This is a genomic window from Streptomyces sp. NPDC051041 (assembly GCF_044456065.1).
GTDB classification, from domain to species: domain Bacteria; phylum Actinomycetota; class Actinomycetes; order Streptomycetales; family Streptomycetaceae; genus Streptomyces; species Streptomyces glaucus.
Genome location: NZ_JBITFM010000023.1, coordinates 1 through 55162 on the forward strand (window position 1 = coordinate 1; position 55162 = coordinate 55162).

Consider the following 55162-nt stretch of genomic DNA (forward strand, 5'->3'; position numbering starts at 1 on the left):
GGCCAATAGTGGGCGCCCCCTCACAACCCCGCGTGGGGGGGGGGCCACCCCCACAAATAAAAAAGGAGGCACAAAAGTAAAACACCCCCCGGGGGGGGGGGGGGGGGGGGCCCCGCGCCCCCCCCCCCCGCACCGGCATACCTGCCTGCCGTCCCCTCCTTCCCATTCTTCCTGGGCTTCCCACCATGACTCGCATATCGCGGCGCCGCCCGCGTGCCCTGATCCGCTCGCTGCAGCCGGCCTGCTGCCGGCCGCCTGCTCCGCCACCGACCACGACCGGGACCGGCCACCTGCACGGCTTGGACGCCGCCCCGGCCGACGGCGCCCTCTACTGAGGTCTTCGTTGGTTCCGTGGTATGGCGGACTCGTTGGTGGGAGCCTGTTGTCGGGTCATTCAAGCCTTCGTGTGAACCGCTCCGGGTTCGGTAGGACTCGATCTCCTCAAATGATCGAGTCCCTACCGAACCCGGAGCGGTTCACTGCGCTGGTGCATGAAGACGGGCCGGATGCCCCGCCTCGCCCTGCCACCCCAGGTCGTCAACCAGGACCAAGCACCGCTGCACCAGCACCACCGACCCGCCCTTCTCCGGCAGGTCCTCAACGACGACTCCCCGCCCCTACGGACCCGGATCGCCGCCGCACTCGTTCTCCCCTATGCGCAACCCGTCACCCGCATCGCCCGCCTCACGGCCAACGACGTCATCGACGACGGGACCACGATCACCGTCCGGCTGGGAGACCCACCTCCCCACTTCCAGAGCCCGTCGCTGACTTCATGCCGGCATACGTCCAGTCCTGCCGACATCTGCCCTATGCCGGCAGCAGGAACTCATAGTGGCTCTTCCCCGGACGTCAGCCCGGCCAGCCCGTAACCCAGTCAGCCTTCAAGTGCACTTGCGCGAGACCGGCGTCCTGCCGCAGCGCGGCAGGACCTCCGCAATCCGACAGCTCGTTCTCCAAGCCCCGGCTCCCGTCATCGCGAAGGCCCTCGGTTACCACGACAAGACAGCCACCCGCCTGGTCAGCGAAGCTGGAGGAACCTGGAGCCGATACGCTCCCGGCGACCACACACGGTGATTGCGCCTGAGCTCGGTTCGTCGCTCCACACGCTCGCGAGATCAGTCGTCCGGCGGAGACTCCCCGTCCAGAAGCTGTAGTACCTCCTGCTGCCGCCGATGAAATCCGGGCAGCAGGGGCTGCACGAGGGCGAGATGCTCCGTGATCGACAAGCTCCGGTGAGCAGGCGGCTGCGCCGGGTGATTCCGATCAAGGACCTTGTTCATCGAAGCACAGAACAGGTACGCCGTTCCCATGGCCTCCGAGCCGAAAACGATCCGTCCGGCCGCCACTGAATCGACCGGGCCACACACGCCCTCGACCAAGGCGCCCAGCACATCGACGGCGACCGCCGGATCACCGTCCGGGTCCCACCGGGCATGCATGAGCGCAGCGCGCATGCCCTCGGCCAACTCCGAAGCCGACGGCTCCGCCGGATCGCTCGCCATCCCCGCATCGTCCCAGCCTGGCTCGCGGAAAACCACCCTGAACCAGCTACTCGCCGCGACCGAAGCCGTGGATGCCCAGCGAATACACGACACCTCGACATGCGAGCCCACCAGTCCCGAGGCCGATCACGCCGTCGGTCGGGCGCCCGGCCGGGCGCGCGGATCATCTTCCGGCTTCGAGCAGGGCGTCGACGCAGCGCGGGTCCACCCGCACGGCGAGCGTGAGCGGCCCCGTACCGTCCTGGAACTTCCAGTGGATCTCCGTCCAGACCTCGGCGGCCAGGGCCTGCGCCGCACGCCTGATCGCGCGCCGCGCGTGCCGGTCCCTCGCCTCCGGCTCGGTGCATCGGTCCCGCATCACCAGATCGGACTCCACCAGTCCCGTCAACGCCCGCGCTCGATCACCGGGCGAGTGCAGCCGGGACACGAACTCGTCGGCCCTGTCGTGCTCGCCGATCCGGTCCGCGGCCTTCGCCAGGGCCTGGAGCGCGCCGGAGGGGTTCGGCACCGCCCCGGTGCCGAAGGTGGTGACGGCCCGCGCGAAGACGGCCCGGGCGCGGTCGGCGGCACCGGCGTCCGCCAGGGCTGCCGCGATCTCGGCCAGCGTCTGCGCCCTGTCGTCGGTGCCGCTCACGGATCCGGCCAGGCTCTCGGCGAGATCGTGGTCCCGGGCGTCGTGCGCCACCTCGCGGACGAGCAGCGTCAGTGCGTGATCCCGGTCGCCCTGGCTCGAGTGCCAGACGGCGTCCTCGGCGTGCTCGATCATCGACTGGATCTCGTCGCGGTCGCAGACCGGGGCGGCGACGTGCAGGATCTGCCGCACGTTCGACGCCAGGGTCGGCCCGTTCTTCTCCCGCAGCGCCAGCTCCTGCGCCCGGAGGACGGCCGAGCGCGCGAGTTCGCGGTCGCCGAGTTCGATGGCCGCCTTGATCACCATTTCCAGGACGATCAGGATCTCGTGTTTCCCGGAGCAGGACGCCGCGATGCCCGGCACGTCGCGCAGCAGTCGCACCGCGTGCTCGCGAGCGCCCGCCCGGGCCGCCATCAGCGCCAAATCGGTGAGCGCGCACGCCCGGTAATAGGGTTCGGCGATCCCCCGCGCGAGCAGCTCCACGTGGGCGGGGTCGGCGTCGTCGGTGCCCTTGGTGAGCAGGTTCAGCGCGCTGAGCTGGTCGGCCGGGTCCTTGATGCCGTGCAGCACCGTGGCCGCCTCGTCCTGTTCGCCGATCAACGTGGCGGCGCGGACGAGCAGTCCGAGGCCGTGCCGGTAGCCCGGGGAGGCCGGTGCAGCGCGCATGACCGGGGACGCCGCCCGGAGCATGGCCGCCGCCCGGACCCGGTCCCCCTTCCTGGCTGCCTCGTCCGCCAGGACGCACTGTCCCCACGCCTGGTCGGTCGGCACGTGCGAGGACCGCAGCATGGAGTCGGCCCTCGAGGCGTGGCCGGTCGTGGAGATCACCATGACGAGACGTTCGAAGACGTGCCGCCGCCATCCCGGCTCCCGGATCTGGTGGATCTTCGCCTTGGCCAGCCTGATCAGCGCACGCGCACGGTCGCGGTCCTCGGGCGCGGTGGACCTCCCCACCTCCTCCAGGACGGCGATGAGCCCGTCGGCCTGAATCCTGGCGTAGTCCGTCGAGCCCATCGCACCCTCGCACCCGGCGATGAACCGCCGGGCCCTGTCCTGCTCGTCCGCGCCGGCGGCGACCCAGGCCAATCGGGCGAAGGCCTCGGCGGTGTCCGATGCCCTGGGCAGCGACCTGGCGAGGTGTTCGGCCCGCTGGTAGTCCCCCTTCTCGGCCATGACCTCGACGAGCCGGATGAGATTCCAGGCCGGTGAGGCGCCCGCGGACATCAGCCGGGCGACGCCCTCCGCCCGGTCGTACTCGCCGGCCCGCGCCATGCGCTCCACGAGCCACTCCAACCGGTAGACGTCGAACTCGTCCGCCTCGTGCAACAGGTCCTCGATGCGATCCCAGTCCCCGTCGAAGGCCGCCAACCGGGCGAGTACCTGCTGGTGGCCCACCGGGTCGGTCATCGCGCGCTCGAGTTCCCGTGCGGCTGCGGCGAGTTCCCGCGCCCGCGCGTGCTCACCCCGCTCGGCCGCGACCTCGGCCACGCCGACCAGGGTCTCGGCCCGCTCGACGAGGGCGTCGTCACCGTCGTACCAGCCGGCGTACACGTCGTCGCCGGCGTCGGCGACACCCACGGACCGGGCCAGCGACTCGGCCCGGGCGAAGTCACCGCGCCGCGCCGCGGCCAGGGCCCGGCGCGCCGTGAGCGAGGGGTAGCCGCAGGCGCGCGCGAGCAGCTCGGCCCGTTCGTGGTCGCCGGCCGCCTCGGCCGCCACCGAAAGACGGTCGAGCAGCTCACGGTTCTGCCGGGTCGGGTCCAGGGCGATCCGGTCGGCCCGCTCGTGGTCGCCGACCGCCTCGGCGACCACGGCAAGCGTCGCGTGGTCGTCGAGCCGTCCGGCGACGGCCTCGGCGCGCTGCCGGTCGCCGTTCTCCGCGATGGTTTCGGCGACCTGCCGGATCGCCCAGTACCGCGACACCCCGCCCTGCAACCGGGCGAGCGACTCGGCCTGCTCGTACGCGCCGAGCCTGGCCCACACGGCCGGCAGGATGCTGGGCATGTGCTCGTACCGGCGGGCCAGCTCGTCGCGGCACAGGGCCAGGCGCAGCGCCAGCGGCAGATCGGTGGCGTGCTGCCGGACGTTGAGCTGGTAGGCCATGTCGATCTCGGAGATGGCCAGGAAGTCGTTGCCGGTGCGCCGGCGCAGCATGTCCTGCCGCGCCCGGTCGGTGGCGCACCGGGCGAGATTGGCGAGGTCCCGGGTGGCCACGAGCAGGTTGGGATAGTCGTACAGGAGGTAGGCGGGGGTGCTGTCCGGCCAGTCGCGCCGCCGGTAGCCGTCCGCCCAGCGGTGCAGCCGGTCGCGCAGGTCGTCGATCTCCGTGCTGAGGCTCTGCTCGGTCGCGGTCTGCAGCGTGTCGTGGCTGAGGAAGTAGGCGAGCTGCCCGGTCGCCGACGACCGGCCGGTGACGCTGTGCCCGAGGTCGGCCCGGAGCAGGGCGTCGATGTCGTCCGGTTCGCGTCCGGTGAGTTCGCCCAGGTCGGTGCCGGTCAGCCCGCCACGCGCTGCGGCGACGAACCCGAGCACCTGCCGCCGCACGCCGGTGTCCCGCAGCGTGTGCGCCAGCTCCGTCGAGGCGTCGTGTTCCAGCCGGCGTGCGTGCGGGGACGCGGCAAGTTCACGCACCGGGCACGCCCGCAGGGGGTGGTCTCCCGACACGTCGGCCGGCAGGCGGAAGTCCGGCCGGCTGGACACCAGTACCCGCATGTTGTCCGGCGGGTGCCGGGGCAGCAGTGCCGCGATGCTGGGGGAGTCGCCCCCGAGGGCGCCGCTGTCCTCGTCGAGACCATCGACGACGAGCAGCAGCACCCTGCCGTTCCCGCGCGCCCGTGACGCCGCGGACTCGAACAGCGAGGCGAGCCAGCCGCGCCGATGGGACGCGGCCCCGCTGCCGGACTCGCCGTCCGCCGACGCGGAGAGCTGCCACGCGACCGCGGCCGTGAACGCGTCGCCGTCGGCCGCGCCGGGCAGGCGCCGGGTGACGAAGAACGACACGACCTCCACCCCGGGCGGTGGGTTCAGCACGAACCACGAGAGCAGCGCCGTCTTCCCGGCCCAGGCCTCGCCCTGCACCCACGCGTAGGGCTGCCGGCCCGCGCAGAACGCCGCCAGGTCGGACAGTTCCTCCTCGCGGTCCCGCAGTCTCAGGGGCGCGAAGTCCTCACGGACGGCCGCCTGGTGGACCCGCCTGACCACGTCGTGCCGGGTCGGCGGGAGGACGGGGAGCAGCGGCCCCGACTGCGGTGTCCCGGCCAGTTCCGCGAGGCGGAGACGTTCGCCGGCGCCGAGGGCTGCGACGCAGCGGTCCAACCGAAAGGCCGTCAGACTGCCATCGCCCTCTTTCCCGTAGTGCCGCGCCAGCACGCCGACGATCCGGTCGCGGCACCACAGCGCGGCCCCTGACATGCCCTCCCACGGCGAGACGGCGCCGTCCGGCTCGGCGCGCGGCGCCGCCACCCTGACCTCCAGGGTGCCCTGTGTCCGGTTGGACGCCGTCCCGATCGAGCCGTCCGCCTGGTGCGTGTCGCGGTACCACGACCTGCCGTCGTCGTCCGACCGCAGTTTGAACCGCGGAAAACCGATCGCCAAGGCCTTCAGCCGCAGGACCCTGTCGTCGGGGATCCCGCCCAATGGTGTCTCGGGCAGGGCCTCGGCGCGGCCCTCCATGGCCAGGACGGCGATGTCGTGCTCCGGACACGACCAGGCCACGGTGGCGTCGGCGGCCCACTCGGTCCTGAGGCCACCGTCGAACCGCACGCGGATCGAGCGTGCGCCGTTCACCACGTGCGCGGCGGTCAGGACCGCCGTCGGCCGGATCCGGTAACCGGAGCCGCGCTGCGGGGTACGGCCCCCGGCATCGACGATGATCTCGGCGACGCGGCGGACGTCCACCCCCGACGTCACCGTTCACCCGGCAGCGAGTCGCCCGTGATCACCATGCGGGAGTCCGGGGCGCTGGTCCGGCGCGGGTCGAGACTCAGCCTGATCCGCTGGGTCGACTGCGTCGAGAGCTTCGCGTCGGCCCCCATCTCGACCACCCAGAACTTCACCTTCGCGGAGGGGCCCGCGTCCCTGGACACCGCCAGGGTCAGCTCCAGTTCCACCGGACCGAGTTCGAAACGCAGCTCCTCGCCGTCGCCGGCGTGCATCGCCGCCGAGAGCTCGGCCCGAAGCTCGGCGATGACCTCTGACAACTCGACGCTCATACCACAACCCCCTCGTCACCCGTAATCTAGCGGTATCCGGGGGAACGGGCCCCGGATACCGCCGGTCACAGCGCGCGGTGCACGATGTGCAGCCCGACGTAGCCCTCCATCGGGTGCCGGAAGCCCTCTTCCCCTCCGAGCGCGAGCGGCAGCACCAGCGCACCGAAGCCCACGGTGGTCAGCAACACGCCCGCCCCGTCCACGCGCTGTCCGGCCGCGCCTCGCGTGCGAGGCAGTACGGTCGCGCCCGCGAGCGAGACGAGTGCCACCGGCGCCGTGACCAGGAACACCGAGCGCCAGCCGAGACCGAAGAGGTCGGCTCCGACGAGAAGTCCGCCGAACAACGGCCCGGCCAGCGATGCACTCCCATCGTGGCACCGAACAGGCCGAGAGCCCGTGGGCGCCGGGCAGCGGGAACGGCAACCTGGATGATCGACAGAACCTGCGGGGCGGCCAAGCCGCTGCCCGCGCCCTGGACCAGCCGGGCTGCGATGAGGAACGTGGCATCGGGAGCACACGCGGCAGCTGCTCAACCGACCATGAGGACGACGGTGCCCAGCACGAACAGTCGGTGGTAGCCGCACCGGTCGCCGATGCGCGCGGCCGTGATGATCAAGCAGGCGTAGGTCAGGGTGTACCCGGCCAGGATCAGCTGCACGGTACCTGAGCCGGCACCCAGGTCGGTCCGGATCGTCGGGGCGGCGATCTGCGCGACGGTGACGTTGAGCAACCGCACGAATGTCGTGGAGCAACCGCACGAATGTCGTGCTCAGCCCGACCGGCACCACGAGCCGCCCGCCGCCACCGGTGTCGAGCCGTTCCCGGCTCAGGGATGGGAAACCCTTCACGGACTGATGCCGACTCACGAGGCGAGGGCCGCGGCGAGTTCGCTCGGCCGGGCGGCGAACGGGCTGTGGCTGCCGGGCAGGGTATGCACGATGAACGGGTTGCCGGGGAAGGCCCGGTCGGCTTCCGCGATCATCAGGTCCTGCGCGGCCGGTGCCAGCGCCCGGTCCTCGGCGCAGCGCAGGAAAGTTCGTGGAATTCGTCCCCACCGTGCTGCGGTCAGGGTGACCGGAGCCGTCGGGATCGCCAGGGGCAGATCAGGGCTCAGCGCGGACCGCCACCGGTCAAAGCGGTCCAGGGGGGTGTCGTGGTAATGGGTTTCCCGCAGTTCGTCGAGGTAGGCGGGATCCGGTGACAGCGGATTGATCCGTACGGCGCCCAGGGCCTCGGGGGCGCCGAGGTTCAGGTTCTGGCCCAGCGCGGTGGCGTTCTCGGGTGAGCTCAGATAGTCGAAGAACCGCGACCGCCCGCCCGGGACGAAAGCGGACAGGTAGACGATCCGGTCCACCAGCTCGGGCGCCCGCTCCGCGGCCAGGGACGCGGGACCGCCGCCCGCGCTGTGCGCGACGAGCACGACAGCGCGATGGTGACGCACCTGGTGCAGGAGGCTCAGTACTGCCTCGGCGCAGTCGTCCATCGTCAGGGTGGCGAGCTGTGACTTCTCGGTCAGCAGGCCCGGCTGGCCGGGCAGCAGGTATCCGGTGGGCAGGGGTGCGTCGAAGCCGTGTCCCGGCATGTCGACGGCCACGCTTGCAGCGCCCAGTCCGGCCAGCGCGCGTTGCGTCGCCGCCCACTGTCCGGAGCTGTGCCAGGCACCGTGCACGAGGACGAAGACGGTGTCGGTCAGAGATACGTTCTTCATGGCTCCATTCCGGACAGGAACCACAGTGCCGTCCATCTATAGATCTGGTAAGTGGCATGGCGATACCTTTGAGGTATTGCCGGCAGTCGACGGGATCGATGGGACGAGGGCAGGGGCATGGAAGCGCGACACCTGCGGTATGCGGTTGCTCTCGCCGAGCACGAACACTTCGGCCGGGCGGCCCGCGAGCTGGGCATCGCACAGCCGCCGCTGTCCAAGCAGATCGCCGACCTGGAACGCGAGGTCGGGGTCCGGCTGTTCGACCGCACACGTCAGGGTGTGTTCCCGACCGCCGCCGGCGAGGCGTTCCTCGCGCGGGCACGCCGGGCGCTTGACGAGATCGCGGCGGCCACGGTCGACGCGGGCCGGGCCGCGCGCGGCGAAACGGGACGTCTGCGCCTCGGCTTCATCGCCTCGGCACTGCTCGACCCGCTGCCGGGCGTCCTGAGCCGGTTCGGCCGTGAACGACCCGACGTGAGACTGGAACTGCACGAGATGGCAACCAGCCGCAGCAGCCTAGCTCTCGTCGCCGGGGAGCTGGACGTGGCCATCACCCTCGGCCCCCCACGGGGTGCCGGAGCCGAGCATCTCGTGTCCGTCCCGATCGGACGCGACCACGTAATCGCGGTGGTAAGTACGGCGCACCCGTACGCGGGACAACAGTCGCTAACTGCCGACCAGTTGCGGCGACATCCGTTGATCGTGTCGGCCGGTGAGGATGAACCCGCTGTCGCCGCCGGACTGCGCACACTGCTGGGCACGGACTCATCGGCTCCCGGCGGCGCGATCGTCGCGAGGGACGTGCACACGATCATCGGCCTCGCCGCCTCCGGCGTGGGCATCGGCCTGGGGCCGTCCCGCATGAGAGCGGTCCCGCGCCCGGGAGTGCGGTTCTGTGAAGTGACCCCGCGTACTCCCCTGCCCGATCTCGTCCTGTCCTTCGCGGCCCGCGATCACTCCCCGGTGCTGCGCGCCTTCCTCGACACCATCCGGACCAACTGCCCCGAAGTCGGTGCCGCACTCAACGACCGGCTCTGCCCCCGGACCTGATTCGAGCCGGCCATCCCTTCTCATGCACGTGTCCGGCCTTCTGGCACGGGACGGCCTCAGAGCGCAGACCTGACGGGGCATCCAGGCGTCGAAGCCTGCGCCGGGGGTGTCCGCAAAGTCCCCGCGTCGGAGTGACCGCGTCCAGCAGTGACAGGAACTAGAAGACTGATGAAGATGTTGGGTTCTGGCCCCGCCGCGTCAGCGGTGGGGCCAGACTCGTGTGGTGGTTCAAGGGGAGTGGGCCGGGGAGACGGTCGGGCCGGACGTGTGGGAGTCCTGCCGGGAGTTGATCCCGGCAGGGAGTGTCTTCGCGTTCCTGGCAGAGCATCGTGGCGTGCTGTTCCCGGCGGAGATGTTCGCGGACATGTATCCGTCGGCGAACGGGCGGCCGAGTATGCCGCCGCAGGTTCTGGCCGCGGCGGTGGTGCTGCAGTCCCTGCATGGCCTGTCGGACTTCGAGACGGTTCAGGAATTGCGGTGTGACCTGCGGTGGAAGGCCGCCTGCGGGCTGGGCCTGCACGACACGGCGTTCGATCCGTCGCTGTTGTCGTACTTCCGGCGGCGACTGGCCCGCTCGGCCCGTCCGCATCGGATCTTCGACGCGGTGCGTGAGGTCGTGCGGGCCACCGGCGTGCTCAGGGGCAAGCACCGCAGGGCTCTGGATTCCGCCGTGCTGGACGATGCGGTGGCCACCCAGGACACCGTCACCCAGTTGGTGTCCGCGATCCGGGCGGTGATCCGCGAGGTTCCTCAGGCGGCCGGCGTCGCGACCGGGCAGTGCACCGCGCACGACTACTCGTCGCCGGGCAAGCCGCGGATCGTCTGGAACGACGAGGAGGCCCGGGCCGCCCTGGTCGATGCTCTCGTCGGTGACGCGCTGCGGCTGCTGGGACATCTGCCCGAGCAGAATCTCGGGGAGAAGGCGGCGAACGCGGTCGGGCTGCTGGCCCTGGTCGCGGGCCAGGACGTCGAGCCCGCGGACGACTCCGACGGTCGGGACGGCCGCTGGAGGATCAGCCGGGGCACCACCTCCGAGCGAGTCGTCTCCACCGTCGATCCCGACAGCCGGCACATCCACAAGACCCGGTCCCACTACCAGGACGGTTTCAAGGCCCATCTGGCCATGGAGCCCGAGACCGGGCTGGTCACCGCCGTCGAACTCACCCCCGGAGCAGGGCCGGCCCACCACGAGGCGGTCATCGGGCTCGGTCTGCTGGCCGACGAGGACCGTCCGCTCGACGTCCTGGGGGACACCGCCTATTCCACCGCGCAGGCCCGGGCCGCTCTCACAGAGGCCGGGCACCGGCTGTTCCTCAAGCCCGCTCCGCTGCGGCCGGTCGTCCCCGGCGGGTTCACCCTGGACGACTTCGCCATCGACACCGCGGGCAACACGGTGGTCTGCCCGCGGGGAGAAACCGCCGAACTGCGGCCGCCTTCCGGCATGCACCAGCAGCGAAAGGCCGTCTTCACAGCAGAACAGTGCGTCGGCTGCGAACTGAGGAAGCGGTGCACCAAGACCAGGGCCGACCGCATCGTCACGATCCGCCCTCACCACGACCTGATGGCCGAGGCCCGCCGCCAGGCCTCCACCGACCCCGGCTGGCAGGACACCTACCGCCGCTGGCGGCCACCCGTTGAACGGGCTGTCGCCTGGCTCGCCCACCGGGGCAACCGGCGCCTGCGTTACCGCGGCACCATCGCCAACAACACCTGGCTCCACCACCGGGCCGCCGCCCTCAACCTCCGCCGCCTGATCAACCTCGGTCTCACCCGCGCCAACCACACCTGGCACCTCAACATGGCCCCCGGATGACCAGAGAGGCCGCCCGGCCGCCGCCGGACAGCCCCTTACCAAGATCTTCATCAGTCTTCTAGGTGCTGTCGTGGCGGTTGCTGACGGTGAGCGTGACGGCGAGCGGTGTTCCAGGGTGGTCGACGGCGTAGTTCACCCAGCATGCGAACACCGGTCCGCAGCATGCGGCCCCTTGCTGATCATGTCAGAATGAAACTCTTAGGCGGCGGAGGCATATGAGGCTGCAGGCCAGTTCGAGCAGGCTCTGATGGAGATCCGCGCGTCGCTCGTAACGGGTGCGGAGCCGTTTGAACTGGTGCAGCCAGGCGAAGGCGCGCTCGACGACCCAGCGCGCCTTGCCCGGTCCGGAACCGTGGGCGACGCCGTGTCGGGCGATCAACGGCTTGATGCCCCGCTTCCACAGCAAGCGGCAAGACCTACGACCTGGTCCACGCGGGCACGGACAACGCCGAACGCACCAAGCTCGGCTCGACCTGGTTCCACCACACCGCACTCGGTCTGGCCTCCACGACCACCCACGGCGTCGACACCGGATTCATCCGCGAACCGGCGGGCACGCTGAACTCCATGACGGCTGGGGGCAAGTCGTGCTCATACCTCACCGACGCCACCGGCAACGTCCTCGGCCTCGTCGACGCCACCGGCAAACGCACCCACACCTACGGCCCTACCGGCCTGCCCCGCACCACTCCCACTGAGGCCGTCCCTCAGCCCTACCGCTACGCCGGCACCTACCTTGATCCGACCGGCCTGCACGAAACGGGCCACCGCTCCTACGATCCCGCCCTCGACCGCTTCACCCAGCCCGACTCCTCCGGCCAGGAAACCAACCCCTGCCTCCACGCAGGTGGCGACCCCATCAACATTGTCGGCCCGAGCGGCCTCTTGGATTTCGGAGCCTTCGTCCACGGCGTATTCGGTGGCGAGGACCTCGCCGAAATCTGGCAGAACCGGAAAATTCCAAGGCCCTGTTCTCGCAGGTCGTCGGTATCGCCGCAGGGGCCGTTCTCGAAGGCCTCTGCACCGCCGGGACCGCCACCATGGCGCCCGCCGCGGGAATGCTCTGCCTCGCTCCACTGACCACAGCAGGGTGCGGTACCGCGGCTGACACCGTAAGCAACACAACCGCAGGTGCAATGCAGGACTCGTTGTCCTGACAGGAGGAGATCACGTGGACACAGATCGAAATCAGGGAAGCATGCTGGGCCACGGCGACGAGGCCGGACGAGCGGTGGCTGCTACTGGCCTGTGGATCACGCTGGTCGCCGCGATCACTCTTGCCCTCATCGGTGTCTTCGGCATGGTGGCAGGCTTGAAGCCAGCCGTGTGGGTGGCCGCTGTCGGTGTGATCATTTCAATCGGTACGGCAGTGGCCGTTCGGTCGCGAAACAGGTGATGGTCGGAGGGAGTCTCCGGGATTGGTGAAGGCTCTATGCGTTGGCTCCGGCCGCCGGTTGGGGCTGGTGTTTAGCGTAGTAGTTGGTCTCGTGTTCGTGGGGTGGGATGGTTCCGATCGCAGTACGCAGACGCCGGTTGTTGAACCAGTCAACCCATTCCGCGGTCGCGAGTTCGACGTCGGGCAGGCCATGCCAGGGCTTGCGGGGCTTGATCAGCTCGGTTTCGCAGAGGCCGATCCGGGACTCCATGAGGGCGTTGTCCAGGGCGTCGCCGACGGTGCCGATCGAGGCGTCGATGCCGGCCTCGGGGAGGTGGGCGGTGAAGACGAAGGACGTGTGCTGGGCGGATTCGATCGGTCGTTGCCAACACCTCGTCCTCGGAGGTGTTGATGGGCAGGCCGGCAGGGTGGGCGGCGGCGTTGACTGGACGGTCGCCGATGAAGTCCCCGGGCGCGCCGGCACTTCGGCGGGAAGCGGAACGTCAGTTCTGGCGGGAGATCACGAAAGGGCTGCTCGCCGAGGAGGCGGCAGCTGCGGTCGGCGTATCCCAGGCGGCGGCTTGCAGGTGGTTCCGTCACAGTGGCGGTTCGCCGGTCCGCACAGCCCCTGGCAGCGCGGCACCAACGAGAACACGAACGGCCTGCTGCGCCAATACCTCCCGAAGGGAACCGACCTTTCTCGATGGGCGGCAGAGGACATCGAGGCGGTCGCAGCCACGCTCAACAGTCGCCCCCGTAAGAGCTTCGGTTGGAAGACACCCGCCGAAGTCCTCAACGGCCATCTACTATCGATCAAATAAGCCGGTGTTGCATCTACTGGTTGAACCTGGTCAGTACACCAGCCGGGCTTTCGCCGACGCCTGCTACAGGGTCGGCGTCCGCCCGTCCATGAGCGCGATCGGCTCCAGCGCGGACAACGCGCTTGCCGAGTCCTTCAACGCGACGTTCAAACGCGAAACGCTTCAGGGCCGCAAGCACTGCTCCAGCGAACGCGAGGCCTGCCTCGACGCATTCCGCTGGCTGCACCGCTGCAACACCCGACGCCGTCACTCACGCCTCGGGCACCGCAGCCCGATCGCCTACGAGACAGCCGCCCGATCAACATCGACTACGCTCACACCAGCCGCATAACCGGTGTCCAGAACACCGGGTCAAGGTCCCACCAACGTAGCCCGTGCTTCGCCTGACTCGGCTATCGAGCCATCCTGTGCAGGGGTGCAGGGGTGCAGGAACGGGAATACCGCCGGGGCGCGATCGCGTTGCCGCTTCCGCGGTGGACAGTCGTCGGCGTCCGTCGTCGAGGACGTTGTGGCTGTTTGGGGCCTTGACTGGGCTGCGCTGCGGCTAGTAGCAGGCGGTCACGGTGTGGGGCGGTCTCGTCGGGCGCCGTGCAGGACTCCAGGTACGACGCGGTGGGCCGCGGCCCGGCCCAGGGGAGGCTGAGAAGGTGACTTTTCGTCAGTTCGAGTATGCCCTGGCTGTGGCGGAGGCAGGCTCGGTAACGGCAGCGGCGGAGTTGTTGCGTGTTGCCCAGCCATCGGTGTCGCAGCAGATTCGCGGCCTGGAGCGGGAACTCGGTGTGACGCTGTTCGCCCGTACGCCGGCCGGGCTGGTGCCCACCGCGGTCGGTCGCGCGTTCCTGCGGGACGCGGAGGTCGCGGTGCGGGCGGCGCGGCGGGCGAGGGCGACAGCGCGAGCCGGTGCCGAGGAGCTGGAGGGTGAGCTGGTGGTCGCGGCGCAGATGGGCCTGGGCACGCGGCAGCTGCCGGGCGCGCTGAGCGCGTTGTGCCGCCGTTTCCCGCGGCTGGAGATCACCGTGTTCGAGGAGGCGAATCCCGCCGAGCTGGAGCGGCTGGCCCGCCGGGGAGTGGTGGACCTCGGCCTGATGGGCGGGCCGTGCAAGGACGGCCTGTACGAGGGCCACCACCTCGGCGACGAGGAGTTCGTCGTGGTGCTGGGTCCCGAGCACGCGCGGCTCGCCGCGGACCGGGTCGAGCTGCGCGAAGTGGCGCGGGAGCCGTGGATCAGGTTCGACCACGGCAGCGCGCTCGACGGCGTGCTGCGGGACGTCCTGCGGGACAACGAGCTGGCTCCGGCCACGGTCGCCCGCGTGTCCCAGACGGCGACGGCGGTGCGCTGGGCCGCCCACGGTCTGGGGGTGACTCTCGTGCCGGCCTCCGCGGTGCCTCCCGGGTTCGAGCACCTCACGCGTCCCGTCGTTCCCGCCGTTTCCATGCCCACCGTCGCTGCGGTCCGGCCCGGCGCGGGCCCGGCGGAAATGGCCCTGCTGGAATTCCTGCGTCAGGAGACCTGGTACTACACCGGATTTTCCGGTGACGGGTCAGGGCTTACTCACAACTGGGTGGCGCCTCCGTCCACCACCAACTCGGCGCCCGTGGTGTAAGTGGCGTCGAAGGCCAGGAACGCCACTGCCCTGGCGACTTCTTCCGGAGTCCCGAAACGGTGCATGGGGTTCTCCGCGACCCGTTCCGCCTTGAACTGATCTGCGGCCTCTTTGGTCATCGTCTTCTCCAGGATCCCCGTGTCGACCGGGCCGGGGCTGACCGCGTTGACGCGGATTTCACGCGGAAGGAGCTCGCGGGAAAGGCTGCGGGCCATGGAGCGCAGCGCTGCCTTCCCGGCCGCATAGACGCTGGACTCCAGCAAGCCCATGGCGTTCGCGACCGAGGTTGTCAGGACGACGCCGGCGCCCGTGCTCAGCAGCGGGGCGAGCTTCTGCACGGTGAAGAAGGCACCCTTGACGTTGACCGCGAACAACTCGTCGAACATCTCCTCGGTCGTCGATACGAAAGGCGTGGGGATGGTGACGCCCGCGTTGACGAACAGGCCATCCACCGTGCCGAGTTGATCCCGTGCGTAAGCAGCCAGAGCGTCCAGGTCGGGGAGCGAGGCCACATCGCCCCGGAAAGCCAGCGCGTTCTTGCCGAGGCGCTCCGTGGCGGCGTCGAGCGTGCTCCGGGAACGGCCGGTGATCACCACGCGTGCTCCGGCGTCCACCAGCAGCTTCGCCGTCGCGAAACCTATGCCACTGCTGCCGCCCGTGATCACTACGTTCTTGCCGCTGTACGTCTCGTTCATTTCCAAGATCCTTGCTTCCTCGTTTCCTCGCCCGGTTCCTTGTCCCACTTCATCGACGTCAGCCCACGGGGAACTCGCCGCCGTCCACCGTGAGGTTCCTCCCGGTCAGCCAGCTCGCCCGGACCGATGCAAGGAACAGCACCGCGTCCGTGATGTCGTCGGGCCGGCCATCGCGCCCCAACGGGGGGATGATGTCGTCCTGGCCCGCCCCCTCCGCCAGGCTCATGTACTGTTCCCGCGTTGCCTGGCCGCCGGGGGTGGCGGTCCTGCCGGGAGACACCGCGTTGACCCGGACCCCGAACGGGGCCAGTTCCAGAGCCAGTCCCCGGCTGTAGTTCTGCAGCGCCGCTTTCGTCGCCGTGTAGTGCAGGAAAGCCGGTGCGGAGGTGGGAACGGCGGCCGAGGAGACGTGCACGACCGCACCCGAACGCCGTTCCCGCATCCCCGGAGTCACCAACGCGTCCAGCCGCACCGACGCCAGGTGGTTCAGATCCAGCTGGTCCTGCCACTCCTCGTCGGGGATGGCCAAGGCGTTCTTGAAGGGGCGCGCTCCACCCGCGTTGTTGACCAGGATGTCCACCCCGCCGAGGGCCTCCTGCGCGGCCTCGGCGACTGCCTTCACTCCGGCCTGCGTCCGCACATCGGCCTCCACGAAGGCGGCGCCCTCCGGCACCGTGCTCGTCCTCGACCTGGCGGTCGTGAGCACCTCGGCGTCCGCGTCCAGGAACCGGCGCACGACAGCCGCGCCGATCCCGCGTGAACCGCCCGTGACCAGGACTCGCTTTCCTGCAAAATCCCGCACTCGTGAATCAGTATCGGCTGTGGTCATGCCGTTTTCCCTTTCAAATACGAATCGATCCGCTCGGCGGTAAAGGGGAGACGTGTACGGGGCGCTGATTCTGAAGAACCGCGGTACGCGTCTTGCCTCGTCGAGTTGTCTCACCGTAGATCCGGAAAGGATGGGGAGGCAAAGACGAAAAACGAGCAGATGCTATAGGGGTTCCCTATGGGCAACCCGGTGGCCAGGTGGTGCGCAGCGGGCTCTGTGGAAGATCCGCCAGGACTTCAGGCGGGCGACTCCGCGTTCGACGGGTGTCCGGGCAGCGGACAGGGCCCGGTTGACCGTCCGCTCGGTGGGGGTGAGTTGGCCGTTGGGCGGGCGGCGCCTCGCCGTGGTGACCCAGTCGCCTGCACCGATGCAGGCGATGTCCGCGAGGACCGGGACGCCCTGGCGCTCACAGATCCGGATGATCTTGTGAGTACGGGCGGCCGTCAGGTCATGGGTCCAGCCCGGCAGCGCCGGCGACAGCCAGAGGATCTCTCCGGCCGGATCGGTGACGACCTGCACGTTCACACCGTGCCGTTGGTGTTTGAAGGAACGGTGGGCCCGTCCGTCGCCGCCCTGGTCGCACTCGGTCAGGGTGCCGTCCACGAGGACGCAATCGGGGGGCAGCCCCGCGCTGGCCCGCGGACGAGCGCCACGCGGACGGGGCCGCCTGATAGCGCGCCGGCACCAGAGCCAGGTGGTGGGGCCGGCCCGGCCGGGCTCGCCGCCTTCCGCATCGCCGGTGAGCGAGCGTGCCTGGACTTCGCCGCCAGAGGAGTGCGCGCGAGCGTGGTCCGCCTCGCTCCCACCGTCCACGGCCCCGAAGACCACGGTTTCATCCCCATGCTCATCGCCACCGCGCGAAAGACCGGCGTGTCGGCCTACGTCGGCGACGGCGCCAACCGGTGGCCTGCCGTGCACCGGCTCAACGCGGCGGTCCTGTTCCGCCTCGCACTGGAGAAGGCACCCGCAGGCAGCGTGCTGCACGGAGTGGCCGAAAGCGGCGTCACCCTGAAGGGCATCGCCGAGACCATCGCCCGGGGCCTGGATCTGCCCACGGTCTCGCTGACCCCCGCCGAGGCCGCCACACACTTCGTAAGCCCGTTCATGGCCACCGCCTACGGCTTCGACGGACCCGTCTCGAGCACTCACACCCAGGAACTGCTCGGCTGGTCGCCCACCCACCCGACACTGCTCGAAGACCTGGAGCACGGCGATTACCTGACCACGCCGGCCGCCTGACCCTCCCCTGAGCGACGCCGCAGACCCGGACTGGCCGGGGCAGGGGTGAGTGTCATGGACGCGATGAAGGTACTACCCGCTTCGGGCAACGGTGTGGCTCGCTTCGCGGACGATTGGCTGGCGGCAACCGTCCGGCCCCGGTCCGGCAGGCTGAGTGCCCTGCTCGGCCCGTGCGTACGGGTGGGCCGGGAACACCCCGATCTGGCGGAGACCATCCGCGCCTTCGCCCGGCACGGCTTCTCCCTGACCGACACGGGCCGCGCCCTGCACATCCACCCCAACACCGTCAGGTACCGGCTGGACCGCTGGCAGCAGCTGACCGGGTTCGATGTACGCACCTGGGCCGGCCTGAGCGCCAGCGTCGCCGGCCTTGACCTGTCCGACTGCTTGGATGTGTGAACCGGCACGGGTGGAGGCGGAGCGTGCGGCAGGGGGGCGGCTGCCTCCGGTTCTGCGCCGTTGGCGGAGTGCGATGCGCGATGGGAGGGGGCAACGGCTGGAGAGGCCGCGGCAGGGGCTGTCCGACGCGCTCGCCCTGGAGGTGCCGTCTGCGGGCATCCATGTGACCCTGGTCCAGTCCGGCCAGACTGCGCCGTTTCGGCGGCAACATGGACGCCGCCCGGAACACGCAGGCCGACTACGACGCGACGGTGCGCGCACCGCAGAGCTGAACACCGGTGTCGGAGGGGGCAAGGTCGTCGAAGGCACAGCGTCCGTGGCGGTGTCGACCCGCCTCGCCGCCTGGCATTCGGCACCGTGCGCCAGGCGGCGTCATGCGCTGGGCTCGGATCGCCCGGCTCGCGACCTCGACGGCTCGGCCGAAGGCGGTGAGAAGGTCGACGCCTGACCGCTTGGCCGAGTACATCGCAGTGCGTCGGTCCGCTCATGGTCGAGCCGAGGCCACGACGTGAGTCGGGGAATCCGACGGGGGACGGCGACCGAGGTGGCGTACGCATCTCCGGCCGGGCACAGATGCGACCGGTCAGGTCCGTAGGTGGGCGGTCAGGCGGGCCAGGAGGGAGACGCAGTCGCGTAGTTGCTGCTGTTCCGCTGCGCTGAGTGTCTCTTTGATGGCGGTGCCAAGCCGGTCTGAGCGTTGGCCTCGTTCGCTGCGCAGGCGAGCTCGTCCGGTTTCGGTGATGTGGACCAGGAGCTTGCGCCGGTCGGTCGGATGGGGTTCGGTGCGCACCAGTCCGCTGGCGCGTAGGTCCTTGACGGTCTTGGCGGACGATTGGTGGGTGACCCCCCGGCGGTGGGCCAGTTCGGCCGTGGTCTGCGGACCGGTGCGGTCGAGGTGGCCGAGGATGGCGGCTTCGCCGGAGGGCATGGTGTCCACGGTTCGTACGGTGCGGACCAGTTCTCCGATCACCTGCCGCAGGTCTTCTGCCAGAGTGTCCTCCTCGTTCATGGGGTGCATCCTATGTGCGTCGCGCAATCAGGGTGTACAGCTAGGTTGTAATTCGATGGGAGACTTCATCGGCTCCCCTCGGGATAGGGGCACTCGGGAGCTTCCGTGTTCGCCTCATGCACGCCGGCGCGGCTCAGGCGTCGTCCGACGATGACGGCCAGTTCCGCCTCACCGTCGATGTGGTCGCTGATCCGCGGCAGTGCGATGTCGTCGCGAGGGCCGGTGAGTGTGGAGGGAAACTTGGCGAAGAACGTCGGGTAGGCGGGAGCGGGGCGCCCCAGCCGCTGGAGGTGGCTGCGGTAGTTCAGACCGATGCACAGGATGTGCGCCGGGGAGGGGGAGACACGGGCACAGTGAGCGGTCCGCGCGTCGACCTCTGCGGTTTCCGACAGGTGCTCGCGGCGCAGGTAGGCGTCGACGGCGTGAGAGGCGTCGGCGAGGACGGCGCGGTCACCTCCGATGCGGGCCGCGGTGAGGGTGTCGTCGATGCGGAGGGTGGCGAAGCGCACGGCTGTTCCTCGGATGTCCGGGTTTCACAGTTGGATCGTGGTGCCGGGGGTCAAGCGGGTGATGGGGGTGCCGGTCAGGCCGTTCTCGCCGAGGAGAGTGGAGGTGGACTGCTGGCCGAGGTCGCTGAGCATGAGCTCGTGGATCTGGATGATCTGCTCGGGCTTGACGGCGCGCACGTAGTCGGCGGCTTCGCCGAGCTTGGTCCAGGGCCCGCTCGTCGGCAGCAGGAGCGTGTGCACCGAGGCGGCGGGCACGAAGTAGGCATCACCCGGGTGGTAGAGGACTCCGTCGTCGACGAGGTAGCCGACATTGTCGGGGCACGGGATGTCCTCGTGGATCAGCGCGTGCCGATGGCCGTGGACGGCGACGGTGAGGGAACCGATGGCGAAGGTGTCACCGGCGGCAACGGCCCGGACGCGGCCGTCGTGGCAGCCGAGCGTGCCCACGACCGCGGCCGGCGCATAGACGCGCAGGTCGGGCCGCGCCTGCAGGGCCGAGGACACGACCTCCTCATCGAAGTGATCGAAGTGCTCGTGGGTGATCAGCACGGCGTGGGCCCGGGATACGGCCTTGGCCGCTTCGGGTGTGAAGGTGCCGGGGTCGATCACGAGACGGGTGCCGTCCTTTTCCAGGGCGACGCAGGCATGGGCGTACTTGGTGAATCGCATGGGAGGTCCTTTCCCGGAACCGTCGAGATGTACAATTAAACTGTACAATGTAACTGCATGATTTTTCGGGGGAGGCGGTCTGACGCGTCAAGCCGGAGGCGTCGGATGTCCGAGGAGGTGGGCTGCGGTGGGTGATGCTGTGACTCTGCTCGGTGCCCCGCCGCGGCCTGTCCGACCCCGGCGAGATCGCCTACTGCCTGGCCTACGCTCCGGCGGGTGTCGAGATCGCCGGGCCGGCCCAGGTGGCCGGCTCCCGCTGGGCGATCGAGGAGTGCTTCCAGGCCGCGAAGAACGAGTGCGGCCTGGGCGGATACGAAGTCCGCCGCTGTCCCGGCTGGTATCGACACATCACCCTGGCCATGCTCGCCCACGCCGTCCTCACCGCACTCACCGCCCGGACCGGCGAGGCCGCAGAGGGGGCCGCGGAAACGGGTCAGCCCTCGTCCCGCTCACCGTGGCAGAGATCCGGCGCCTGCTGGACGCTCTTCTGCCGCACCCCCAGCCCCATCAGGACGGACGCCTGCGCGCCCTGAACTGGTCCCACTGGCGCGGACGCCGCCAAGCCGCAGCCCGCCGCTGTCACCACCGAAAAGAACCAGCTCAGGACACGAAATCCAACTGGATTGTCAAAGGCCGCCTGACATACGCGCTCCGGAGGAGGTGCACCGTCCTCCGCTGGTCATATGACGGAAGGAAGGTGACAAAGCTGCAGGCCGTCGCATCACGCCCCCGGCTGCCGACGGCCTGCTTCACTCCACGGCTTGCGGGCTGGACTTTTGTTCCCATGTGTCGCTCGATAGTGGAACCCGGATAAAGCGGTGTGATCGTCAGGTCATGCTGTGATTGGCATACGCCCCGAATCGGCGTGTGCCGCACGCGATCGACACTGCAGGGGGCATCGGTATGACAGCTACTCCGCACGGCAGCCGGGGACTGGACGAGCAGGCGGTGCTGCTCATGGCCGGCCTGGCGGACTTGGCCGTCACCACCATCAGTTCGGCCGTCGGTACTGTGCAGCAGCTGCTGCGCCGCTCCGACGGGCCCGACATCGCACGCGATGCGCAGCAGGACCTGATGGCCCGCGGCCGTATCACCCTCGACCGCTACGCTGCTGCTCCCCCCGCCCACCTCGAGGTGCTGGCCCAGCACGTTCTGGCCCGGCGGACGGCACCCGGTGGCGATGTCTGACCGCTGGAACCCGGTCGACTTCAAAGCACGCATCGACACCCTCTTGGCGGACTTCCTGATCGAGGAGACCGAGCAGCTACTCGCGATTGACGAGGCTCTGCAGCCGGTGGCTGAGCAACTGCGGGCGGCGGCTGGGCACGGCAAGCGACTGCGGGCGGCGTTCTGCTACTGGGGGTGGCGTGCGGCCGGTCAGCCCGACAGCGACGCCCTGGTGCGCGCGGCGGCCTCCATGGAGCTGATCCATGCCGCAGCGATCGTCCACGACGACCTGATCGACGACAGTCCTCTACGCCATAACCTGCCCACTGCCCACATCGCCCTGCAGACCACTCTTGTCGGCCGTCCGCGGGCGCGTGCTGCTGCCCGTTCGTTGGCCATGCTGATCGGCGATCATCTGATGGCGTTGGCGGGTCAGCTGTTCACCACCAGCGGCCTGCCCGCCGCCTACCTGGCCAGAGCCAGGCCGATATGGGCCGAACTGCCGCGGGAGCTGATCGCTGGCCAATGCCTGGAGATTCTGACCACCGGCAGCCGCCCGGACGCGGAAATGTCCTTGAAGGTGGTCCGGTACAAGACCGCCAAGTACACCGTGGAGCAGCCCTTGCTCCTCGGCGGCCTGCTCGCCGGGGCTGCGCCGCACCTACGCGCCGGCCTGTCCGCGTACGGGCTTCCGCTGGGCGAGGCCTTCCAGTTGCGTGACGATCTGCTGGGCCTGTTCGGAGAACCCGGCCGCACGGGCAAGGCCTGCCTGGACGACATCCGCGGACAGCGGCCTACCGCTCTGCTGGCCGTAACCTGGCAGGCCGCCCTGCCCGCACAACGCGAGCATCTCGCCAGTGTGCTGGGCCGCCGGGACCTCACCGACGAACATCTGCGCGACATCCGTGAGTTGATGATCACGCTCAAGGCCCCGGAGCAGGTGGAAGGCATGATCGCCTCCCGGACGCGGGAGGCGATCAGCCACCTGGACGGGTTGGACATGCCTCACCCGGCACGGTGGGCCCTGACCGACCTCGCTCACTTTGCCACTGACCGCCACCACTGACCCGCCTGCCCAACGGCTCCCAGCCGCAGCCGTGCAGCTTGCCGAGAAGGACTGCTGTCATGACCTACACCGAAGCCTCGATGAACGCCCTGCGCCGGGCAGGTGACGAACTCGCCGACGCCGTCGTGGCCACCTTGTTCGAGCGGGAAGAGGTGGACAAGTTCAACACCCTCATGCGCCACGTATCCACCGCCGGCTCACCTCTGCCCGACGGACTGCCCGACGTCGCCCGCGAATACCTTCAGGCCACCAGCGTGCCCCCGGCTTGGGTGGACTGGGACGAGATGGAGAAGGCCCGGCTGTTCTTCATCGACAACAACGTGCACATCTCCACCGCACTGTCCTTCGCCTCCATGCCCGCCTGCTACGTCGTCCCGCACGTGGCGAAGCTGCTGTCTACGACACACGGGTTGAACTACCCCTCCAAGCGGATGGCGGAGACCGGCCAGTTCACCGTCTACCTGATGCAGCCCGACGCCTTCGAGGCTGGCAGCCGCTTCATCCCCGCCGCGCAGAAGGTCCGGCTGCTCCACGCCTCCATCCGCCACCATCTCAGGCGCGAGAACCGCTGGGACACCAAGGAACTGGGCACGCCGATCTGTCAGGAGGACATGATCGGCGGACAGATGTTCTTCTCCCTGCTCGCCCTGGACAGCCTGCACCGCCTCGGCATCCATATGAGCGTCGAAGGCGCCGAAGCTTACTACTACGCCTGGCGGGTGGTCGGCGCCATGCTCGGCGTCGACCAGGAGGCCGTTCCCAAGTCCCTGGAGGAGGCCCGCCAATTCCTCGACCTGTACATGATCCGGCACATGGGACCTTCCGAAGAGGGCGCGCGCCTGACCCGGCAGCTCATCGACCTATACGAGGAGGTCGTCCCCGGCACCTTCTTCGACCCGATCGTCTCCGCCCTGATCCGCCACCTGATCGGCGACACCTGCGCCGACTGGCTCCAGGTCCCGCGCACTGCCTGGGACAGCGTGGTCAAGGTCGTCCCTCACCTGCTGGGCGTACTGGAGACGATCGAGGACCGCTCACCGCTGGGCGCCTGGGCGCTGGACCGCCTCGGACATCTCACCACCGTCTTCGAGCTGTCCTCCCTCACCCGCGGCCGCGTCATGCACTACGCCATCCCCAAGCAACTGAAGAAGGAATTCGGCGTCACCGACAATGTGCCCCGCACCCGCCGATGGACACCGCCCGCGCCGACCGTCGCCTCCTGACGGGACGACTCCCGCCCTCGGTCCCAGCAACCATGGACTCCACGGGCGTCTGGCGCTGGAGAAGGCATACGACGTGCTGCACCTGCTGGTGCGCGTGCCGCAGGAGAGCGGACCGCTGTCGCGGAGGCGTCCGGACACACTGCCCGCTGCGGCTGAGACAGGCCGTTCACCGGCGAGTTGCCCCCGGAGCAGGAGCGCGCGACAGGACACCGTGGGCGGCAGCGGAGGCTGCGCTTCCGTCCCCACAGCGCCGGCGCAGGGCGCGCAATCACAGCAGGGGAACAACTCCGTGCCCACGCCCGCTCCTGCCACCGCCTTGCCTCGGACCCGAGTGGGGTTTGCGCTCGAGTACGTACTTTTCCCTGTGGAAACGGTGCGCCGCTTATGTGAGGCTCCGCTTCTGCCGTGGAGACCGTGACCGGAAGGCGGGGCATGGCTTCCAGGAAGCGCATCCACGATGCCGAGTTCCACGAGGAGCGGTACGGACCGTGACGGGGACCGGGAAGCCGATTCCGGAGGTGGCTGAGGATCTGGGCATCCGCCCGGGGGACGTTGCACAGCTGGGTGTCGCGGGCGCGGCGCAACGGGGCGCCGTCGTCGGACTGGGCGGTGGCGAGCCGTCGTCCGGCGGTCGTCTGCGGGAGAGCGAGCGGGCCGAGCTGGAGCGGCTGCGGGCCGAAGCCAGGGAGAAGGACAAGCGCATCCGCGAACTGGAGATGGGGCGTGATGCGTGCAAGCGATTCGTGGCCTTGGGTCACGTCCGCTGGAGTGGTGTATCGACGGCCACTCGGTGATCTCGTTTTGCGGCTATGCGGTGAGTCGGGCGGGCAGGGCGGTGTCGTCGGTTTCTGACTCGATCGGGTGGAGTCGGGCTTTGGCGAGGAGTTCGCGGCTCATGTAGCGGCGGGCCTCGGTCCACTCGTCGTTCTGCTCGGCCAGGACCGCCCCGGCCAGACGGATGACGGCGGTGCGGTCGGGGAGGACGCCGACTACGTCGGTGCGACGGCGGATCTCCTTGTTCAGCCGCTCCTGCGGATTGTTCGACCAGATCTGCCGCCGGATCTCCCGCGGGAAGGCGGTGAAGGCCGGCAGGTCGTGCTGGGCGGCGTCCGGGTGGGCTGCTGCTTTGGGGAGCTTGGTCTCCAAGGCGTCCAGGACGTGTGCCATCTGGGCCTTCACCGCGTCGGTGTCGGGCTGTTCGAAGACGGTCCGCAGCAGCGTGGCCGCCCAGGGCTGGGCCGACTTCGGCACCCGGCTCAGCAAGTTCCTCGCGTAGTGGGTGCGGCGGCGCTGCCAGGAGGCGCCGGGCAGCACCGCGCCGATCGCGTCCGCCAGGCCGGCGTGGGCGTCGGAGACGACGCGTTGGACGCCGGACAGGCCGCGGGCGATCAGGGAGCGCAGGAAGGCCGGCCGGCCGGCGCCGTCCTCGGCGGTGGCCACGTCCAGGCCGAGGATCTCGCGGTGGCCGTCGGCGTTGACGCCGACCGCGATCAGCGCGTGCACGGTGACGGTGCGACCGCCCTCGCGAACCTTCTGGGTGAGCGCGTCGACCCGGACGAACGAGTACGGTCCGGCGTCCAGGGGGCGGTTGCGGAGGGCGGTGACCTGCCCGTCCAGGTGCTTGGCCATCGCACTGGCCTGGGCCTTCGACAGCTGCGTCACCCCGAGGGATTCGGCGAGCTCTTCCACTCGGCGGGTGGAGACGCCGAGGAGGTAGGCGGTGGCGACCACCGAGTTCAGGGCCTGTTCGGCCCGGCGGCGTCGCTCGAGGAGCCAGTGCGGGAAGTAGCTGTCCTGCCTCAGCTTGGGAACGGCGAGAGCGCTGGTCCAGCGAGCGCGAGGCCCGCCTCGACGCGTTCCGATGGCTGCACCGCTACAACACCCGACGCCGTCACTCCCGCCTCGGACACCGCAGCCCCATCGCCTACGAGACAGCACTCGACACAACATCAACTACCCTGGCCCAAGCCGCATAGCCCGTGTCCAAGATTCCGGGTCAAGGCCCCCCCGCCTTGATACGCCATCGGACGGTCACGCACCCAGCAACGTGACAACACCCTCGCAGGTGGTCGTAGCGGCTGGACCACTCCAGCAGCACCGGCTGGACCTCACCCAGGTAGGCCCAAGCCATATGCCGGGACCGGGGCTCGGACCGTGGGCCACCGTCAAGGAGAGTGCGAACCCAGGCTTCGACGACGCGATGGATGCCCGGGGGCATGCCGTCGAGTTTTCGCTCCAGCCACCGGTCGACGGCGGGGCCCGTTCGTCGGCGAACAGACCGACACGGTCAAGGACTTCGGCGGTCCGCACGACGGGAAGCCCACGGATTCGCAGGGCCGGGAAGAGCTCGGACTATCGGATCGACTCACCTTCGCGATAGCCGGACAGCACGATGACCAGGGCTCGGTTCACGTCGCTGGTGATCCAGCGGCTCCAGCCGCGGGCTTCTCCCAGAACCCGAGCGGCCCGCTGGGCCCGGACCAGCCAGAGGTTGGCCAGGTCGGCGTGGAGTTCCCGGCCGAACCGGCGGAAGTCCCGAGTGACAGTGAACAGCGTCAGTCGCGTGGACGTCGTGAGCACGCGATGCGATTCGGGAAGCGGCGGCGTCTTCCGGACGCGCCGCCCGGCCTTGCCGACCCCGGGCCCGCCGTTCCTGGGCCGTTGGAGATTCGCGAAGAACAGCTGCCGGCAGGTCACCTGTCGCGGGTACGGCTCGATCACCGACACCTTGCCGCTGGCCTTAATTACCCAGGTCGCCTGAGCCCGGCAGAGGCGGCAGTAGCCGTGCTTGTCATCGACCGGGACCTGTCGCCGGCAGCCGACGCACTCGCCGACGGCGTGCAGTTGGCCGTAGGTGTAGCAGCCGCGGCAGAACCGACCCGTGTAACGGGAAGGCAACAAACCCTGCGCGCCGTTCCTGACCGACACAGCGCTGCGCCAGGATTGAAACGCAGAAGGGCCGACTGTCACGCCCGACCGGGCAGTTGCCTCATCGTTCGGAAGCAACCCTGGCTCACGCAGCGCGGCCCCAACCCTCAGGGAGATATCACATCGTGCCCACCATCAGGAAGACCGCCCGGAACCTGTTCGCTGTAGCGTTACTGACCGCAGGCCTCAGCGTTGCAACTCCGGCGAATGCCGCGCCCGCCATGAATCAGACACCTTGCACCACTGGCGACTTGTTGCACATATGGGGCCATTATGATCGTCCGCTCATTTTCGGCCCTTCCGGGCCCTTCGAGTTCTGCGCCGCCAACGCGGGAACCATGAACCTCGGAGCTGGCGCCTGGGTGGACAAGATCTCCACCGGGAACAACGACATCCAGATGAACGATGCCAACGGCGCTACCGTCAGGATCAGTCGCTGGAACATCGTGACCTACCCCAACCGGCCACCGAACATCACATCTATTCAAATCTTCTGAGGTGCCGGCATGTTCAACGGCGCCGCGCTCGGGATCGTCGCCTGGCGCCGGACCAGCGCGGGATGCACCCCGTACTGGAACGTCGGCGCGCAACTGCGGCCCGAGGCGCGCGGCCGGGGCATCGGCACCGCCACGCAGCACCTCCTCAACGACTACCTGCTCGCGCACTCTCCCGTCGTGCGGCTCGAGGAACTGCTGCACAGATAGGTGACACCTGACCTGGCTTGCTGAGAGGCGGCCTGGAAGGATGTTCAGTGCCCAGGCCGTATCCGAAGGAGTTCCGCGAGGACGTTGTACGGGTCGCGCGCAATCGCGAGTCCGGCGTCACGCTGGAACAGATCGCCGCCGACTTCGGCGTCCACCCGATCACTCCGTCGAAGTGGCTGCGCCGTGCCGACACCGACGAGGGCGCCAGGCCCGCGGCCGCGTCGGGTGAGTCGGCCGAACTGCGCGAGGCCCACAGGTGTATCCGGCTGCTGGAGCAGGAGGACAAGGTCCTGCGGAGGGCTGCGGCATATCTGTCACAGGCGAACCCGCCAGCAAAATGATGTACCCGCTCGTCCGCGAGCTGACCGCTGCCGATGCCCCTCATCGGGTGCCGGCGGCGGTGGCGTGCCGGGTGCCCGGGCTGGCCCGCCAGCCCTACTATCGGTGGCTGGCCTCACCGGTCACCGATTCCGAGTTCGCCGAGGCATACCGGGCCGACGCTCTGTTCGACGCGCATCGCGACGATCCCGAGTTCGGTCACCGCTTCCTTCCCGACGAGGCCCGGGCCGCCGGTGAGTCGATGGCTGAGCGGACCGCCTGGCGGATCTGCCGGGACAACGGCGGGTGGAGTGTCTTCGGCAAGCGCAGGGGCCGTGGGAAGAACGCCAAGGCCGGGCCGCCTGTCCATGATGATCTGGTGCGGCGGGAGTTCACCGCAGCCGGGCCGAACCGGTTGTGGCCGACGGACATTACCGAGCACGCAACCGGCGAGGGCAAGCTGTACCTGTGTGCCGTCAAGGACGTGTACTCCGGCCGCATCGTGGGCTACTCCATCGACGCCCGGATGAAGTCCGGCCTCGCGGTGAGAGCGCTTGAATCCGCGGTGGCCCGTCGCGGCCAGGTCGCCGGATGCATGGTTCATTCCGATCGCGGGGCGCAGTTCCGCTCACGGAAGTTCGTGTCCGTTCTCGCACGTCACGACCTGGTCGGCTCCATGGGCCGGGTCGGTGCGGCCGGCGACAACGCGGCCGTGGAGAGCTTCTTCGCGCTGCAGCAGTCCCGTTTTTTTGTGTCGCCATCGCGCCCTTGTTGCTGACCATTGCTCTGGACTCCGGGGTATCCGCAGGAAGAACACTACGTGGAGGGACGAGTCCGTCACCTATCAGCTCGCGCACCGCGATCTGTCGCAAATATGGCTCACCGCCCAGCATGTTGATCTCATCCATGCCCTCTACTACGCCGTGATGCATGAGATCTTCGGTCTCTTCGGCGGAGGGCTGCTGACGTTGCGGCTGCCGTCTGTACCGGCAATGTCCGCGGCGGCGAGCGGAGTCGGGCTTCTGGGACTGCGCCTGGCGGGACCCCGTGCCGGGCTGCCGGCCGGACTGGTGTTTCCGCTCCTTCCCCAGGTGCAGGAGCACGCGCAGGAAGGCCGCTCGTATGCCATGGTCTGTGCCCTGGTCACCTGGGCCACCTATGCGCTCGTGATCAGCGTCCCGCACCGCGCCCGGTGGCGGTGGCGGTCCATGGCTCCACCATGCTGCTGGCCTGCCCGCTCCACGAGTTCGCGGTCCTCGCTCTGGTCGCACACGGCGTCACACTGGTCGTCTCCCGTGCTCCACGACCGGTGCTGAAGGCGTGGGGCGTGACTGCCGCCGGCATTGCGGCCGGGCTGTTGCCGCCGGCGATCTGCAGTGCAGGGCAGTCGGGGCAGGTGTCCTGGATCGACGGACCGGTGTGGCTTCCTGGGTTCTTGACCGTGGCGGTCGCGGGCGTGGCGTGTGCTCTGGCGCCCGTGGGGGTGAGGGGCCCGTGCGATTTTCCGTGCCGGCTGTGCCGATTGTTACGCTTCCGTGCCTTCTGCTACTGATCGCCTCGCTGGTCAAACCTTCCTTCGTCGACCGATATGTGCTCTACAGCAATATCGGAATCGTCTTGCTGCTGGGCGCATGCATGAATTACTTCCACCGGCTGTGGCAGCCTTCCCGCAACGCGTGGATCGCGGCGGTTGCCGTACTGGCCGCGCTCGCCCCGACGAGCCTTTCGCCGAGGACGCCCCAGAGCCGGACCAATGACGTCACCGTCATCGGCACCGCCGTACGCGAGGAAGGCCGTCCCGGCGACGGGCTGCTCCATCTCCCCGGCCAGCACCGGATTCGGACTGCGGCCAACCCCGAGGACACCCGTCTCCTGACGGATCTGGTCCTGGCGCAGGACCTCGTTTCGTCGAACACACTTGCAGGTGTCGAGTTCCCCGCCCAAGACATAGCGGCACGCATGCTGGAATTCGACCGGATCGTCGCGGCCCGCGACCCGGCAGGTGCACACTCGCCGACCAGCCCGCAGGAGCAAGCGAAAACGAGCACCCCGCGGCGCCACTTCCGCGAACAGGGAACAACCCATGTCAGCGGGGCGCGAGTCGCCGTCTATGTCCGAGACCACGACCCGTCTCCGAAGGCCGGTCCTGGGTTCGACAGCCCGGGAGCGAGCGGTGGGGTGATGAGATGGCCGCGACTGGTGCCGACCCGGCCGGCATCACCGCCGTCACGCTGTCTCGACCCGGAAGCCGGGCCTTGACTTGCTGCTCGCGGTATCAGCGCAGAGAGCAGTTCTCGCTCCTGATCGGCGGGCTCATGATGACGTACCACCACAGCATGATCATCATGCGGTGATCTTTGAAGACGGACCCTGGATCCCGGGCGGGAACTCGCGCCGGCTCAGCCGTACGGACTGGCGCAGGCCCGCCCGGGATCAGAGCTGGAATTCGGCCGGGGACAGCCCCAGTGCCGCGCAGGCCTCGCGCAGGACCTCCGCCTCGGCCTGGGAGAAGTGGCCGTCCGCGCCGGCGACGACCATGCCGGTCTGGATGACGGCCCGGGCCTCGGTGGGCTTCTTGGCGGCCTTGGCGATCTCCTGCAGCGCCTCCGCCTTGCCGTGCTGGAAGTTTCTCGTCAGCTGGTCCACGTGCTTGCCGAAGCGCTGGCGCAGCTGCTCCGGCGGGAAGTTCTGCAGTACGTCGTTGCTCAGGATCATCGATTCGACCTGCTGGCGCTCGGCCGGATCCACGTGCCCGTCGGCCGCCGCGACCAGGGCGCACATGGCCATGCTCGCGTCCCGGTACGCCCCACTCTTCAGCTCGTTCTTCAGCGAACCGAGCTGCGTCTTGAACAGGCCGATCAGTTGGGCCTTGCCGCCCCCGCCGGACCTCGCCCCACCGCCGAGCCCGCCGGTCGCGCCGTGCCCCGCCTGCCCCTGCTGCAGAGCCTTGGCCTGGTCCTTGAGCCGGTCCCACACTGCCATCGCCGTCACCTCGGTATTCGTCAGCTTCAAAGGGCGCACCCGCTCACGCGCGCACACCCTCCCAACGCCCGGCCCCCAGGCAAAGGTTCCGCAGGCCGCCCGGGGCCGCGGGTGAGCGACGGCGCGCAGACACCCGCCGTCGTGCGGCTGGGTCAGGCTGTCGTCCTCACCGCCGAAGAAAGCTGCCGGGATCCCCGGGGGAACGGCCGGTGTTCCTCATCTCCATCGCTGGCTGCTGGCCCGGCCGCCCATCGCGCCTGTACCGGCGAATGCGGCTGGCGGGATCGCCTACTGTCCGCAGAGGGTCCGGCGTGGGCAGAGTGCGGAGGGCTACCGCGTCTGGCTCACCCAGGAACCGGGCGGCGACCTGGCGAAGGCCCGATGAGCAGTTGCTGCCGATGACGACGGCCCCCCGCTGTCACACCGTGGACCAGGCGCTGGTCCTGTCGGCCAGTGGGGCCAGGAAGTCGCCGAGCGTGCCCGCGTCGATGTCGAGCGCGTCGCGCAGGAGGCGGCCGAGCGGGTGGCGGTGCGTGTGGGGGCCGCCCGCTGCGCGGTGACGGCCGAGACCGGAGCGGTGGCGGCGGCCGACGCCGAAGCGCAGGGGAACGGGTGGCGGCGGAGAGCCTCCTGTACGGCTGCTTCCCGCCTTTCCGCCCCGCCTGGGTCTCCTGAGGTGCCCATGACCGCTGGGAGTCGTTGCGCAGCACGTGGCGGTCGTTCATGTCACCTGCGGCGCGAGGCCGTGGCACCGCCCCAAGCAGGTGAGGGGCGCTATCGCGCCGAACACGGACAGAGAGCCCTTTGCTTCTCCGGCTTCGACAGCCGCGAGCAGCAGGAGGCCCTCTGTCCACATGCACGAACTACCGATCCGTCCTGTCCAGGCTGTGGCGCGTCAGCAACCTGGACAGGACGGAGAACGGCTTCTCAGGGGCGCCAGCCGTCAGGCTTGCTGCCCTGCTGGACCTGCGTCGTTCCGTTGCACAAGCCGTTGTCCGACGGCTGCCAGATGTTGATCACGTCGACGTTGTTCGCCCAGGTGCCGCCACTGGGGTGGGTGTAGTTGCCGAGGTTCACGGCAGTGTTGCGCGGGATGCAGATGTACCTGTCCGGGGACGGACCGGTGTCGAGCAGCCAGACGGAGTCGTCGTTGCGGGTATTGACCACCGCGTCCGTGATGTTCCGGTAAGCGGTGGGCATGGACTGGTAACCCGGGTCCTGGTACCGACCCCAGATGGATCCTGCGCTGTAGGACCCGTTGTACAGGCAGACGTACGGGTAGCTGCAGCCGTACATGCTGGCGGCCTGGGCAGGCGAGGCGGTCAGGAGGACCACCGCAGCCGTCGCGCCGAGGGCGAGCAGAATCGCGTTGAGTTTGTTCTTCAGTGACATGGAGCTCCCCGTTCTATGACAGGTGCATCTCGAGGTCAGAACGCGGATCAGCATTCAGTGATTGTGGAGTTCATGTCGAGATTTCGGTCTCGCGCCGCGACCCGCCGGAGGAATTCAAACAGCTCGGGTCGCCCTCCGGTGCGGTGGCGACGTGGCGGCACTGGCACTGCAGCACCCGCTCCGCGCAGCCGGCCTTCGGCGGCAGGCTCGGTACGCGGCGGTCTCGGCGACCAGGGCTCACTCCTGGCGAGCTCGGACGTACAGACGGCCGATCGCGGCGGAGGTTCCGTAGGCCTCATGGTTGCGCTCCCCCTTCGTAACGGTGAAGCGCTACTGGTGGTGGCTGTGACCCCTGCTGGAGTGGTCGCTGCCGCCATTTCCGGATCGCTGCTCACCGTCCGTCGGCCCTCGCGGCCCCCCTCGGCCGCAGTGCGCCGAGTCTCTGCTCGCGGCCTCTTCCAGGACCGGGAGCTGCCCGGTCTCCCGGCCGACTGCGCCTCAGTCGCACGCCCGAGCGGGACGTGTGATTCGACGGCCTGCGTAGCGCCTTGGCCTGCGTGTACACGCGCCGTGGGCGTTGCCCTGGACGTGAACACCACCTCAAGTCGGCTCGCACGGACCGTCCCGGGAGGCTGGCCACCCGCCCCGAGCCGCGTACGGGCCACGCGGATGCTCCTTGATGACGCACCAGCCCGACCCGGGACACAACGCGTCGCCCGAAACACCGGTGACAGCCCAGCCGGAATTCGTCTCTGTGAGTTATCACGGCGTTGTCACGTTGGCTGACCGGCCTGGGGTGATCTTGGAGTTGGGCGTGCCGGGGAGGGTTTCGCTCGTGTCGTCCGCGCCGCCGTCGTACAAGGGGCACCGGTACCCGGTGGAGATCATCTCCCACTGCGTACGGCTGCACCACCGCTTCCCGCTCAGCTTCCGCGAGGTCGGGGAACTGATGCTCGAGCGCGGCGTCGTCATCGGAACGGGCCACCTGACGCGTCTCAGTGAGTTCGAGCTCCACCGGTTCGGCGGCATCACCAGCAATATCCAGGCGACGGCGAAGGCGTCCCTGGAGGACCGGATGGACGACTCGCTGCTGTCCGCCGCCCGTGCGCTCCTCACCCACAGAAACTGCCCGGGGCAAGGAACCGTGGAACGAGCCCAACTCTATGATGAGCGAGTTCTACACAGGTTTCGCCGAGACGCTGCAGAAACTCATCGACCAGCAGGTGGCGCGCCGGACCAAGTTCCTTGCCGCGCAAAAGGCAGAGAAGAGGTAGGTGCCGCATGTTCCTGATGGGCGCGTTGCTGGCTGCAAGTCTGGCCACTGCAGCGGTGGGCACCCTGGTGGTTCTCATCCTGCTGAGCCACCCGCCGCTACCTGTGCCCACCGCCTACGCGCTTGTCGCCCTGAGCCTGGCTTCCTCGGCGGTGGCGGTGTACTGCTACGGCTGGTTCTCCGTCCGTATGGGGGGCCCTTTTCCCGAATTGTGCACGAGCCGGAACGGCGTCGGCGCCGACTTGGCGGCCATCAAGCAACAGTACTGGCCCCTTCGAAACACCTGCGTGTACTCCGATGGGTCGACCGTGGGGCACATCTCGATGTCGGTCACCGTGTTCGTATGCCTATTGGCGGGCGCCGCCCTCGTCTCGGGCGGTACCTCCGTATACCTGCGCAAGCGAGTCAGAAACCCTTCTGAAGCGATCTCATGAACACCGATTTCTCGCGCCGCACCTGCTCAGAGGATTCACCGGTGTCGCCGCCGGAGCCACACTGCTCGCCACGGGGGAGGACCTGCTCGCTTTTGGCACCGCCCAGGCCGCCGGCGTCTCGTGGAAGGAGCCCAGGTCAGCGAACGGATGGGAGGTCCTCACCGCGCGCTCGTCGGGCACTGCCACCTACGCCATACCGGGAACGAACCTCCGGGTCGTCCTGCGAGAAGGGGATGGGGGATCGTCCTGGCCATTCCCGAGTACGCCCTCGCGTCCCGCGAGGTCGAACCCGGCCAGCTGATCCACCATGCGGACCACGGCTGCCAGTACACGTCCGTGAAGCTCACAATACGTTTGACAAGAGCAGGAACTGAGGCATCCATGGGCTCTGTCGGGGACTCGTACGACAACGCCCTCGCGGAGCACCTCTGGATGCTCATCAAGACCGAGGGCCTGAGCGGACGCACCTTCGCCACCCGGGTCGAGGTGAACAACGACCTGCCGTCCCTGCCCGCGCGGCTGCGCCGCCAGATGCACACCGTCGAGCTCACTCGGGACAATCCGCTGGTGCCCTGACCTGTGCCGAGCGATCGCGCTGGGGATGGACTTCCTTCTCGGATACGTGACCGCGGCAGTGCGCCCGGGTGTGGAGACCCGATGCGCCACGGCGCCCACTTCCTGCCGTTCGGCCGTTCCCCGCGCTCCGGGCCGCAGGGAGGACTGCTATGCGAATCTCTCATAAGTAATGCGTAAATCGAATGTATTTGGTAGGATGGGGTCATGGGAATGTCCTTGCCGGAACGGGTGCGGCTGGTGGTGGCGGCGCTGATGCATGCCTCGGGCGAGTCGCAGGCGAGACTGGCTGAGGCGCTGGGGGTGACGCAGGCGCAGGTGAGCCGCCGTCAGTCCGGGGCCACGGCCTGGAGTTTGGCTGACTGCGAGGCGCTGGCCGTGCACTACGGCATGGATGTCCTGGACCTCCTGGCGGGCCCGACCCGGGCGTGCGAGGCACTGCCCGACGCGCGCCGCGCCGGACGGCGACGGCCGCCCGCGAAGGGACAGGCGCGGTGAAGCCGCAGTTCGAGGCGATCGACGCCCTGCTCGCCGCGGCCCGCAAAGAGGCTGAACTGCCCCCGGCTGAGCAGCGCCGCGCCCTGCGTGAAGCGCTGGACCTCTCCCGCGCGCAGGTGGCCCGGGCGCTGGGGGTCAGTCCCTCCACGGTCGGCGGCTGGGAGGCGGGCCGCGACCCGGCCGGTGACGTCCGTGAGCGTTACGCCTACTTCCTCAAAGGCGCTCACGCCAAGCTCGCCGACCTCGATGCCGCCCGGCAGGCTGAAACCGCTCCTCACACCGACCTCCCTCAAGCCGGGCCCGCCACGTCGGGCGGCGATGCTGCGACGGCTGCGGGCCAGACGGGTACGGCTGATCAGTCGCAGCCGGCGCCGGAAGACGACGACGTCGAGGACTTGGGAGTGCCTCGGCCGTGCGTCCTGTGCGGGCAGCCTGCCCGCCACCAGGTCGCCGGCTTCCCCCAGCACCTCGACCCTGCCCAGTGCGCGACGACAGCCCCCGCACCCGCCGCCCCCGCCAAGCGGCCGGAGGGCCGCACGGCGGAGACCGTCAAGACCGTCCCCGCGGGCCGCCGTGTGCGGACCGCGTCCGACGCCGACCCGATCGCGGCGGCCGTGGCCGAGGCGCTCGCAACTCACGAGGGCGATGTCGACGCGGCGACGGCAGCGCTGGTCAAGCGGGCGATCCCGGACGCGATGGCCCTGCTGGACAACTGCCGCAAGGGTGGCCGCTACGCCATCGTCGCCCACCCCTGGCTCCCGGACATCCTGCGCAAGTCCTCCGCCCGCGGCGCCGACCAGATCTGGGAGGCACGCCCCAAGTGGACCCGCCCCGAACTGCCCTCCGGCACGCACGAGGTGACGGCCCTGGACATCAACGGCGCCTATCTCAGCGCGCTCAAGACGCACCTGCCGATCGGCCGGCTGGAACACTCCACCGGCAACCACCACGACCGCCGCCGCGCCGGCGTCCACCTGATCACCCCGCCCGCATGGGAGCACGACGCCTATCTGCCGAACCCCCTGGGCAACCGCGACGAGCCCGGCCCGCTCTGGGTCACCGAACCCACCCTGCGTCTGCTGCTGCGCCTGTCCGGCCCCAAGTACGGCCTGTGTGAACCACCCGAGATCCACGAGTCGTTCACCTCGGGCGCGACCGAGAGCCTGCTGGAGAAGTTCCGTGTCGCGCTGAAGGTCGCCCGGGAACGGGCGCTCGCCGAGGGCGACGAGGTGACGTTGGAGTACGTGAAGGCGATGTACTCCAAGTTCGTCTCCACGATGGGGGAGTCGAACTACAACCGGGAGCTGTACCGCCCCGACTGGATGCACCTCATCCGCTCCCAGGCCTTCGCCAACCTCTGGATGAAGGCGCACAAGGCGCACGACGAGGGCCTGACGGTCGTCCGCGCGATGGGCACCGACGAACTCCACGTCATCGGCGACTGGCGCCGCGTCTTCCCCGAGGGACGCGGGGTTTCAGAGGTGAAGGTCAAGGACGTCTACACCGTCGGCGCCGCGACCGCACACCCGGCCGCCGCCCAAGAAGCCGCGGACTGAGAACCGACAGAGAGGAGGGATCTTCAAGTGCCCGAGCGCACAGCCGAGTTCGGCAAGTACGGCGCCAGCGGAATCAAGGGCCACCAGGCGGTCGCCCGTCAGCTCGACGCCCTCGCCGACTTCATCGCCACCCCCGTCACCACCCGGCGCGGCCTCCTGGCCCGCCTGCACTACCTCACCCGCACCCCCCACGCCCGCGCCGCCGCCCACGACGCGGGCCTGACCGTCACCGACCGCACCCTGAAAGCATGGCTGGCCGGCACCCGCCGCCCGACGAAGCAGAACCTCGCCCGGATCGACGACGCCTACCGCACCGTCCGCCGCCGCAACGTCGCCCGCTACCTCCTGGCCCGCCTCAACCGCGCCGGCCGGGGCACCCGTGTCGAGATCCACCCGCTCAACCAGTCCGGAGTGCGCCCCTCCCACCAGCGGGTCGTGGAATTCCGCACCCTCAACGTCCGCCACTGGGAGGCCCTCGTCGCGGCCTGGTCCACCGGCGACGACCGGGCCCTGGACGACGCCTGGATCGAGCAGATCGTCGACCTCGGATCGCAATGGGGCCAGTACGAGTACGTCACCAACATCGGCTTCGCCGCCTGACCCCGCAGCTTCGCATGTCGCGTGTCCCACCCCGGCAGCGAGTGGCATCGCCCCGGTCGACTGACTTCCCCGCCAAGGCGAGCGGGTGCTGTCCAGCGCCGCACACGCCGTCACCCTCATCGTGCGGAACCCGGCGTACAGCTTGACTCCTCTGCCGCTCGCGTGTGATCTGTATCGTCGGCAACTTCACCCGCTACGACGCGCACGCCGTACGCGAGCACGGGCGCAGCATCGACCTGGTCCGCTACGGGGTTCTTCGGAACGGACCTGATGGGACTTGAGAGAAGCTGGCGGAGGCGGTCGATGAGGTGCTGCTCAGCCTCGGGGACGGCGTCAGCCGGGTGCGGCGCAAGCAGTACCGGGCGTATCAGCGCCTGCGGAATTCCGCCTGCGTCCGCCCGTCGCAGAAGACCAAGCTCCTCGTCCATCTCAAGGCCGACCCGAAGGAGGTCGACCTCGTCCCGGCTTCACCCAGGATGTGACGGGGCTGGGCCACCACGGCACGGGTGACCTGGTGGTGCAGTTTGCGGTCTGAGCGGGACATGGAACGGCTGTGGACCTCTTTCGTACCAGCTATGCGCGGCGTTACCGTCCTGCCCGCCTGCCCGCCTGCCCGCCTGCCCGCCTGTGTGACGTGAGCGGGTGCGGGACTGGGGTGCTGTGGATGTCGTGGTGGTCATGCCTTGCGACATGCGGGCAGCGACTGTAGTCGCTGAGGCGATCGGGCGACCGGTCTCCGCCGCCCCACACATACCCTTCCTGGCCGACATGACTTACGGTCGCGAGTGATCACGTCGGGGATTTTCCGGCGGGCCCCGGCACGATGACAGCAGTGACGACATGTCGAGCGTCACCCCCAGCGTGCCAGCGTCCGGTGAACCTGCTGATCCGATCTCCGGCGACGACCGGTCCGGGCACGGTTAAGTCGGCCGTGAAGACATGACGTTCCAAATCGGGCGTGATGATGCATTCCGTGAAGTCCAGCCAGTGGCCGGTCGATGGAAACCACGCTTTGTAAACACTCTCTTTCGCGCTGAACAGCAGCCGGTCCCAGTGGATGTGAGGGTGGGTGACGGCCAGCCGGGTCAGGGTCGTTCGCTCCTCGGGCAGCGCGGTCAGCTTTTCCACGCCGTCGGGCAGAGCGGCGTGCGGCTCGGCGTCGATCCCGATCGAGGCGGACCTGGCGCGATGAGCTACCGCCGCCGCTCGATAGCCGTCACAGTGCGTCATGCTGCCGATCACTCCGTCCGGCCACTGCGGTGCACCCTCGGGACCCGGCAGGATCGGTCCGGGAGGCACTCCGATCTGTCTCAGTGCGGTGCGTGCACAGAGACGGACGGCGGCGAACTCGCGGCGGCGCTTGTCGACCACGCGGGCCACGACGGCCGCCTCCTGAGGGTGCAGATCGATGTGCAGTGGGTCGGTGAACAGCTCGGAAACCGCAACACCGGAGGGAAGGAGGGCGTTCATCAATCCGGTGCCGCCGGCTCCGCTGATCACGAGTGACCGCCCGCTTTTTCGGTGTGACGAATGCCGCAAATCTTGTCTACTTGGTGCTCGACGCGGCATCGGACGCCGACGTCGTGCTCGCCACCGACTTCCCGGTGGTGGGTTGTAGTGGGGGTGGTTTCGTCGATCTGATGCCTGGTCTGGGTCTGGACTGCGCGTTGTGGCAGACCGTTGCTCCGGCCCGGATTCCCGGTCCCGGTCCCGGTCCCGGTATCGACCAGGACGAGTACCTTGCGCCCTGGCTGGCCGAGGTCGCCGCGAGTGGGCGCATGGTCCGGGCGGTCCTCGGCTACTGCGCCGGATCGGTTTTCGCCGGTGTCCTGGCCGAGCGGATCGCCGCTCGTCAGCCGGTGGCGCCGCGGGCGGTCGTCTTCGACCCCGAGCTCGTCGACGTGCCCACCGTCCACCTGCAGTTCGGCCGGGTCGTCGGCAACATGACTGCCGTGCTGACCCCGGCCGAGGTCGAGGAGCTGGCCGGCGCGGCGCAGCGTCTGGCCGCCCGGCCCGGAACCACACCGGCCGAGTTCGCCGCCGAGCTCTACGCGATCTTCGAGCCGATCGGCTCGGCTGCGCTGCGCCGCGCCGGTCTCGACGAGGGCTGTGCCGGTGAGCTGGTGGCACTGGTCGGCTCGTTCCTGACCTATCTCGGTGTCGCCGCCGGGGTGGACCCGCGTCCCGGCTGGTCCCGGGCCACCGCCGTCACCTCGGCGAGCCCGGCCAGCGGACTCAACCGGATGCGCGCCACCCCCGGCCTGGCACCGGTCGGAGTCGCCGACGAGGTCCGCTTCGAGGTGGAGCACCGCGACCTGCTGCGCACTCCGGAGGTCGCCACGGCCGTGGCCGGCCTGCTCGTCTCCGGCTCGCGGGCCCGCCGATGACGGCCGGCGCAGCGGACGCCCGCGAGCGCGCCTCGCGCAAGGAGACCGCCCTGTGGCTGCTCGACGACCTCGTGCCCGACAGCGGCGCGAACAACTTGTCGCCGGCCTTCCGTGTCGCCGGTCGCCTCGACCGGACCGCCCTGGCCACGGCACTCGACCTGCTGCCGCGCCGGTACGAGGTGCTGCGCACGGTTTTCCACCGCACCGACGACGCCCTGACCAGGACTGTCCTGCCCAGCCTCGGCATCGAGCTGGAGCAGGCCGCCGGCCATGGTGACGAGCGCGGCACGCTGACCGCTTTCGTGGCCCGTCCCTTCCGGGCCGACGGCAGCCCGCTGCTGCGCGCTCTCCTGCTGCACGGCCCCGACGACGACATCCTCTGTCTCGCGCTGCACCACGCCATCGCCGACGTGCAGTCCACCGCCGTCCTGCGCGCCGAGCTCGTCGAGTTCTACGAGGCGGCGCTGGCCGGCCGGGCCCTGGAGCCGGACCCGGTGGCCGCCTGGCACGAGCCCGCGCCCTCCGAACAGAGTGCGACGTTCTGGCGCGACACCATGGCCGGGTTCCGCTCGTCCGGCTTGGAGCTGTGGTGCGAGAAGCCGGGCCCGGCGACCACCACGCTGGAGGGCGACGAGGTCACCCACGTCCTCTCGCCTGAGGCGCACGAGGTCGTCCGGCGGCTGCAACGCCCGCTGCGCGCGCCCGAGTCGGTCGTCCTTCTCACCGCGTACGCGGTGCTGCTGGCCGGGCACGGCGTCGGCCCCGACCTGACCTATCGGATCGCCGGTCAACACGCGCGGCCGGGAGGCGGCCGGGGCGGTCGGCTACCACAGCAACCTGGTCACGCTGCGCCTGCTGACCGAGCGCACGGCAGGTTTCCGGGAGCTGGTCGGCCGGGCGCGCCGGGTGTTCATGGAAGCGATGGCCCACGCGGATATGCCCGCCGACGAACTGCTCGACGTGGTCGAGCGCGAGGGTTCCGGCTGGCGCAACGTGTTGTTCCGGCACGTGTTCAACTACGTGCCGTTCACCGCCGGCCAGCGCACCTTCACGGTGGCCGACGCCGCGGCGGAACTGGTCGTGGTCGAGAACGGGTTCAGCCAGTTCGACCTGGAATTCTTCGTGACCTCCGACCGCGACAGCGCAACCGTGCGCGCGGCGTTCTACACCGGGGTCCTGGACCGTGCGGACGTCGAACTGATGGTCCGCCGCTATGACGTGTTGCTGGTCGCCGTCGGCGCCGCCCTGGACAGGCCGGTCGGCTCGCTGTCGATCTGGTCGGCGGAGGACCACGCGATCATCGAAGCCGTCGACGCGACCGGCCAGCCGGTCGAGTTGACGTCGGTGCTCGCCGGATTCGCCGAGCGCGCCGCGGCCGAGCCGGACGCCCTCGCGGTCCGGGACGGGGACCAGCGGGTGAGCTACGGCCGCCTGTGGTGCGCCGCGGCGCACACCGTGGAGCGGCTGGCGGCGGCCGGTGTCCGCCCCGGCGATGTCGTCGCGCTGCTCGTGCCGCGCGGTGCGGCGCTGGCCGCCGCGGTGTTCGGCACCTGGCTCGCCGGTGCGTCGTACCTGCCGCTGGATCCGCACCACCCGGCGGAGCGGATCGCCTACCAGCTCGACGGCGTGGGCGCATGGGTGGTGGTGACCGGTGACGGGTTCACCGCGCCCGGCGCCCGGCGGACGGTCCTGGCTCCTGACGTCGGCGCCGCCCCCGCCGCCCCTACCGTCCCCGGCGCGGCTGGCGTGGCCGGCGCGGCCGGGCCGGACGACCTCGTGTACGTGGTCTACACGTCCGGATCGGCGGGGCGGCCGAAGGGCATCCCGGTCACGCACCGGAGCCTGGTCAACCGCATCACCGACTACGCGGTGCGCTTCGGCGTCGTCACGGCGGCGCGGCCCACCGGCTGGCTCAGCACGTACGGCTTCGACACCTCGTCGCTGGAACTGATGGTGCCGCTGCTGCACGGCGGCCACACGGTCGTGCTGCCCGACGGGGCCCGCACCGACGGGGCCCTGCTGGCCGAGGAGATACGGGCCCACGACATCGGGTTCCTGCAGGCGACACCCACCACCTGGCGACTGGTCGCCGACCGGATCGCCGATCTGGTCTGCGGCCGCACGCTGCTCAGCGGCGGTGAGCCACTGCCCGGCGGGCTGGCCGCGGCCCTGACCGGTGCGGGCGCCGGACTGTGGAACGTCTACGGCCCGACGCAGAGCACGATCTGGGCGACCGCGGGCCGGGTACCGGCGGATCCCGGCGACCGAGTGGACGTGGGGACGCCGATCGCCAACACCCGGATCTTCATCGCCGGCCCGAACGGGGAGTCGTTGCCGATCGGCCTGCGCGGCGAGCTGTGCGTCGCCGGAGTCGGTGTCGCCTCCGGCCACCACGGACGGCCCGACCTCACCGCCGAGCGCTTGGGGGTGGACCCCCAGTGGGGACGCTTCTACCGCTCAGGGGATGTGGCGCGCTGGCGACCGGACGGCCGCATCGACCTTTTGGGCCGTATGGACCGGCAGGTGAAGCTGCGCGGCAACCGGATCGAGCTGGGCGAGATCGAGGCGGTCCTGTCCGGCCACCCGCACGTCGAGGCGGCCGCCGTACTGGTGGTCGGCGATCCCGGCGCGGACGGCAGCCTGGCCGCCTTCGTCCAGGTTCCGCACCGGCCCGAGGCGGTGGGCGAGCTCTGGGAGCACGCCCGGCGGCGGCTGCCGCGCTCGGTGGTGCCGCACCGTTTCCTCGCGGTGGACGCGTTCCCGCGCACCGGAAGCGACAAGGTCGACTACCTGGCACTGGCGGACCTCGCCGCGCGCCGGCCGGCCGCGCGCCGGCCGGCGCGCGGCGCGGGACCGGTCGGCGGCGATGCGCTCACCGCCACCTTGACCACGCTCTTCGCCGAACTGCTCGCCCGGCCGGACCTGGACGCCGACGCCCACTTCTTCACCAGCGGCGGGCACTGGCTGCTCGCCGCCACGCTCGCGCAGCGCATCAAGGACGAGACCGGTGTCCGGCTGGCTCTCACCGACGTGTTCGAGAACCCGGCTCCCGCCGCGCTGGCCGGCCGCCTGCGCGGGCTCGCGTGAGCGACCGGACAGGACCTCTCATCATGCTGACACCGGTTTTCCTCTTCGCCGGTCAGGGCTCCCGGTACCACGGCATGGGCCGGTGGCTCTGCGGCGCCGACCCGGTCCTCCGTGATGCTCTGGACTTTCTGGACGCGGTGGTGCGCGATGTCCGGGGCGACTCGGTCGTCGCCGCGGTCCACGGCGACGGCCACGGCGCGGAGCTGCCGATGACCCGCCTGTCGTTCACCCAGCCCGCCGTCTTCATGGTCGGGTGCGCGCTGGCCCGTATGCTGCGCGCCCGTGGTTTCGAGCCGGAGCTGGTGCTCGGCGCCGGCCTGGGCGAGGTCGTCGCCGCCACGGTGGCCGGCATGTTCGACCCCGAGGAGTGCCTGCGCTCGCTGCTGGACCAAGTGGCGCTCTTCGAGGCGCAGTGCCCGCGTGGCGGGATGCTGGCGGTCCTCGCCGACGCCGCTCTCGTCGACCGCGATCCCGCGCTGGCCGGAGCACATCTGGCCGCGATCAACGCGCCGGACGACTTCGTGCTCGCGGGCCCGGCCGACCGGCTCGACGCCATCGAGCGCCACTTGACCGCCTCGGGTGTGCTCTGCCGACGGCTGCCGGTGCTGTTCCCGTTCCACTCGCCGCTGATCGACGGCGTGCGCGGCGCGTTCACGAAGCTCGTGGGCGCTCTCACCCCGCGACCGGCCACGATCCCGCTGATCTGCGGAACGACCGGTGCCGAGGTGCACCACCGCGACCCGGACCACTTCTGGCAGGTCCTGCGCGAGCCGTTCGACCTGTCACGCGCCCTCGAACCGCTGCTGGCCCGCGACGATCTGCTCTTCCTGGATCTGGGCCCGTCCGGGTCGATGGCCGACCTGGTGCGGGCGCGGCTTCCCCGGGGCAGCCGGTCCCGGGTACTGCCGCTGCTCTTTCCGTTCGCCCGGGACGAGGTGCTGTACCAGGCGGTGCTCGACACCCGCTCGGCCATCGCCGCGCCGACTCGACGAACCGAGGTGACAGCCATGACCGTTGAGACGCCCGCGGCCGCCCCCGCCACCCCGGGCGACGGCTTCGACGTCGACGTCTTCCCCGGCCAGGGCGCTCAGGCCGAGGGAATGGGCCGAGACCTGTTCGATCGGTTCCCCGAGCTGGTCGAACGGGCCGACGCCGTCCTGGGGTACTCGATCCGTGGGCTGTGCCTGGAGGACCCGGGCCGCGACCTGCGCGACACCCGGTACACCCAGCCCGCCCTGTACGTGGTCGACGCCCTCACCTGGCCGGCCGCCCTGCAGGAGGGCGGCCGCCTGCCCGACTACCTGCTCGGGCACGGCCTCGGCGAGTTCGCCGCTCTGTTCGCCGCGGGCGTGTACGGCTTCGAGACCGGGCTGCGCCTGGTCGCCGAACGCGGCCGGCTGATGGGACAGGTCACCGGCGGCACGATGGCGGCGGTCTCGGCCGTCGACGCCGACCTGGTCCGGGAGGTGCTGCGCGACAGCGAGCTGTCCGGACTGGACATCGCCAACTGCAACGCGCCCACCCAGACCGTCATCGCGGGCCCGGCCGACGCCGTCAACCGTGCGCTCGCGCTGTTCAGGGACAAGGGCGCCCGCTGTGCCCCGCTCAACGTCAGCGCCCCCTTCCACAGCCGCTACATGGCGCAGGCCGCGCAGGAGTTCGGGCGCCTGCCGATGGCGATGCCGTTCGGGTGGAAGCCGTCCGGCAGCGCCAGGATGTCCGGCAGCCGGCCGTGGCCCTGTGCGGCCGCCGGAACGAGCGCCGCGGAGTCGACTGCGATGCCGCCGGCGATCGCGGCGCCCAGTCCGAGGAGGCGTCTACGGGTGAGTCGGGCAGGCATGGGGCACCTCACGCCACGGAAGGGGCGTGGAGAGAACGCGGCCGGTGGTCTTCGCCGCGCCGGGCCGATCGACACTGTGGCAGCGCCCGCCTGCACGCCATTCGAAGCCGGGTGGAACGAGCGGGCCGGTGTTCGAGCCGGCCGCGAGCGCACGCCGAGGCGGATCCTGCAGGCTCGGGCGGCGTGACAACACATCCGGCACACCAAGACATCCAGACCCTGATCCTGGCCGCGTAGGGTCCCGAGCATGTGGTGCGGGCGGCCATCGAACAGCTCGGCCCGGGTCGCACCGCTGAACTGCTGGCGGACGAACTCGTCCTGCGGGCCGGCCTGCACGAGGTCCCGGAGCTGGACGAATCCCCGATCGCCGTGCGGCTCGCCCTGCGCTTCGGCTCGGAAACGGTGGAACGCCACATCAGGGCGGGGAAGACGACGGAACACTCGTCCGTACCCGACGGCCGGCCGCACGCCACCGTGTCCGCTGAACTCGTCGACCTGGTGCGCGCGGTACTGGGTCCGTGGGGCGGCATCAGCGAGCGGACCGTCCGCATCGTCTGGCACGATCTGGAGGTGCCCGAACGGCTGGGCACGTCGATGCACGTCTTCCCCGTGGTCCGGCGGCTGGTCCGCGCAGCCACCGGGGACTGCCCGGACCTGGCCGACCTGTCGCTGCGGGGCGGCTCGGACAAATGGGGCCTGCACTTCTGCACTCCGCACGGCACTTCGGCCCGTTGAGGGACCGGCCGCCGACCGTGCTGGAGCTGGGCATCGGCGGCTTCGGCGACCCCGCTCTTGGAGGCGGCTCACTGCGGATGTGGAAGCGCTTCTTCCCCAGGGCTGTGCTGTACGGCGTGGACTTGTTCGACAAGACACCGCTGCGGGAGCAGCGCATCCACACCATTCAGGGCGACCTGCCGGACGCCGCGTTCCTGACCTCACTCGGTGACGAACTCGGCCCGTTCGACATGGTGATCGACGACGGTTCGCACAACAACACCGACGTCATCACCGCGTTTTGGACCCTCTTCCCGTACGTGCGCAACGGCGGCATGTACATCGTGGAGGACCTGCAGACCTCGTACTGGCCGGGCTACGGAGGCAGCTCCAGCCGGGCTCGACGACCCGGCGACCAGCATGGGGTACCTGAAGCAGTTGCTGGACGGACTGCACTACGAGGAGATGGCGGACGACGGGGCACAGCGGCAGCGGCCCGCTGACGGCGCGGTGGTCGGCACGCACTTCTACCGAAGCCTGGCGTTCGTGGAGAAGGGGGTCAATGCGGAGGGCCCCAGCCCGTCGTGGATCCCGCGCCAACTGATGAGCCATGCGGAGATGTCCGCCGTGGACTGGGGCGAGGGCCTGTCCGGCCGGGACGAGTGAACGTCACCCGAACCGGACAGGGCGCGCGGATGCTGTGCCGGAGCCTGTCACGGTGCGCTCAGGCCGAGCAGCTTCTCGGTGCTTCCGGCCTCCGGTGGCAGGGCGTCGAGGGCGTCGGTGATGCGCCGTTCCTCGAAGACGAAGTGCGACTCCAGGATGGCCGCCAGGCCGTCCAGCTCGGAGCTGATCCGCCGGGCCTCCTTCGGGGACGGCTTCTCCGGGAGCCCTGTGACCAGGCGCTGGAGGGACTGCACCAGCGTGCTGACCATCTGGTGGTCCTGCATCAGTTTGTCGATCACCGGGCGCAGATCAGGATGGCTCCGGGCCAGTTCCGGAAAGGCTCCGTTGTCCTCGCCGGTGTGGTGGTCGGTCAGGGCGGAGCAGAAGGCGGCGCAGTGCGCCCGCAGCTCCGTCGGACGCTCGCCCCGGCCGTCGAGATGAGCGGCCACCTCCCGCTTGAGCCGGGCCAGTTCGTCCCTCAACCACTGGTGGATGCTGATCAGTTCACTGCTGAGTGCCCTTAACCGGGCGTGCGGTCCGCTGCTGTCTGTCACGGTCCGCAAGGCTACAGGCGCCCCTCCGCTGGACCTGCCGACGGAACCGGCCGAACGCATGCGATTCGGCGGCCGGGGCTTCGGCAGACTCGCCGCCCACAGCCTGCCGTCGCTGTCGGCGCTGGCCGCCGTCTGGCGGCCGGACGTGGTGATCGGGGGAACGCTGTCGTTCGCCGCGCCGCTGCTGGCCGCGCGGCTGGGCATTCCCGGGGTGCGGCAAGCCTGGGATCTGGGCGAGCCGGCCGAGATGGACCACGGCGCGGTCGAGGAACTCGCGCCGGAACTGGGGGCGGACGCGCTCGCGGAGCCCGCTCTGCGCGTCCACCTCGGTCCGCGCCGGCTGCTCGCCCCGGAGCTCTCGGGCCTACGATGCGCTACGTCCCGGCCGGGCGGCAGCGGGCGCTGGAGACCTGGATGCTGGTCCGTCCGGAGCGTCCGCGGGTGTGCGTGACGGCGGGCAGCCGCGTCCGGCAGGACGCCGAGATCGGCTTCCTCGACGCGCTGACGGCACGGATCACGGCGCTCGACGCCGAGGTGGTGGTGGCGGCTCCCGAAGACGTCGCCCAGCGTCTGACCGCGCGGCGACCCGGGGTACGCGCCGGCTGGCTCCCGCTGGACACCGTGCTGGACACCTGTGACGTGCTGGTGCACTCCGGAGGGGGGGGCAGACGGCACTCACAGCGGTCGGCGCCGGGGTGCCGCAGGTGATCGTACCGACGATGCCGAAGGTGCTGGCCGCCTGCGAGCGGCTCGTCGACGCAGGCGTCGCCGTGCTGCTGCGTGAGGAGGACGGCGCCGCCGAAGCGGTCGCGGACCTGATGGGGAAGCCTGTGTCCGGCGACAGTGCGCGTGAGCTGGCCGCCGAGTCCGCGGCTCTGCCGGGTCCGACCCGCATCCTTCAGACGGTGGAGTCACTGATCGGCTGAACACCTCGCGCCCATGCCCGTTGACGTACTGCCCCCTGCCGCAGCGGCAGGGGGGAAGGCCGCCGGGATGAAGTCGGCCAGTTCCTCCGTCTACGACATGGCGGCCATCCTGTCCGGTCGTGGCGAGCTGTGGAACTGGGGGATGTACGACCCTGATCTGGCAGCCGGGATCGAGGCCCGGCTGCCCGGGTTCACCGAGTTCGGCACCGACGGTTTCAGCGAGCAGCTCTACTGCCTGGCCCTGCGCGATCTTCCGGACGGCTTGGACGGGTGCGCCGGCCGGGCGGTCCTCGAGGTGGGCTGCGGGACGGGCGAGGGGCTCAACTTCCTGTCCCGGCTCGTTCCCGGCGCCCGGATGACCGGCCTGGACCTGTCGCCGAAGGCGATCGCCCGGGCCGAGGCCACCCTGGCGCGGGGCGAGAGCCTGCGCTTCGTTCATGGCGATGCCGAGAAGCTGCCGTTCGAGGACTCCTCGGTGGATGTGCTGATCAACATCGAGAGCTCGCACACGTACCCCGATCCGGGCCGTTTCCTGCACGAGGCCGCGCGGGTGCTGCGTCCGGGCGGGACGCTGTCGCACATCGACGTGTTCACCCGTCAGCGGCTGCGGACGATGCGCGGGCTCACCGGCAAGATGCCCCAGCTGAAGTGGATCGGCGATCACGGCGTCTCCGGCGAGGTCCGCGCCGCGGTGCGCCGCCGGATGGCCCCGGGCAGCCGCTTCCGCCGCACGCTGGACCGGCGGCGGATGAACCCGCTGGTGCGCGCGGTCGCCACGCACGGTCGGATCCTGATGTTCGGCGGCATGTTCGGCGGCATGTTCGCCGGCTACCGGCCGCCCGCCTCGATCAAGGTGCTCGGCCGGCTGGGTCTCGTGCCGTGGATGAGCGGTCTGCCGATGGACAGCCACCGGCACCAGGTCGCCGTCCGGGTGTGAGGGGGAGACGTGACCGTACGGCTGTTCGCCGTCGCCGCCGAGACCGAGGACGGCCTGCTCGCCGCGATCCGCGGGCACGCCGGCCGGATCCGGGCCGGCCGGGGCCTGCCCTCGCCGGCCCGGTACTGCCACGACACGGCAGCCGGGACGGTCGGCCTGGCGCACCGGGCCGCTGTCACCGCCGAGTCCTACGACGACCTCGCCGCGGGCCTGGACGAGCTGCTGCTGGGGCGGGCCGACCAGGCGTCGGCTCCGGCGCTGTCCCACCGGCCGGGCCTGGTGTTCGTCTTCGCCGGTCAGGGCGCTCAGTGGGACGGCATGGGCCGGGAGCTGCTGGCCACCGAGCCGGTGTTCCGCGCGGCGCTGCGGCGAACGGGTACGTGAGCTGGCCGGCTTCTCGGTGATCCAGCAGCTGCGGGCCGGCCCGGCGGCATCGCGGCTCGGTGAGATCGACGTGCTGCAGCCGACGATGGTGTCGTTGCAGATCGCCCTGGTGGCCCTGTGGCGCAGCTGGCACGTGGAGCCGGACGCGGTGACCGGGCACAGCATGGGCGAGATCTCCGCCGGGTACGCGGCCGGAGCGCTCGGTCTCGACGACGCCCTGCTGATCGCATGCCGCCGCAGCGCTCTGCTGCGGCGCATCGCCGGCCGGGGTGCGCCGGCCACCACCGAGCTGTCGCCCCAGGCCGCGCACGCCCTGGCCGCCTCCGGCGGAGGCCGTATCTGCGTCGCCGGGGAGAACAGTCCCCGTTCGACCGTGCCGGCCGGGGACACCGCCACGCTGACCGCTGTGGTCGAGGACCTCGACCGGCGCGGCGTCTGCTGCCGGATGGTGCGGGGCACGGTCGCCTCGCACAGTCACTACGCCGACGAACTGCGCGACGACCTGGCTACGGCGCTGCGCTCGCTGAGCCCGGTGCCGTCACGGGTGCCGATCTGCTCGACCGTGACCGCGGCGCCGGTGCCCGGCACCGGGCTCGGGCCGGCGTACTGGATGCGCAACCTGCGCGAGCCGGTCCGGTTCGCCGCCACCGCCGGCCGGCTGGCCGAGGACGGCCACGAGATCTTCGTCGAGGTCAGCACCCATCCGGTGCTGCTCAGCAGCCTGCGGCAGACGCTGGAGAGCGCCGGACGGCCGGGGGAGGTGCTGCCCTCCGGCCGCCGGCGGACCGAACGCCGGGCCATGCTGTCGTCGCTCGGCACGCTCTTCACCTACGGCCGCGACCCGCACTGGCCGACGTCCGCCCCGCCGGGGCCGGCGCTCACGCCCTGCCGGGCCGCCGTCCTGGCGGCCGTCCGGTGCCCGCGGCCCTCGCCGGGTGCGGCGGGTTCAGGATGACTGGCCTGGCCCGACGAGGGAGACGAGCCGGTAGGCGCCCGACTCGCGGTGCAGGAAGCCGTCGTCGACCAGGAACCGCCGCAGCGAGACCGGGTCCACGGTGGTGCCCTCGCACCACGGCCGCAGCAGATCGGTCAGGGTGCGCTCGTCGTACTCCCGGTCGGCCTCGAAGGTCGTCGCCGCGACGTGGTCCAGCACGGCCCGCCGGGTCTCGTTGTCGTCCTCCGGCAGCCGGAGCAGCACAGTGCCGCGGACATAGCCGCGCAGCGCGGGATCGGGCTGTTCGGCCTGCGCCTGCTCCTGCAGGCGCAGGCCGGCGGTCTCGGCCGCGGTGGCCAGGGCGGCCTCGTCGACGGCCAGCCGGCCCCGGCTCCTGGCGACGACCAGTCCCTCGCGCAGCAGCCGGCCGATCGCCGGGGCGGCCTCCGGGGCGGCGAGCCCGGTCGTGGCGAGGATCTGCGCGGACGTCGACGCGCCCAGGGCGATGGCCGAGAAAACCCGCCGCAGAGCGGAGTCGGAAAGGAGAACGGTGAATGTCTCGGGCGTCATCGTCCCCGCCGCTTGATCTTGATGGTCTCCAGGTCGGTGCAGACGGACCGCAGATCGCGCACATCGGCGCCGAGGTCCCGGACGGCGGTCGTGGCCAGTTCCTCGGCCCCGGCGACGACCTCGTCGATCCTGTCCTCGGCGTCGGCCTTCACGACACAGCGGAAGGTGAAGGTGAGCAGGGTCCGCTCGTAGGTGACGGTGCCCTCCTCGGTGAACTTGGACTGGAACAGGTCGTGCTTGTCGGCCACGGCCAGCAGCTTGGCGCGCTGGTCGTCGTCGAGCGGCGCGAATTTGCCGTAGACGATGATCTGGTAGTTCTTGCGGGGCACGGTGGTGCTCCTCAGGTGTCGGGGGGCGGGGACGGTCAGGACACTCCCGGGCGCTGCGGTCGCCGCGGCAGCAGGAACAGCAGGAAGACCACCGCGGCCAGGCCTGCGGACGCCCAGTGGAGGGCTTCGCTGAAGGTGGCGGTGAACGTCCCGGAGCTGATGTCGGCCAGGGCGTTTCCGATCGCGGTCTGCTGGGCGGGGTCATCGGTGCCGAGGGCGCGGCAGGTGTCGGGCACGGCGGTGAGGCCGGCCTGGTCGTGGGCGTCGACGGCGCAGGCGCGGATTGCGTCCTGCTGCGAGGCGACGGCCGGGACGTTCGGCAGCACCCGGTCGGCCTGCGTCCCCGCGTTGGTGGCGAGGCCGGAGAAGAAGACCGCGCCGATGACGGCCACGCCGAGGGCGGCGCCGAGCTGACCGGCCGCGTTGATCAGGCCGGACGCCGCGCCCGCCTCCCGCGGCTCGACGTCGTTCAGGGTCATGCCGGTCAGCGGGGCCAGCAGCATGCCCGTCCCGGAGCCGAGCAGCAGCATCGGGACGACGGCGTGCCAGGAGGTGATCGATTCGCCGGCCAGGCCGGCGATCCACGCGTACAGCAGAAGCCCGGCCGTCATCAGCAGCGCCCCGGCGAACAGGCAGTTGCGCCCGTAGAGGGGGAACAGCTTGCGGACGGCGAGGTTGCCGGCGATCGGGACACCCAGCGAGAACGGGATCGCGGTAAGACCGGTGTGCAGCGCCGACCAGCCGAGACCGCCTTGCAGGTGGAGCGTCCAGCTGAGGAAGAAGCCGGCCGGGATGCAGCTGAACAGCAGCTGCGCGCCGACCCCGGCACCGAAGGTCCGGATCCTGAAGAGGGAGAGGACGACCAGGGGCGACCCGTCCTTGGCGGTCTTGTACCGCTCGTGGTACACGAACGCCACGAGGACCGGCACGGAGGCCATCAGCGAGGCGATGCTCCAGGCCGGCCAGCCGAGTTCGCGGCCGCGCAGCAGGGGCAGCAGCAGCAACAGCAGGCCGGTGGTCACCAGCACCATGCCGACCAGGTCCAGCCGGGTGGCACGGGGCGACTTCGACTCGCGCATCCACATCGCGCCGGCGATCAGGGCGGCCACGCCGAACGGCAGGTTGACCACGAAGACGGTCCGCCATCCCAGGCCGCCCGGATCCCAGGAGACCAGCACGCCGCCCAGCAGCGGTCCGGCGACGACGGCCAAGCCGATCACGCTGGCGTACAGGCTGACGACCCGGCCGATCTCCTCCGCCGGGAAGGTCACGTAGACGATTGCCAGGACCTGCGGCACCATGATCGCGGCGGCGATGCCCTGCAGCACCCGGGACGCCACCAGGACTTCGGCGCTGGGGGCGAAGGCGCACAGGGCCGAGGCCACGACGAAGCCGGCGACGCCGGCCAGGAAGGCCCGTTTGCGGCCGAAGATGTCGCCGAGACGGCCGCCGGTGATCAGCGTGACCGCGAAGGACAGGGTGTAACCGACGTTCAGCGCCTGGACGGCGGCCGAGGAGGCGCCGAGGTCCTGCTGGATGCTCGGGATCGCCACGGTGACGATGTTTGACGTCGAGCAGGTCCATGAAAGTCGCGGCAAGCAGGACGATCAGCGCCGGCCGGCGCTTGGGGTCCGGACCGTCGGCGGCGACGAGCGGTCCGAGAGCCGCTTCCGCCGTCGTCGGCTTCGCTTCCTCGCTCATGGGGGGTATTCCAGTTCCTCGGTATGGCGCGGCCGGGAGAGGGGACCGGCCGACGGCTCAGGGGGCGGTGCCGCTCTCCGGTGCGGGCGGACCGGTTGGTTCGGTGGTTCCGGCCCGGGCCAGCGCGGTCCACGACCGCATCAGCAGATCCACCACGTCCATGACGCCCCCGGCCGGGCTCTCGCCGGCCGAGAGCACGCGCTGGATGGAAAGCCCGTCGTCCAGGGCGTGCACGATCAGGGCGAGCAGCTCCACCGGCGCGGGCGGGGTGACCGAGCGGGCGGCGAAACCCTGCGCGAGGGCCTGGGCCATCGCCTCGCGGGAGCGGCGCTCGCGGTCGGCCAGCACGGACAGCACTGCAGGATCGCGCATGCCGTAGAGCCACAGCTCGGTGCGCAGGGCCAGCCAGCCCGCGAAGTTCTTGTCCCGCTCGCGGTGCCAGGTGCGCAGGTGCTCGATCGTCTCCTCGAACGAGCCGGCGTTGGCGCTGAGTGCCTGCACCTCGGCCAGTTCGCGCTCGGTGCGCTGCTCCAGGAGGGCCAGGATCAGCTGTTGCTTGCCGTCGAAGTTGCCGTAGAAGGCACCCCGGGTGTACCCGGCGCGTTCCACGATCTGTTCGACCGAGGTGCCGTTGACGCCGCATTCGGCGAACAGGTCGGCAGCTGCCTGCAGCAGCTCCTGGCGCGTGATCTCCCGGCTCTCCTGCCGGGTGAGTCGTTTGCTGATGATCGGCCTCCTTCCGAGAACTCAGATACAGTATCGCATTCCGATACAGTCCTGTATCTGAATAGTGCATGGTTCACCCCGGGGCGTGCCGCACCGCTCGCCAGCGGCCCCCGCCAACACCCGGATCAGCGCTGTGAAGCTAGCGAACGGGGATGCCGGTGACCGGAACATGCGATGGGACGGACATCGAGTTCGACCTGTCCGACGTCAACTTCGTGACCGACCGCGAGGCGGGGGAACGCTGGACAGGAGCACCCCGACCGGTGTGCCCGGGCCGCTTCTCCGACGGCAACGACGTCCACGTCGTCACCCGCTACGAGGCGGTCCGCAGCCTGTTCGCCGATCGCCGGGTCAGCAACCACCCGCCGCAGGGCGTCCACCTCGACAGCATGCGCCGCCGCGGCGTGCCCGAGGAACTGCTCAAGTACTTCGACTCGACGATCATGACGATGGTGCCGCAGGACCACCGGCGCGTGCGGTCCCTGATCGACCGGGCGTTCTCGGTGCGCCGCGTCAAGTCCCTGCGCCCCCGGATCGAGTTGCTCGCGGACCAGCTGCTCGACCGGATGGCCCCCGAAGGCGAGACGGACCTCGTCGCCGCATACGCCCACCCGATCTCCACCACGCTCATCTGCGAACTCCTCGGCGTCGACGACGAGTACCGCGACCAGTGGCTGAAGTGGTCCGAGGCGTTCACCACCTTCGTCCGCCCCGACCCGGAGATCCTGCCGCCCGCGCTGCACGGCATGGTCGACACGGTCATCCGGCTGACAGGCGCGCGCCGCGCCCAGCCCGGCGACGACCTGATCTCCGACCTGGTCCAGGTCAGCGACGAGACCAAGAAGCCCGACGAGGCCGAACTCATCGCCCTGGTCCTGGTCTTGGCGCAAGCCGGCCTCGACACGGTCCGGCACTCGATCTCGCTCAGCTTCTTCAACCTCCTGACCCACCCCGACCAGCTGGAGCTGGTCAAGACGCAGCCGGAGAACACCGTCCGGGCGGTACGCGAGCTGATGCGCCACTCCGGCCCGATCAAGATGGCCCTGCCGCGTTTCGCCGCGGAGCCGATCGAGATCGACGGGGTGACCATCCCCAACGACGGCCAGATCCAGCTCGTGGCCGGCGCCGCCAACAACGACCCCGAGCGCTTCACCAACCCGCGCGTCCTCGACGTCACCCGCGCCGACAACCCGCAGCTCAGCTTCGCCACAGGCGACCACTTCTGCCCCGGGGCGTCGCTGGCCACGGCGGAGACCGAGATCGCGCTCAACAAGCTGTTCGCGCGCTTCCCCGAGGTGCGCCTGGCCGCCGACCCCGACGACGTCGGCCCGCGCTTCCTCAAAGCCGTCACACGACTGCCCGTCCGGCTCGTGTGACCACCGTTTCCATGCCCGACAACGACCAGCAGGACGAGTTGTGTTGCAAAAAGTATTAGGAACGCAGTACCTGACCCCTCTGCGTGAGGGCGGATCGCTGCCCGGCTTGGTAGAAGCCGACAACGACGGCATCTACGTCGTGAAGTTCCGTGGCGCCGGCCAGGGCACCGCGGCCCTGGCCGCGGAGATCGTCGTCGGCGAGCTCGGCCGGCGCCTCGGCATCCGCGTCCCCGAACTCGTCACCGTCGACATCGACCCGCAGATGACGCGCCGCGACCCCGACCAGGAGATCCAGGAACTGCTGCGGGCCAGCGCCGGCGAGAACCTGGGCATGGACTTCCTGCCCGGGCCGATCGGTTACGACGGTGTCGGATAGGAGCCGCCCGCCGAGGAGGCCGCCAGGATCTACTGGCTGGACGCGCTGACCGCCAACGTCGACCGCACCTGGTCCAACCCGAACCTGATCATCTGGCACCGCCAGCTCTGGGCCATCGACCACGGTGCCGCACTGCTGTTCCAGCACTCCTGGCCGGCCGTCACCGCCTGGGCCGAGCGCCGGTACGACCTGTCCCAGCACGTGCTCGCCGACCTCGTCGCCGCCCTCGACCCGGCCGTGCTCGCCAAACTCGACGCCGAACTCGCCGAGACGGTGACCGCCGAGGCGCTGACCGAGATCACCGCCCTGGTCCCGGACAGCTTCCTGCTGAGCATGAACTCCGTACCACAGGACGCTGACCCGGCCGACCTGCGGCAGCGCTATGTGGACTACCTGCTCACCCGATGCGCCGGCTCCCGCGCGTGGTGGCCGGAGGAGGACGCATGACCACCGCCACGCCGTCCGTCCTCAGCTTCGACTACGCCCTGCTGCGCGCCGTCCCACGAGTCGACCGCAGCGAGCAGATCAACGTCGGGGCGCTGCTCCACTGCCCCGGCGCGGACTTCCCCGGCGCCGCGGTCCACATCGACGCCGACCGGCTTCGAGCGCTCGACCCCGACATCGACATCGGCATGGTCACCGCCGCCCTGGACACCATCCGCGCGGTGTGCGCGGGCGGACCCGAGGCCGGCCCCGCCGGGGCCGGCACGCGCAGGGCGCGCTTCGGCTGGCTCACCGCACCCCGCAGCACCGTGATCCAGACCAGTCCCGTGCACGGCGGACTCACCACCGATCCGGCCGCCGAGCTCAAGCGCCTGATGGGACGGCTCGTGCACTGACCCGGGCGGCGGCCCGCCGGTCCCCCCGCTTCCGC

55 protein-coding genes and 10 pseudogenes are annotated in these 55162 nt (G+C 70.1%); 41 read left to right on the forward strand and 24 right to left on the reverse strand.

Annotated elements, in window-relative coordinates; genetic code table 11:
• Positions 1–1118: 1118 nt before the first annotated feature.
• The 6 genes from ACIBAI_RS26335 to ACIBAI_RS26360 all read right to left on the reverse strand — a co-directional run bounded on the left by ACIBAI_RS26335 (position 1119) and on the right by ACIBAI_RS26360 (position 8055).
• Positions 1119–1505, reverse strand: a complete 387-nt coding sequence (locus ACIBAI_RS26335) for a hypothetical protein (RefSeq protein WP_399038010.1) — start codon at positions 1503–1505, stop codon at positions 1119–1121.
• 163 nt (positions 1506–1668) lie between these two features.
• Entirely contained in the window at positions 1669–6033 is a 4365-nt protein-coding gene (locus tag ACIBAI_RS26340) for a trypsin-like peptidase domain-containing protein (protein ID WP_399038012.1), read from the reverse strand.
• A gap of 8 nt (positions 6034–6041) precedes the next feature.
• The gene (locus tag ACIBAI_RS26345; RefSeq protein ID WP_399038014.1) at positions 6042–6347 is read right to left on the reverse strand and encodes a trypco2 family protein; all 306 of its coding nucleotides are present in this window, start codon (positions 6345–6347) and stop codon (positions 6042–6044) included.
• Between the two features lie 65 nt (positions 6348–6412).
• Positions 6413–6691 (reverse strand): hypothetical protein, encoded by a 279-nt coding sequence (locus ACIBAI_RS26350; protein WP_399038016.1) that lies wholly within the window; start codon positions 6689–6691, stop codon positions 6413–6415.
• Positions 6692–6876: 185 nt separating this feature from the next.
• Positions 6877–7077: an MFS transporter gene (locus ACIBAI_RS26355; protein ID WP_399038018.1), complete on the reverse strand. Its 201-nt coding sequence runs from the start codon at positions 7075–7077 to the stop codon at positions 6877–6879.
• A gap of 132 nt (positions 7078–7209) precedes the next feature.
• Positions 7210–8055: an alpha/beta hydrolase gene (locus tag ACIBAI_RS26360; RefSeq protein WP_399038020.1), complete on the reverse strand. Its 846-nt coding sequence runs from the start codon at positions 8053–8055 to the stop codon at positions 7210–7212.
• 117 nt (positions 8056–8172) lie between these two features.
• Between ACIBAI_RS26360 and ACIBAI_RS26365 the strand changes: the two genes are divergently transcribed.
• Both ACIBAI_RS26365 and ACIBAI_RS26370 read left to right on the forward strand, forming a co-directional pair.
• A complete protein-coding gene (locus tag ACIBAI_RS26365) occupies positions 8173–9105 on the forward strand; it encodes a LysR family transcriptional regulator (protein ID WP_399038022.1) in 933 nt (310 codons plus the stop codon).
• 265 nt (positions 9106–9370) lie between these two features.
• Positions 9371–10918: an IS1182 family transposase gene (locus tag ACIBAI_RS26370; protein ID WP_344602350.1), complete on the forward strand. Its 1548-nt coding sequence runs from the start codon at positions 9371–9373 to the stop codon at positions 10916–10918.
• A gap of 184 nt (positions 10919–11102) precedes the next feature.
• Here ACIBAI_RS26370 and ACIBAI_RS26375 read toward each other — a convergent pair.
• Positions 11103–11327 (reverse strand): annotated as a pseudogene (locus ACIBAI_RS26375) (transposase); the annotation flags it as partial.
• Positions 11328–11485: 158 nt separating this feature from the next.
• On the opposite strand from ACIBAI_RS26375, the gene ACIBAI_RS26380 reads away from it, so the two are divergent.
• Both ACIBAI_RS26380 and ACIBAI_RS26385 read left to right on the forward strand, forming a co-directional pair.
• On the forward strand, positions 11486–11998 hold the full coding sequence (locus ACIBAI_RS26380; RefSeq protein WP_399038024.1) for an RHS repeat-associated core domain-containing protein: 513 nt from the start codon (positions 11486–11488) through the stop codon (positions 11996–11998).
• Positions 11999–12089: 91 nt separating this feature from the next.
• Entirely contained in the window at positions 12090–12314 is a 225-nt protein-coding gene (locus ACIBAI_RS26385; protein WP_399038026.1) for a hypothetical protein, read from the forward strand.
• Positions 12315–12348: 34 nt separating this feature from the next.
• Here ACIBAI_RS26385 and ACIBAI_RS26390 read toward each other — a convergent pair whose 3' ends face one another.
• Positions 12349–12777: an integrase core domain-containing protein gene (locus ACIBAI_RS26390; protein WP_399038028.1), complete on the reverse strand. Its 429-nt coding sequence runs from the start codon at positions 12775–12777 to the stop codon at positions 12349–12351.
• A 124-nt stretch (positions 12778–12901) separates the two neighbouring features.
• On the opposite strand from ACIBAI_RS26390, the pseudogene ACIBAI_RS26395 reads away from it, so the two are divergent.
• The 3 genes and pseudogenes from ACIBAI_RS26395 to ACIBAI_RS26405 all read left to right on the forward strand — a co-directional run.
• Positions 12902–13114, forward strand: a pseudogene (locus ACIBAI_RS26395) (IS30 family transposase); the annotation flags it as partial.
• A gap of 4 nt (positions 13115–13118) precedes the next feature.
• Entirely contained in the window at positions 13119–13445 is a 327-nt protein-coding gene (locus tag ACIBAI_RS26400; protein WP_399038030.1) for an integrase core domain-containing protein, read from the forward strand.
• Positions 13446–13761: 316 nt separating this feature from the next.
• Positions 13762–14718, forward strand: a complete 957-nt coding sequence (locus ACIBAI_RS26405; protein WP_399038032.1) for a LysR family transcriptional regulator — start codon at positions 13762–13764, stop codon at positions 14716–14718.
• On the opposite strand, the gene ACIBAI_RS26410 is transcribed toward ACIBAI_RS26405, so the two are convergent.
• The 3 genes and pseudogenes from ACIBAI_RS26410 to ACIBAI_RS26420 form a co-directional block, all read right to left on the reverse strand.
• Complete coding sequence (locus ACIBAI_RS26410) at positions 14667–15413, reverse strand: SDR family oxidoreductase (RefSeq protein ID WP_399038033.1); 747 nt, start codon at positions 15411–15413, stop codon at positions 14667–14669. The two genes, ACIBAI_RS26405 and ACIBAI_RS26410, sit on opposite strands and share 52 nt — an antisense overlap.
• Positions 15414–15471: 58 nt before the next feature.
• The gene (locus ACIBAI_RS26415; RefSeq protein ID WP_399038035.1) at positions 15472–16242 is read right to left on the reverse strand and encodes an oxidoreductase; all 771 of its coding nucleotides are present in this window, start codon (positions 16240–16242) and stop codon (positions 15472–15474) included.
• A 162-nt stretch (positions 16243–16404) separates the two neighbouring features.
• Positions 16405–16860: pseudogene (locus ACIBAI_RS26420) on the reverse strand (transposase family protein); the annotation flags it as partial.
• Between the two features lie 168 nt (positions 16861–17028).
• Between ACIBAI_RS26420 and ACIBAI_RS26425 the strand changes: the two are divergent.
• Together ACIBAI_RS26425 and ACIBAI_RS26430 are read left to right on the forward strand one after the other, a co-directional pair.
• Positions 17029–17481, forward strand: coding sequence for a hypothetical protein (locus tag ACIBAI_RS26425; RefSeq protein ID WP_399038143.1), 453 nt, complete (start codon positions 17029–17031; stop codon positions 17479–17481).
• A gap of 63 nt (positions 17482–17544) precedes the next feature.
• The gene (locus tag ACIBAI_RS26430; protein ID WP_399038037.1) at positions 17545–17880 is read left to right on the forward strand and encodes a PucR family transcriptional regulator; all 336 of its coding nucleotides are present in this window, start codon (positions 17545–17547) and stop codon (positions 17878–17880) included.
• Between the two features lie 583 nt (positions 17881–18463).
• Here ACIBAI_RS26430 and ACIBAI_RS26435 read toward each other — a convergent pair.
• The 3 genes from ACIBAI_RS26435 to ACIBAI_RS26445 form a co-directional block, all read right to left on the reverse strand.
• Positions 18464–18889 (reverse strand): MarR family winged helix-turn-helix transcriptional regulator, encoded by a 426-nt coding sequence (locus ACIBAI_RS26435; RefSeq protein ID WP_399038039.1) that lies wholly within the window; start codon positions 18887–18889, stop codon positions 18464–18466.
• Positions 18890–18954: 65 nt separating this feature from the next.
• Positions 18955–19398, reverse strand: coding sequence for a fumarylacetoacetate hydrolase family protein (locus ACIBAI_RS26440; protein ID WP_399038041.1), 444 nt, complete (start codon positions 19396–19398; stop codon positions 18955–18957).
• 24 nt (positions 19399–19422) lie between these two features.
• Positions 19423–20067: an MBL fold metallo-hydrolase gene (locus ACIBAI_RS26445; protein WP_399038043.1), complete on the reverse strand. Its 645-nt coding sequence runs from the start codon at positions 20065–20067 to the stop codon at positions 19423–19425.
• Between the two features lie 158 nt (positions 20068–20225).
• Between ACIBAI_RS26445 and ACIBAI_RS26450 the strand changes: the two are divergent.
• From ACIBAI_RS26450 to ACIBAI_RS26470, 5 genes and pseudogenes are all read left to right on the forward strand, one after another.
• Positions 20226–20600: pseudogene (locus ACIBAI_RS26450) on the forward strand (IS701 family transposase); the annotation flags it as partial.
• Positions 20601–20970: 370 nt separating this feature from the next.
• Positions 20971–21255 (forward strand): polyprenyl synthetase, encoded by a 285-nt coding sequence (locus ACIBAI_RS26455; RefSeq protein ID WP_399038045.1) that lies wholly within the window; start codon positions 20971–20973, stop codon positions 21253–21255.
• Positions 21248–22300, forward strand: a complete 1053-nt coding sequence (locus ACIBAI_RS26460) for a polyprenyl synthetase family protein (RefSeq protein WP_399038047.1) — start codon at positions 21248–21250, stop codon at positions 22298–22300. Before ACIBAI_RS26455 ends, ACIBAI_RS26460 begins: the two co-directional genes overlap by 8 nt.
• Positions 22301–22359: 59 nt before the next feature.
• Positions 22360–23523: an oxygenase MpaB family protein gene (locus tag ACIBAI_RS26465; protein ID WP_399038049.1), complete on the forward strand. Its 1164-nt coding sequence runs from the start codon at positions 22360–22362 to the stop codon at positions 23521–23523.
• Between the two features lie 518 nt (positions 23524–24041).
• Complete coding sequence (locus ACIBAI_RS26470) at positions 24042–24317, forward strand: transposase (RefSeq protein ID WP_399038051.1); 276 nt, start codon at positions 24042–24044, stop codon at positions 24315–24317.
• A 13-nt stretch (positions 24318–24330) separates the two neighbouring features.
• Here the strand turns inward: ACIBAI_RS26470 and ACIBAI_RS26475 are convergent.
• Positions 24331–25350, reverse strand: a pseudogene (locus ACIBAI_RS26475) (IS256 family transposase); the annotation flags it as partial.
• Positions 25351–25875: 525 nt separating this feature from the next.
• Positions 25876–26451, reverse strand: coding sequence for a hypothetical protein (locus ACIBAI_RS26480; protein WP_399038053.1), 576 nt, complete (start codon positions 26449–26451; stop codon positions 25876–25878).
• 125 nt (positions 26452–26576) lie between these two features.
• On the opposite strand from ACIBAI_RS26480, the gene ACIBAI_RS26485 reads away from it, so the two are divergent.
• The 4 genes and pseudogenes from ACIBAI_RS26485 (at position 26577) to ACIBAI_RS26500 (ending at position 29732) form a co-directional block, all read left to right on the forward strand.
• Positions 26577–26948 (forward strand): beta/gamma crystallin domain-containing protein, encoded by a 372-nt coding sequence (locus ACIBAI_RS26485; protein ID WP_399038054.1) that lies wholly within the window; start codon positions 26577–26579, stop codon positions 26946–26948.
• A gap of 9 nt (positions 26949–26957) precedes the next feature.
• Positions 26958–27155, forward strand: coding sequence for a hypothetical protein (locus tag ACIBAI_RS26490; protein WP_399038057.1), 198 nt, complete (start codon positions 26958–26960; stop codon positions 27153–27155).
• 47 nt (positions 27156–27202) lie between these two features.
• Positions 27203–28212 (forward strand): annotated as a pseudogene (locus ACIBAI_RS26495) (IS3 family transposase); the annotation flags it as partial.
• A 776-nt stretch (positions 28213–28988) separates the two neighbouring features.
• Entirely contained in the window at positions 28989–29732 is a 744-nt protein-coding gene (locus tag ACIBAI_RS26500) for a hypothetical protein (protein ID WP_399038059.1), read from the forward strand.
• Positions 29733–29906: 174 nt separating this feature from the next.
• Here ACIBAI_RS26500 and ACIBAI_RS26505 read toward each other — a convergent pair whose 3' ends face one another.
• Together ACIBAI_RS26505 and ACIBAI_RS26510 are read right to left on the reverse strand one after the other, a co-directional pair.
• Positions 29907–30455 carry a tellurite resistance TerB family protein gene (locus tag ACIBAI_RS26505; RefSeq protein ID WP_399038061.1) on the reverse strand — a complete coding sequence of 183 codons (549 nt, stop codon included), beginning with the start codon at positions 30453–30455 and terminating at the stop codon, positions 29907–29909.
• 927 nt (positions 30456–31382) lie between these two features.
• Complete coding sequence (locus tag ACIBAI_RS26510; protein WP_399038064.1) at positions 31383–31847, reverse strand: hypothetical protein; 465 nt, start codon at positions 31845–31847, stop codon at positions 31383–31385.
• 835 nt (positions 31848–32682) lie between these two features.
• On the opposite strand from ACIBAI_RS26510, the pseudogene ACIBAI_RS26515 reads away from it, so the two are divergent.
• The 7 genes and pseudogenes from ACIBAI_RS26515 to ACIBAI_RS26545 all read left to right on the forward strand — a co-directional run.
• Positions 32683–32820, forward strand: a pseudogene (locus tag ACIBAI_RS26515) (IS6 family transposase); the annotation flags it as partial.
• A 308-nt stretch (positions 32821–33128) separates the two neighbouring features.
• Complete coding sequence (locus ACIBAI_RS26520; RefSeq protein WP_399038065.1) at positions 33129–33554, forward strand: hypothetical protein; 426 nt, start codon at positions 33129–33131, stop codon at positions 33552–33554.
• A gap of 381 nt (positions 33555–33935) precedes the next feature.
• Positions 33936–34130: a hypothetical protein gene (locus tag ACIBAI_RS26525; protein ID WP_399038067.1), complete on the forward strand. Its 195-nt coding sequence runs from the start codon at positions 33936–33938 to the stop codon at positions 34128–34130.
• Between the two features lie 204 nt (positions 34131–34334).
• Entirely contained in the window at positions 34335–34625 is a 291-nt protein-coding gene (locus tag ACIBAI_RS26530) for a helix-turn-helix domain-containing protein (RefSeq protein WP_399038068.1), read from the forward strand.
• Positions 34622–36181 carry a helix-turn-helix domain-containing protein gene (locus ACIBAI_RS26535; protein WP_399038069.1) on the forward strand — a complete coding sequence of 520 codons (1560 nt, stop codon included), beginning with the start codon at positions 34622–34624 and terminating at the stop codon, positions 36179–36181. The genes ACIBAI_RS26530 and ACIBAI_RS26535 overlap by 4 nt, the downstream gene beginning before the upstream one ends.
• A gap of 27 nt (positions 36182–36208) precedes the next feature.
• Entirely contained in the window at positions 36209–36781 is a 573-nt protein-coding gene (locus tag ACIBAI_RS26540) for a transcriptional regulator (RefSeq protein ID WP_399038070.1), read from the forward strand.
• Between the two features lie 161 nt (positions 36782–36942).
• A pseudogene (locus ACIBAI_RS26545) lies at positions 36943–37490 on the forward strand (hypothetical protein); the annotation flags it as partial.
• Between the two features lie 80 nt (positions 37491–37570).
• Here ACIBAI_RS26545 and ACIBAI_RS26550 read toward each other — a convergent pair.
• Positions 37571–38254, reverse strand: a complete 684-nt coding sequence (locus tag ACIBAI_RS26550; protein ID WP_399038137.1) for a 4'-phosphopantetheinyl transferase — start codon at positions 38252–38254, stop codon at positions 37571–37573.
• Positions 38255–38331: 77 nt separating this feature from the next.
• Here ACIBAI_RS26550 and ACIBAI_RS26555 point away from each other — a divergent pair, with 77 nt between their 5' ends.
• The 7 genes and pseudogenes from ACIBAI_RS26555 (at position 38332) to ACIBAI_RS26585 (ending at position 45475) form a co-directional block, all read left to right on the forward strand.
• The gene (locus tag ACIBAI_RS26555; protein ID WP_399038072.1) at positions 38332–39168 is read left to right on the forward strand and encodes a hypothetical protein; all 837 of its coding nucleotides are present in this window, start codon (positions 38332–38334) and stop codon (positions 39166–39168) included.
• Positions 39165–39902, forward strand: a pseudogene (locus tag ACIBAI_RS26560) (condensation domain-containing protein); the annotation flags it as partial. The gene ACIBAI_RS26555 and the pseudogene ACIBAI_RS26560, both read left to right, overlap by 4 nt.
• A gap of 40 nt (positions 39903–39942) precedes the next feature.
• The gene (locus tag ACIBAI_RS26565) at positions 39943–42255 is read left to right on the forward strand and encodes an amino acid adenylation domain-containing protein (RefSeq protein ID WP_399038140.1); all 2313 of its coding nucleotides are present in this window, start codon (positions 39943–39945) and stop codon (positions 42253–42255) included.
• A gap of 23 nt (positions 42256–42278) precedes the next feature.
• Entirely contained in the window at positions 42279–44282 is a 2004-nt protein-coding gene (locus tag ACIBAI_RS26570) for an acyltransferase domain-containing protein (RefSeq protein WP_399038073.1), read from the forward strand.
• Between the two features lie 65 nt (positions 44283–44347).
• On the forward strand, positions 44348–44830 hold the full coding sequence (locus tag ACIBAI_RS26575; protein ID WP_399038075.1) for a hypothetical protein: 483 nt from the start codon (positions 44348–44350) through the stop codon (positions 44828–44830).
• A 17-nt stretch (positions 44831–44847) separates the two neighbouring features.
• Positions 44848–45312 (forward strand): class I SAM-dependent methyltransferase, encoded by a 465-nt coding sequence (locus ACIBAI_RS26580; protein WP_399038077.1) that lies wholly within the window; start codon positions 44848–44850, stop codon positions 45310–45312.
• Positions 45248–45475, forward strand: coding sequence for a hypothetical protein (locus ACIBAI_RS26585; RefSeq protein ID WP_399038079.1), 228 nt, complete (start codon positions 45248–45250; stop codon positions 45473–45475). Before ACIBAI_RS26580 ends, ACIBAI_RS26585 begins: the two co-directional genes overlap by 65 nt.
• A gap of 47 nt (positions 45476–45522) precedes the next feature.
• Here ACIBAI_RS26585 and ACIBAI_RS26590 read toward each other — a convergent pair whose 3' ends face one another.
• Complete coding sequence (locus ACIBAI_RS26590) at positions 45523–46029, reverse strand: hemerythrin domain-containing protein (RefSeq protein ID WP_399038081.1); 507 nt, start codon at positions 46027–46029, stop codon at positions 45523–45525.
• A gap of 58 nt (positions 46030–46087) precedes the next feature.
• On the opposite strand from ACIBAI_RS26590, the gene ACIBAI_RS26595 reads away from it, so the two are divergent.
• The 5 genes and pseudogenes from ACIBAI_RS26595 to ACIBAI_RS26615 all read left to right on the forward strand — a co-directional run bounded on the left by ACIBAI_RS26595 (position 46088) and on the right by ACIBAI_RS26615 (position 49231).
• The gene (locus ACIBAI_RS26595; protein ID WP_399038083.1) at positions 46088–46480 is read left to right on the forward strand and encodes a hypothetical protein; all 393 of its coding nucleotides are present in this window, start codon (positions 46088–46090) and stop codon (positions 46478–46480) included.
• Positions 46444–46737 carry a nucleotide disphospho-sugar-binding domain-containing protein gene (locus ACIBAI_RS26600; RefSeq protein WP_399038085.1) on the forward strand — a complete coding sequence of 98 codons (294 nt, stop codon included), beginning with the start codon at positions 46444–46446 and terminating at the stop codon, positions 46735–46737. Before ACIBAI_RS26595 ends, ACIBAI_RS26600 begins: the two co-directional genes overlap by 37 nt.
• An 11-nt stretch (positions 46738–46748) precedes the next feature.
• Positions 46749–46955, forward strand: coding sequence for a hypothetical protein (locus ACIBAI_RS26605; protein ID WP_399038087.1), 207 nt, complete (start codon positions 46749–46751; stop codon positions 46953–46955).
• Between the two features lie 67 nt (positions 46956–47022).
• The gene (locus tag ACIBAI_RS26610) at positions 47023–47892 is read left to right on the forward strand and encodes a class I SAM-dependent methyltransferase (RefSeq protein WP_399038089.1); all 870 of its coding nucleotides are present in this window, start codon (positions 47023–47025) and stop codon (positions 47890–47892) included.
• Positions 47893–48210: 318 nt separating this feature from the next.
• A pseudogene (locus ACIBAI_RS26615) lies at positions 48211–49231 on the forward strand (acyltransferase domain-containing protein).
• Here the strand turns inward: ACIBAI_RS26615 and ACIBAI_RS26620 are convergent.
• The 4 genes from ACIBAI_RS26620 to ACIBAI_RS26635 form a co-directional block, all read right to left on the reverse strand.
• The gene (locus ACIBAI_RS26620; protein WP_399038091.1) at positions 49223–49780 is read right to left on the reverse strand and encodes a DUF2087 domain-containing protein; all 558 of its coding nucleotides are present in this window, start codon (positions 49778–49780) and stop codon (positions 49223–49225) included. The pseudogene ACIBAI_RS26615 and the gene ACIBAI_RS26620 sit on opposite strands and share 9 nt — an antisense overlap.
• Positions 49777–50109 (reverse strand): DUF6204 family protein, encoded by a 333-nt coding sequence (locus ACIBAI_RS26625; protein ID WP_399038092.1) that lies wholly within the window; start codon positions 50107–50109, stop codon positions 49777–49779. The genes ACIBAI_RS26620 and ACIBAI_RS26625 overlap by 4 nt, the downstream gene beginning before the upstream one ends.
• A gap of 35 nt (positions 50110–50144) precedes the next feature.
• On the reverse strand, positions 50145–51662 hold the full coding sequence (locus tag ACIBAI_RS26630; protein WP_399038094.1) for an MFS transporter: 1518 nt from the start codon (positions 51660–51662) through the stop codon (positions 50145–50147).
• A gap of 205 nt (positions 51663–51867) precedes the next feature.
• Positions 51868–52539 (reverse strand): TetR/AcrR family transcriptional regulator, encoded by a 672-nt coding sequence (locus tag ACIBAI_RS26635; protein WP_399038142.1) that lies wholly within the window; start codon positions 52537–52539, stop codon positions 51868–51870.
• Between the two features lie 149 nt (positions 52540–52688).
• Here ACIBAI_RS26635 and ACIBAI_RS26640 point away from each other — a divergent pair, with 149 nt between their 5' ends.
• From ACIBAI_RS26640 to ACIBAI_RS26655, 4 genes are all read left to right on the forward strand, one after another.
• On the forward strand, positions 52689–53912 hold the full coding sequence (locus ACIBAI_RS26640) for a cytochrome P450 (RefSeq protein ID WP_399038097.1): 1224 nt from the start codon (positions 52689–52691) through the stop codon (positions 53910–53912).
• A gap of 40 nt (positions 53913–53952) precedes the next feature.
• Positions 53953–54288, forward strand: a complete 336-nt coding sequence (locus ACIBAI_RS26645; protein WP_399038100.1) for a HipA family kinase — start codon at positions 53953–53955, stop codon at positions 54286–54288.
• A 201-nt stretch (positions 54289–54489) separates the two neighbouring features.
• Positions 54490–54735, forward strand: coding sequence for a hypothetical protein (locus tag ACIBAI_RS26650; RefSeq protein ID WP_399038102.1), 246 nt, complete (start codon positions 54490–54492; stop codon positions 54733–54735).
• On the forward strand, positions 54732–55127 hold the full coding sequence (locus ACIBAI_RS26655) for a DUF3037 domain-containing protein (protein ID WP_399038104.1): 396 nt from the start codon (positions 54732–54734) through the stop codon (positions 55125–55127). The genes ACIBAI_RS26650 and ACIBAI_RS26655 overlap by 4 nt, the downstream gene beginning before the upstream one ends.
• The last annotated feature ends 35 nt before the right edge of the window (positions 55128–55162 follow it).

Excerpts from the sequence above, each read along its gene's own strand:
- ACIBAI_RS26510 (WP_399038064.1), bottom strand. The coding sequence starts at position 31,847 with ATGTCACTGAAGAACAAACTCAACGCGATTCTGCTCGCCCTCGGCGCG.
- ACIBAI_RS26530 (WP_399038068.1), top strand. The coding sequence starts at position 34,335 with ATGGGAATGTCCTTGCCGGAACGGGTGCGGCTGGTGGTGGCGGCGCTG.
- ACIBAI_RS26430 (WP_399038037.1), top strand. The coding sequence starts at position 17,545 with ATGAAGGTACTACCCGCTTCGGGCAACGGTGTGGCTCGCTTCGCGGAC.
- ACIBAI_RS26455 (WP_399038045.1), top strand. The coding sequence starts at position 20,971 with ATGACAGCTACTCCGCACGGCAGCCGGGGACTGGACGAGCAGGCGGTG.
- ACIBAI_RS26415 (WP_399038035.1), bottom strand. The coding sequence starts at position 16,242 with ATGACCACAGCCGATACTGATTCACGAGTGCGGGATTTTGCAGGAAAG.
- ACIBAI_RS26640 (WP_399038097.1), top strand. The coding sequence starts at position 52,689 with ATGCCGGTGACCGGAACATGCGATGGGACGGACATCGAGTTCGACCTG.
- ACIBAI_RS26410 (WP_399038033.1), bottom strand. The coding sequence starts at position 15,413 with ATGAACGAGACGTACAGCGGCAAGAACGTAGTGATCACGGGCGGCAGC.
- ACIBAI_RS26620 (WP_399038091.1), bottom strand. The coding sequence starts at position 49,780 with ATGACGCCCGAGACATTCACCGTTCTCCTTTCCGACTCCGCTCTGCGG.
- ACIBAI_RS26460 (WP_399038047.1), top strand. The coding sequence starts at position 21,248 with ATGTCTGACCGCTGGAACCCGGTCGACTTCAAAGCACGCATCGACACC.
- ACIBAI_RS26380 (WP_399038024.1), top strand. The coding sequence starts at position 11,486 with ATGACGGCTGGGGGCAAGTCGTGCTCATACCTCACCGACGCCACCGGC.
- ACIBAI_RS26610 (WP_399038089.1), top strand. The coding sequence starts at position 47,023 with ATGAAGTCGGCCAGTTCCTCCGTCTACGACATGGCGGCCATCCTGTCC.
- ACIBAI_RS26360 (WP_399038020.1), bottom strand. The coding sequence starts at position 8,055 with ATGAAGAACGTATCTCTGACCGACACCGTCTTCGTCCTCGTGCACGGT.
- ACIBAI_RS26525 (WP_399038067.1), top strand. The coding sequence starts at position 33,936 with ATGGGCTCTGTCGGGGACTCGTACGACAACGCCCTCGCGGAGCACCTC.
- ACIBAI_RS26445 (WP_399038043.1), bottom strand. The coding sequence starts at position 20,067 with ATGCGATTCACCAAGTACGCCCATGCCTGCGTCGCCCTGGAAAAGGAC.
- ACIBAI_RS26435 (WP_399038039.1), bottom strand. The coding sequence starts at position 18,889 with ATGAACGAGGAGGACACTCTGGCAGAAGACCTGCGGCAGGTGATCGGA.
- ACIBAI_RS26655 (WP_399038104.1), top strand. The coding sequence starts at position 54,732 with ATGACCACCGCCACGCCGTCCGTCCTCAGCTTCGACTACGCCCTGCTG.
- ACIBAI_RS26505 (WP_399038061.1), bottom strand. The coding sequence starts at position 30,455 with ATGGCAGTGTGGGACCGGCTCAAGGACCAGGCCAAGGCTCTGCAGCAG.
- ACIBAI_RS26600 (WP_399038085.1), top strand. The coding sequence starts at position 46,444 with ATGCTGGTCCGTCCGGAGCGTCCGCGGGTGTGCGTGACGGCGGGCAGC.
- ACIBAI_RS26465 (WP_399038049.1), top strand. The coding sequence starts at position 22,360 with ATGACCTACACCGAAGCCTCGATGAACGCCCTGCGCCGGGCAGGTGAC.
- ACIBAI_RS26605 (WP_399038087.1), top strand. The coding sequence starts at position 46,749 with ATGCCGAAGGTGCTGGCCGCCTGCGAGCGGCTCGTCGACGCAGGCGTC.
- ACIBAI_RS26335 (WP_399038010.1), bottom strand. The coding sequence starts at position 1,505 with ATGGCGAGCGATCCGGCGGAGCCGTCGGCTTCGGAGTTGGCCGAGGGC.
- ACIBAI_RS26345 (WP_399038014.1), bottom strand. The coding sequence starts at position 6,347 with ATGAGCGTCGAGTTGTCAGAGGTCATCGCCGAGCTTCGGGCCGAGCTC.
- ACIBAI_RS26490 (WP_399038057.1), top strand. The coding sequence starts at position 26,958 with ATGTTCAACGGCGCCGCGCTCGGGATCGTCGCCTGGCGCCGGACCAGC.
- ACIBAI_RS26365 (WP_399038022.1), top strand. The coding sequence starts at position 8,173 with ATGGAAGCGCGACACCTGCGGTATGCGGTTGCTCTCGCCGAGCACGAA.
- ACIBAI_RS26570 (WP_399038073.1), top strand. The coding sequence starts at position 42,279 with ATGCTGACACCGGTTTTCCTCTTCGCCGGTCAGGGCTCCCGGTACCAC.
- ACIBAI_RS26520 (WP_399038065.1), top strand. The coding sequence starts at position 33,129 with ATGTTCCTGATGGGCGCGTTGCTGGCTGCAAGTCTGGCCACTGCAGCG.
- ACIBAI_RS26595 (WP_399038083.1), top strand. The coding sequence starts at position 46,088 with ATGCGATTCGGCGGCCGGGGCTTCGGCAGACTCGCCGCCCACAGCCTG.